Raw genomic sequence first — 57671 nt, 5'->3', positions numbered from 1 at the left:
AAAGCCCGATAAACAGCAGGTATTCGCAATAAATAATGAGGATGGTTTTAACCAATTTGCTTTGCAGATATTCCAATATCAGGCGGCGAATTGTGGCGTTTACAAGGCGTTTATTAGTGGTTTAAAGCTAAATCCGGCTACAATAAAGTCGCTTGAAGATATCCCGTTCTTGCCCGTTGAGTTTTTTAAAGCGCATAATATAGTTACTTCTACTGAGCCCGATGAGGTGGTTTTTACCAGCTCGGGCACCACGGGGATGATCACCAGCAGCCACCATGTAACGGATGTAAGCTGGTATGAACAGAGTTTTCGCCGGGCATTTCAATTGTTTTATGGCGACATAAAGCATTATACCGTGCTTGCCCTGTTACCCGCCTACCTGGAGCGCGAAGGTTCGTCTCTTATTTATATGGCGCAAGACCTGATCACGCAATCTGCAAATGCCAATAGCGGTTTTTACCTGTATAACCACGCAGAACTTTATGCCAAGCTTCAACAACAAAAAGAAGTGGGTAAACCCACTTTGCTTATCGGTGTAACGTTCGCTTTGTTAGATTTTGTTGATACATATAAAATAGACTTTCCCGAACTGATCGTAATGGAAACCGGCGGAATGAAGGGCCGCCGTAAAGAGATGATCCGCGATGAACTGCACAGCAAGCTTTGCGCAGGTTTCGGTGTAAACGCTATCCACTCAGAATACGGCATGACAGAACTTTTATCGCAAGCCTATTCAAAAGGAGAGGGGATCTTTAACTGCCCGCCCTGGATGCGCATCATCACGCGCGATACCAATGATCCGCTTACTTTGATAGATGGAGGTAAAACAGGCGGCGTAAACATCATCGACCTGGCTAACATCAACTCCTGCTCTTTCATTGCCACGCAAGATCTGGGTAAGGTTTATGACGATGGCTCGTTTGAAGTATTGGGGCGTTTTGATAATTCGGATATCCGCGGCTGTAATTTGCTGGTTGGGTAAGGCCTTTAATAAATACTTTACAGAACCTTCTCGTTTGGAGAGGGCATGGTGAGGCTACTCGATAAATATTATTAATTTTGCCCCAATTAAGAGCATTAATATCATGATAGATAAATTCTTACGCGACGAACAAGACCCTAAAACCGTTGAAAAAGTGTACAGCCGTTTGGTTGATCTGCTTACCACCGGCGAAGAAATTATATATATAGCTGTACAAAAAAAGCCGATAGTTAACCTATTCCCGGATTGTATCGCCATCACCAACAAACGCCTTTTGTTTTTCACCCCGGCAAACCTTGGCCTGTCCATTAAGTTTGTGGATTTTGTGTGGAAGGATATTGTTGACGTTTTTACCAAAGAGGAGATCATCGGTGCGGTGTTTAGTGCCAAAACCACCATCGGTACCGAAATGGGTGTAGATTACCTGCCCAAAGTACAAGCCCGCAAGCTATACCAATACGCCCAGGAACGTAAAGAAGCCGAACGTGAAGCCCGCCGCCTGCGCGATCTGGAAGAAAAACGTGCCGAATCGGGTTCGTTAAATATCGACCATGCATCACCAACAGCCTTCCAGCCGGTTGCACAGCAGCCCGTTGCAGCCCTAACCCCGCCGCCTGCTCCGATAGCGCCACCCGTCGCCGAAGAGCCAAAAAAGGATGAACTTACCGAAAAACTAAAAAGACTGAAAACCCTATTCGAGAACGGATTGATCTCGCAGGAAGAATATAACCACAAGAAATTAGAATTGCTGAGTGATTTTTAGGAGCCCTCTCTAAATCTTCCCCGTAAGGGGAGACTTAGAATAAGTTTCTTAAGCCTCTACCTCGGGGGGGGGTGGGGCTTGTTACAGCAACCTGTCATCAAAGCTAAAAGGGTGAGTACTAACAATACTTACCTTTTTTATGTCGGGGTGCCAGGGGTTGAGTAAGTAATTGTATTCTTCGGGCACTACGGATGATGGTACTTTCATCATCAGGTAATTGGTTTCTTTAATAAACTGGTTACCCAGCGTTTTAAGTTCCGCCGGCGATGATGCATCCTGCCAATTCGCAGGTAGGGCTTTTACATCGAGCGTAAGGATGCTATGTTCAGGTGCTTCAATTTCGGCAATGCAAAAATTATCAGGCAATAAAAGAGGGGGAAGGTGCACCAATACTTCCAGCACTGCCAATGCCCGTGATGATGCCAGGTAAACCATCGATTTTCCTTCGCTGTTCCACCGGCCACCATATAAGCGCGCGCCGGTGCCGTTAAGATCCTTAATGTAATTGCAGTTAGAGATCCGGTAGAGTATCATTTAAGCGAAAACGCCGTGCTCTATACGGCCAAGCTCTTTAAAAACCATATCAAACCCTGCGGATGTATCTAAAAAAGTAACCGGGGCCTCGCCATTAAATATCAGGCCCGGGGTTTTCATCCAAAGCTTAAACTTATCCATCGAGCCAAATACTTCTTCGCCGCGGGTATATAGCCTAACAAGCTCAACGGCTTTTTCGGCATACTCTGTTTTAATGATGGCATCATCCTCGTAACGTTGCAGTGTACGCTCTGAAATGTGCAGAATAGCGGCTAACTCCTGGACGTTGAGGGATATCTTTTTGGCTAATGCAAGCAAAGCTTTTTTAGGAAAGCCCTGGCGCGCCAGTTTAATGATGTCAAAATCTGAGGAAGTAGTTGCAGTTTTTGCGCCACCTAACAAATTATAAAACGGGGTTGATGATGCCTGGGTAATGTAGATTGCCATAGGTTCATTAACCTCGTTTTTTACTGTATGTTTTATTTTGTACGACATTTATCCAAATATAAATACAATTTGTCGTATCTCAAAATTATTCTACAACAATTAAAAAATAATTCTTCTTGTCTTGCCTTTTTGTGCTACTAGTAATATTAAATGATATTCGGATTGTTAAATAATGAATGAATTCGATTCTGTTCCTCTTCAACATCATCACAAAAAATCACTAACGCTGAATTCTTTTTACCTTTTTGAACAAATAAATATTTGTTCAAAAAAAGTTTATAGTCAGAAATTCTATCTTCAAGTAATATCTTAATTTTATTAATATAAACTCCACCATTAAGAACCATTTTTTTTGCTTCATTTTTCGATTCAAACATTCTTTTATAATTTCCAAGTTCATCGTAATTGTGAATCTCGCCTAATAAATACATAACATTATCTTCTAAAACGTATTTAATAAATGCTTCTCCGGATATAAAAAAGAGATTAGTGCTGGAAAATACCTCTAAAAATTGTTTCTCTGTAAGATCAAATAAATCACTCCATGAAAATTCGGGATTATATGTGAATTGATTTGATTTGGCAATCATTCTTAACGAGTCCAATCCATGCACTCGTGCTGTAATTTGCTCGGCTAATTCCTTTTGTAAAATTCTTAAGTTAGGTTCTTGGTTATGTTTTTCCTCTAAATATATTATGTATTGTCTTTCTAATAATGTAAATATTCTAATATAGCTTTTCGCATCTTCATCACTTGTATTAAACCAAAACTTATAGAAATCGAATGATGATGTTTTCTTCTTGTCAAGCCACACGGCGCCGCTCTCTGTTTTGCCAAATTTGGTGCCATCGGCCTTTTTAATTAGTTGGGTGGTTAGGGCAAAAGCTTCCCCCTGGTCCTTGCGGCGGATCAGTTCTGTACCGGTAACAATATTGCCCCACTGGTCGCTGCCGCCCATTTGTAGCACACAGTTGTTGTGTTTCCACAAATAGTAAAAATCGTAACCCTGCACCAGTTGGTAAGTAAACTCTGTAAACGACATCCCGGTATCGCCCTCCAGGCGTTTCTTAACCGAATCCTTAGCCATCATATAATTAACGGTAAGGTGCTTGCCTACGTCACGGATAAAATCCAAAAACGTGATGTTTTTGAACCAATCGTAATTATTAACCATCTGGGCGCTATTGGTACCGCTGTTAAAATCAAGGAACTTCTCGAGCTGCGCCTGTACCGATTTTAGGTTGTGGTTTAGCACATCCTCACTCAATAAATTACGCTCGGCAGATTTGCCCGACGGGTCGCCCACCATGCCGGTAGCGCCGCCAACCAAAGCATACGGTTTATGCCCCGCGCGCTGAAAGTGGATCAGCGTCATGATCTGGGTAAGGTGGCCTACGTGCAACGAATCGGCAGTAGGGTCAAACCCAATATATCCCGACGCCATGCCTTTATTCAATAGTTCTTCGGTGCCGGGCATAATATCGTGCAGCATGCCCCTCCAGCGTAGTTCTTCAACAAAATTCATATTATAAATGTGCAAATGTGCGAATGTGCAAAGCTATAAATAATGTGCAGATGTGCAGATTTCAGATATGCAAATGTTTTGATCTTGCCTACAGCTTTATTGATGATCTGCACGTTTGAAATTTGCACATCCGCACATCTGTTTTCGTCATTATATGATAATATCTGTAGATAGGTTTTACGCTTTAGCCCGATTTTTGTATTTTGTTCAAATACGCCAGACGTACAAACGCCGTTTATGAATTTTTTATCGCACTATTATTTTGACCGAGACACAAACGACTGTTACTTTACTTTAGGTACAGTACTGCCTGATCTTTTAAAAAATGCCGATAAAACTATTGTCCTGCACCCCGAGAAACTGGTACATGCAAACCCACAAGTAAATGCAATTATAGCGGGCTGGAACAAACACCTGCTGGTAGATAAATACTTCCACTCGGCCGAGTTTTTTCTCACCCATTCCCATAATATTAAAAACCTGTTGGCGCCGGTAATAACCAGATCGCCGGTTAAGCCTTTCTTTTTAGGGCATATCGCTATCGAGCTGATATTGGATAACCTGCTCATCACCACCAACGAAATAAACGTAAGCCAGTTTTACGACCATTTGGATAGCTGCGACGAAGATGTAATAGCGGAGTTCCTGCAAATTGCGGGCATGCAAAACCCGGAGGTATTCTTTAAATTTTATACAGAGTTTAAACGCAGCCGATACCTTAATACCTATGTAAACATCCAGCAGATAACTTATGCCCTCAAGCGCATTTGCATGCGGGTATGGCGAAACCCTTTTACGCCAGAGCAGGAAGCACAGATGACCACCATCCTTTTAGATTACCGCCTCGGGCTGATGGATTTATTTATGAGTATTTATGATGAGATAGCGTATAAGCTTAATTCATCGGAACAATAAACCAGTTTCTTGCTTTACTTTGGAGGGGATATCTTGCAAACAATCAGCGTATTTAGCTTGCATCTGTCGAAAAAACACCCAAAAGTTCCGCTTTTTATCCAAAAAGTGCTTGAAACCTTATAATTATCAGTAAAAAAGTTTTTACCAATAAAAAATATATACCTACCTTTGCAGTCCCAAACGAGTGTTGGGAAAAAGGAGTAAAATTTATTAATGGCAAAAAAGCAAGAAGCAGAAAAAGAATTACAAGCTAAGGAAGCTGAACTGGGTACAGTTACGGCAACCGCAGAAAAAGAAACAATTGAATCAGAAGCTGATTCAATATCAATCGAAGAGATTAAATCTCAGATCGCAGTAACACCAGACCAAGATTTTGACTGGGATGCAGACGACAAAAAATTTGGTAACTACAGCGATAGCGACCGCGAGCAATTAGAAAAACTTTACGACGGAACATTCAGTTCTATCACTAAAGGCGAAATTATCTCGGGTATTGTTGTAAACATCAATAACAAAGATGTGGTATTAAACATCGGATTTAAATCTGACGGTTTGGTATCTGTTTCTGAGTTCCGTGATACACCTGATCTTAAGATAGGTGATAGCGTTGAAGTATTTGTAGAATCACAAGAAGATGCTAACGGTCAGTTGGTGTTATCTCGTAAACGTGCAAAAACTCAAAAATCATGGGAGCGTATTAATTCGGCACTGGATAACGATGAGATCATCACAGGTTTTGTAAAAAGCCGTACTAAAGGTGGTTTAATTGTTGATATCATGGGCGTTGAAGCCTTTTTACCAGGTTCACAGATCGATATCAAACCTATCAGGGATTACGATATCTATGTGGGTAAAACAATGGAATTCAAAGTTGTTAAGATAAACCACGAGTTTAAAAACGTTGTGGTATCGCACAAAGTGCTTATCGAAGACGATTTGGAAAACCAAAAAACAGAAATTGTGGCCAAACTTGAAAAAGGCCAGGTATTGGAAGGTACCGTTAAAAACATTACCGACTTTGGTGTATTTATTGACCTTGGTGGTGTTGACGGTTTACTTCACATTACAGATATATCTTGGGGCCGTATCGAGCATCCGAGAGAAGTTCTTGCATTGGATCAGAAGATCAACGTTGTTGTTCTTGATTTTGATGACGAGAAAAAACGTATCGCTTTAGGTTTAAAACAACTTACGCCACATCCTTGGCAGTCGCTTGATACCGAATTGGTTATCGGCTCTAAGGTTAAAGGTAAAATTGTAACTGTTGCTGATTACGGCGCGTTCTTAGAAATTATCCCGGGTGTTGAAGGTTTGATCCACGTGTCAGAAATGTCATGGTCTCAAAACTTACGTAACCCTCAGGAATTCCTTAAAGTTGGCGACGAAGTTGAAGCTCAGGTATTAACCTTAGATCGCGACGAGCGCAAAATGAGTTTAGGTATCAAACAATTGACTCCTGACCCATGGCAAAACGCAGGCGCTAAATACGCCTCCGGCACTCAGCACATCGCTACAGTTAAAAACATGACCAACTTTGGTGTGTTTGTTGAACTGGAAGATGGTATTGACGGCTTGATCCACATCTCTGACCTATCATGGTCTAAAAAAGTAAACCACCCTAACGAATTTACTAAGGTTGGCGAAAAATTAGACGTAATAGTTCTTGAGCTTGATATCGATAACCGCAAATTAAGCTTAGGCCACAAACAGCTTGAAGAAAACCCTTGGGATACTTTTGAAACTATCTTCACTATCGATTCGATCCACGAAGGTACTGTGATAAAAGTAACTGATAAAGGCGCTATCGTAGCTTTACCTTACGGTGTGGAAGGCTTCTGCCCAACCAAACACCTGGTTAGAGAAGACGGTAAATCTGTAAAAGCTGAAGAAACTGCTGAATTCAAGATCATCGAATTCAACAAAGAAAACAAGCGTATTGTAATTTCACACTCACGTATATGGGAAGAAGCTCGTACTGATGCCCGTGTTCAGGAGTTCGAAAACCGTAAAAAAGAAGCAAAATCTGCTAATAACGCGGTTAAGAAAGTGAAAGAATCAGTAGAGAAATCAACTTTAGGTGACCTTAGCGTTCTTGCTCAGTTAAAAGAGCAAATGGAAGGTGCAGAAAGCAAAGCGGCTAAAAAGCCTGCTGCTGCTCCTGCCGCTAAAAAAGCAGAACCGGAAGCTGAAGCACCTGCTGCTGAAGAAACCGAAGAAGTTTAATCTTTTAAAGTTTATATACAAAAGCCTCCCGATTAATCGGGAGGCTTTTTTTGTGGGTAATATTTTGTGAAACGGAATATACTATTCCACAAATCAGCAAAAAAAATTATCTTTGCCCAAATCCACCCATACGATGCAAAACTTAACGCTGCTCGACGGTCAAAAATTCCAAATCACTATTCAGCGTTTATGTCGTCAATTGATTGAAAACCATAATGATTTTTCGAGCTCGGTTTTAATTGGCATACAGCCACGCGGCATATACCTGGCTAAGCGTGTAGCCGACGAATTACGAAAGATTTTACCGGATAATAAAATAGAACAGGGCGACCTGGATATTACCTTTTACCGCGACGATTTTCGCCGCCAGGGTTCGCCATTAGTGCCCAACCAAACCAAGATAGATTTTATAATAGAAGGTAAAAAGGTAATTATGATGGATGATGTGCTGTGGACAGGCCGCACCATCCGCGCCGCTATGGATGCCATGCAGGCATTTGGCAGGCCCGAAAAGGTGGAGCTGCTGGCGCTTGTAGACAGGCGATACTCGCGCCACATCCCAGTTTCGGCAGATTATGTTGGGATAGAGGTAGATTCCATCGCATCGCAAAAAGTAGTGGTGAGCTGGAAGGAAACCGACGGCGAAGACAGAATTGTGCTGGTATCGGATAGCCTCACCTAAATCCTCTCCGAGGGAGAGGACTTAAAATCAGGCGTCATTGCGAGGAACGAAGCAATCTCCAGATAGAAGGAAATGAATATTAAGGGAAATAAATTCGAAATTGAACATTCGAAATAATATATGGCATTAAGCACAAGACATCTGTTAGGAATTAAGGACTTAAATAGGTCGGATATCGAACTGATATTTGAAACAGCCGATAATTTTAAAACGGTGCTGAACAGGCCGATCAAAAAAGTGCCGTCGCTGCGCGATGTTACCATTGCCAATATCTTCTTCGAGAACTCGACCCGTACCCGCCTTTCGTTTGAACTGGCCGAAAAAAGGCTATCTGCCGATGTGGTGAACTTTGCTGCTTCCTCCTCATCGGTTAGCAAGGGCGAAACCCTGATTGATACCGTCAATAATATACTCGCCATGAAAGTGGATATGGTGGTAATGCGCCATCCATATGCAGGGGCGGGCATCTTCCTGCAAAAACATGTAAAGGCTCAGATAGTAAACGCCGGCGATGGCGCGCACGAGCACCCGACACAGGCACTTCTCGATGCTTTCTCTATCCGGGAACGTTATGGCGATGTAGCCGGTAAAAAGGTGGTGATAGTGGGGGATATATTGCACTCGCGCGTGGCGCTGTCAAACATCCTTTGCCTTAAACAGTTAGGCGCCGAAGTAATGGTTTGCGGGCCAACAACGCTCATCCCTAAATACATTGGTTCGCTTGGGGTTAAGGTGGAGCACAACCTTATTAAAGCCTTAAATTGGTGCGATGTTGCCAACATGCTGCGCATTCAGCTGGAGCGCCAGGATATTAAATATTTCCCGAGCTTGCGAGAATACACCATGATGTTTGGTCTTAACAAACAAATACTGGACAGCCTCGATAAAGAGATAACCGTAATGCACCCCGGCCCCATAAACCGCGGTGTGGAAATTACCAGCGATGTTGCCGACAGCAAACAATCCATCATACTTGACCAGGTAGAGAATGGCGTAGCCATCCGCATGGCAGTGCTTTATCTGTTGGCCGGGCAAACACCGTAAGGTTTGTGCTAAGTTATATCTGGCGGTTTAAGTTCAGATCGAGCCACAGAAAGGTTTCCGGCTTGTCGTCCTGGCCCCAAAATGTGACTATCTCCATCACTGTGTCTACAGTGATTTTGTGGATGTACCGTGCGCCATTGCGTTCCCATTGGCTGGCTACACTGCCATCACCGTTATAAGCAACAATAACAAAGGCGTAGCGGTTGTCCTGATATCCGTAAATCACGTAAAGGTAGCCTTGCCAAATCAAAACTGGCGACAGGCGATCGTACATTTTGCCGCTTTCGGCCTCAACTTCAGTGAGATGCAAACCCTAGTAATGTGCAGGCAATCTTTTTGCAAGTAGGTATTCAGCAACAGGTTCCATAAATTTTGATAAGGTTTAATTTATTGCAATTTAATACCCTGCTCTTTTAAGCACAAGTTGTTTTTAGCTTTTAATACCCCTCTATTCACCTATTTCAATATTTTCTCTGCCACTTCCAGCCCACTCGTGAGTGCCGCCTCAACCGTACCCATCGCTGTGCCATCATAAAGGTATTCGCCGGCGAAGAAGATAGTATCTTCAATAGGTGTGTTCAATACCTTGCGTGCTTCGGTGGCTTCAACAGTATCGTAGGCGTAGGAGCCACGGCAAAAGGGATCAGCAGTCCAGTTCATGATGCGGTAGGCAATGAGTTTTCCTTTCATTTCCACAAGATCCACCTTAAAAATATTAGCTAACGATCGCAGGCCTTGTTCCATAATTTCAGCATCAGGAGTGTTGATCTTATTAGCTGCTGCGGGGCCGCCTATCCAGCCGGTAAGTACGGTGGAGTGGTTAGGTACTTGGGTCCACCAGGTCGGGATCTCTTCATCGCTGAACAGGTAGCCCATTTTATCAACGTTTTTCCCAGCCATCTTCTGCGTTTTAGCATCCAGCCAAAAGGCGGTATCAAACTTAAACAAAAGCTTTATTACTGAACCAAAACCCATTTGCTGTATAGCTTTACTATGTTCAAATATCGGCGGGCTAAAACTTATCGCCCCACTTTCTCTTTCTGCTGCCTTTAATACGCCCAAGGGCATTGCTATCAATAGTTGCCCGGCTTCGTAGATGGCGCCATCGTCAGTAGTGGCTTTAACGCAACCGTTTTCCCATTCGATGGAGTTAACAACCGCGTTTAGGTAAATTTGCCCGTTCTTACTTTTGCATTCGTTAGCCAGGTAGGTTATCATGCTGCAATAGCCGCCCTTCAGCCTGTGCTGGGCATCCATGTCTTCGTGCTCCCATTCTGTACGCAGGGCAAAGGTGCTGGCATCTCGCGGGTCGGCGGTATCGTATCCTGATACATAACTCCATACGGAGTTGCGCAGTTCCTCATATTTATCTCCCGGAAATTTCTTGTTCAAAAACTCCCAGATGTTGGTGTCTTCCTTCAGCTCGTTGAGGCGTTTGATGAGCAGGTCCCAATCTGGTATCACCATACTGTTCTCCTCGAACTTGCCATTTTTATAACGCCACATTTCGGCATTGGCGCTATGGTATTCGATGCCTGCTTCTTTTAACAGCTTTAGGGTTGTTGGCAGGTCGCCGTGTATAAATTCGGCACCAAGCTCGGTATCCTTAAAAAATAACTCGTCGCTTAAAGTGTGGATGCGGCCACCTGTACGGTTGCGTGCTTCCAGCACCGTGACTTGTTTGCCGCCATTGCTTAGGGTGCGCGCAGCCATTAAACCGGAAGCGCCTGCCCCAATAATTAAGATGTTGCTTTTCATACGATAGTAACGCAAGGTAAAAATTATGGGTGGAAGAGGCAAGGGGCCGGTTGAGGCCATCGGCAATCTACTCACCCGCCATCGGTATGTTCGACTGTCCTCTCTTAACTGCGCGCAAAAAGAGCTTTATAAAAAAACAATTTCTTCACCCTTTTTGCGCAGCAGAGAGGGTGAAAAGGAAAATTCGACTCCTTCTCCTTTGGAGAGGGCTGGGGAGAGGCTACATTTCTACACCTACTTATCTATGTTTCTCTTATTTTAGCGAAAACTATCTGCAGGTTGCCCTGTACCCCTATAGCATGAAACAATATTTTAAGGTTGACGAGTGGAAGATCATCGAGGAAGGGTTCGACCCGGCGTATAACAAGGTTGCCGAAAGCGTTTTTAGCCTGGGCAACGGACGTATGGGGCAGCGCGCCAATTTTGAGGAAGCATACAGCGGCGGAACCCTGCAGGGCAACTATGTGGCGGGCGTTTATTATCCCGATAAAACCCGGGTAGGCTGGTGGAAAAACGGCTACCCCGAATACTTTGCGAAAGTGCTTAATGCCGCCAACTGGATAGGGATCGATGTTTGGATAGGTGACGAACAACTCGACCTGGCCAAATGGGAAGTGCTCGACTTTAAGCGCGAGCTAAACATGCAGGAGGGGTATCTGCACCGAAATACGCTGGTTAAAAGCCCAAAAGGTATAGTGGTACGGATAGAAAGCACCCGCTTTTGTAGTATTGTGGATGACGAGATGGGGGCAATCTCTTATACGGTAACCTGTACTGATAATTCCAACCAGATCAGATTGATACCCTTTATCGATGGCGATATCATCAATGCGGATTCGAACTACGGCGAGAAGTTTTGGGATGAAGTTAAAAAGGAAGTAAGCAATGATACGGGCTTGGTACAGATGCGCACCAAAAAGACGGGTTTTGAGGTGGCAACTGCTATGAAAGTTTCGCTTTACAGGGGTGGTAAGCCCGAAACGTTTTTATCAAAGTCCATCCAAAAAGAAAAATACATTGGCGCGGAAATAACTGTAAATGCAGTGGGAGGGCAACCTATTTCTTTGTATAAGTATGTAGCTAACCTATCATCGCAAAACCACAACGCTGAAGAACTTGCCCGGAATGCACTTGCTAAAGTTGAGTCAGTCGCCAAAAAACATTTTGCTACCCTGCTGAACGAACAGCGCTTGGCGTGGGAAGAAAAGTGGAAACACAACGATATAATAATAGAAGGCGATGCCGCCGCGCAGCAGGGTATCCGCTTTAATATATTCCAGCTTAACCAAACTTATACAGGTGAGGACGACCGGTTGAACATCGGCCCCAAAGGCTTTACCGGCGAAAAATACGGCGGATCTACCTATTGGGATACCGAGGCGTATTGCGTGCCTTTTTACCTTGCCACGGCAGATCAAAAGGTTGCCCGCAATTTGCTTTTGTACCGTTATAAACAATTGGGCAAGGCTATTGATAACGCCAAGCTTTTAGGTTTTAAAGACGGCGCGGCGCTATACCCGATGGTTACCATGGATGGCACCGAATGCCATAACGAGTGGGAAATTACCTTCGAAGAGATTCACCGCAACGGGGCTATCGCATTCGCAATTTTTAACTACGTGCGTTATACCGGCGATGAGACTTACCTAACCGATTACGGGCTGGAAGTGCTGATAGCCATCTCGCGTTTTTGGGCGCAGCGAATCACATGGTCGGCAGATAAACAGCAATATGTTATGTTGGGCGTAACCGGGCCAAACGAATATGAGAACAACGTTAACAACAACTGGTATACCAGCACCATAGCCGTGTGGTGTTTAAAATATACCATCGAAGCTATTGGCAAGATGAAAGACGCCAACACAGCAAAATATAAAGATGTTATAGCTAAGATAACTTTTCGCGAGGAACAGGAATGCGAAAAATTTGCGGATATCATCGACAAGATGTATTTCGGGCATGATGATAAATTGGGCATCTTTTTACAACAGGACGGCTACCTGGATAAAGAACAGATCCTGGTAAAAGATTTAGCCGCTTCTGAGCAGCCATTGGTAAAAAAATGGAGTTGGGACAGGATACTGCGCTCGGTTTATATCAAGCAGGCTGATGTGTTGCAGGGTTTATATTTTCTGGAGGATAATTACGACATCGACACCATCCGCAGGAACTATGATTTCTACGAACCCCGGACGGTGCACGAATCGTCGCTCTCGCCCTGCGTGCATGCGATATTAGCCGCCAAGCTGGGCGATGTTGAGCGCGCCTACCAGTTTTACCTACGCACCTCAAGGTTGGATATCGACGATTATAATGATGATACCGACGATGGCTGCCACATCACGTCCATGGCAGGCACCTGGATGAGTGTGGTAGAAGGTTTTGGCGGGATGCGCGTTAAGGATGGCTTGCTGTCATTCAATCCGTTGCTACCAGCAGAATGGGAAGCGCTGTCGTTTAAGGTTGGGTTTAGGGGTGTGTTGTTAAACATCAGCATCAGTAAAGAAACAATAACCGTAAACAATCTTTCAGCCACAGACTTTACCCTCAAAATTTGCGATAACGAGATTGTAGTAAAAGCGAAAAACGAACTAACCGTGAAAGCCAAATGAAAGGTTTGCAATGGATAATTATAGGAATTGGTATAATCACCGGTGTATTTTTCTTGTTGAGCTATATATTTAGTGTGATGTTTTTTGCAGGGTTGATAGTTCTTATTAGTATTTTGAGTATTTCTGTAGCCGTCGGTTTTTTAGTCGTCAGGTTTTTTATTCCCTCAAGGTTTAGACGTAATATCCACTACGCTTTGCTAATCCCTTGGATAACTATTTTTATGTTTTACATCGCCATTACTTTAGTACAACATCAATCCGTTGATCTTATTTTAAGCGTCCCTCTTCTATTTGTTTTTTCAAGTATCGGAGGTTCCATGGCCTATCATGCCGAAATGAAAAAAAACTTCAATTCAATTTAGATGTCCAATCATAAATTAACAATCTACCAACTGCTGCCAAGATTATTCGGTAATAAAAGTACTACCAACAAGTTTTACGGGTCGGTTGAAGAGAACGGCGTTGGTAAACTTAACGATATTACAGATAAAGCCCTTTTCGAGATCAAAGCGATGGGTTTTAGCCACGTTTGGTACACGGGTGTTATCGAGCATGCCACCATGACGGACCATTCCGCTCAAGGCATAAAAGCCGATGACCCCGACGTAGTGAAAGGCCGCGCCGGCTCGCCGTACGCCATTAAAGACTATTACGATATTGCTACAGACCTTGCCGTAAACCCGGAGTTCCGAATTTCAGAATTTAAGGAATTGGTTGGCCGTTCGCATAAAAACGGGCTGAAAGTTATTGTCGATTTTGTGCCCAACCACGTTGCCCGTACGTACGCATCAGACGTGAAGCCCGATGGCGTGAGCGATATTGGCGAAGACGATGACAACAGCCTGCACTTTTCGCCCGATAACGATTTTTACTATATCCCCGGTCAGCCGTTTGTAGTGCCGGGTGGCTATAACCCTGGTGGCGATGAATTTACTTCGCCGCTAAAGGATGGTAAGTTTGACGAGTTCCCGGCGAAGGCAACTGGCAACGATGTTTTTAATCCTGCGCCATCCATCAATGATTGGTTCGAGACCATTAAACTTAATTACGGTGTTTATTACCTGGATGGAAAGAAATCCTACTTCGACCATATCCCGCCGCTGTGGCTTAAAATGCTGCACATATTAAGCTATTGGTCAGATATGGGAGTAGATGGTTTCCGTTGCGATATGATAGAGATGGTGCCTGTTGAGTTTTGGGCCTGGCTTATCCCGCAGTTAAAGGGAGCTTATTCCGGTCTGATTTTCATTGGTGAAGCTTACGATAAAAACCAATACAACAATTATATCCATAACGGCGGGTTCGATTACCTTTACGATAAGGTTGGTTTATACGATGCTATCCGCAGGTTAACCTGTGCAGAACCCGGTGCATCCACCTGGGAAATCAACGCCGTGTGGAACAATCATTGCAAAGGCATCGATCAGCACATGCTGCGCTTTATGGAAAACCACGATGAGCAGCGCATAGCCGGTAAAGATTTTGCGCATGATGCCAATTACGCCATACCGGGGATGATAGTGAGCGCTACTTTGGCAACCGGCCCGGTGATGATATACAGCGGGCAAGAAGTAGGAGAGCCTGCCGCGGGCGCAATGGGATTTAGTAGTGACGACAGCCGCACCACCATATTTGATTATTGGGGCGTGCCCGAGCACCAGAAATGGATGAATAACGGCGCGTTTGATGGAGGAGTCTTGTCTACGGAACAAAAAAAACTGCGTGGTTTTTACAGCAACTTGCTCAATATCATTAAAGACAATGAGGCCTTTACCGGGGGCGAGTTTTACGAACTGATGATAGCGAATGAGCAGCAGCCCGGTTTTGATACCATGCTGTACATTTATTTGCGTTATACATCCACCCAAAAAATACTTGTTGTAGCTAATTTTAACCGTACCGAACGTGCCATCAGTATAAAAATACCTGTGGAATTGCTTTCACAATTTGGCCTTACGGGCAGGGCAAGTTTTACAGACCTGTTAACCGGCGATATTATAAATACAGCCGATATAAATAGCGGCATCCCTGTTTTATTAAAAAGCAGCAGTGGATTATTATTGCAGTTTTAAACTTTACGGAAACAGGCGTGCAGGTACTGGTTGCCAAACAGCACCTCGATTTTTTCGGGTTTCCCGGCTAAAAATTCATCACAGGCTAATTTAACGCCGGGGGCTACATTGTGGGCAACGCCGTTTTCTACGGGGTCGTTATAGTCCATTAAGATACAAACGGCACCCGGGGCCATTAGTGGGTATATGCTTTCAAGGCAGTGCAACATCACGTTTTTATGTGCTTGTGGGTCGCCGCCAAAACCGCAGTCGATATGTATAAACGATAGTTTTTGGGGCAAGTTCAAGGGTAGCGTGTCAAAAAAATCACCCTTATGTATTATTGGTAGCTGCAGGCCGGCGTTGCCGAAATTCTCTTTAAGTTTATCTTCAATATCGCCCTTAAATTTAAACGATACACCAAAGGTATCATACACATGCAGCTTTTTATCAGACCCGCGTAACTCAATAACCTTTTCAAAAAGCACTGCGCACTGGCCCGTAAATGTGCCTAACTCTATCACGTCGCCAGGGATATTATTCAATATTACGTTGTTAAGCAAATGATAGTAGTTTATCCGTTGCTCAACTGTATTCATGTCAACGCTGGTATCAAGCTGTTGTACATTATAGCCGGTTTTTAAATACCTTAATCCCTTGTTAACAAAATTCATTAACGGCGAATTTTTTCGCCTGTTAACGGAGTAAGGAGGCTGAGTGATAAAATAATTATTCATTTGGCAACTGATTGGGTTGTTTAGCCTAAGTTATTAAAATATTCCTAAAAACATTAACCGACAGCAAAAAGCTAATAATTGGCGCAATTATGGCTTACAATTTCAGGAAATAATCGTTTATTAGCTGTTACCAAAATTAATTAGCTGATATATTAATCGTGCTTGGCAGGGCTTTTAGGCCCGGCGGCATATTGAATACATAGAACATGGCAGAAAACGTACCTGATCCAAACCCGGAACTTTTAACGGCGAAATTGCTGCAGGTGGAGGATTTGATAGAAGAAGATGAAGAGTTTCACCACTTAAATAACCCCGCCGATGGTATAAAACCCATTGTTAAAAAGTACCTGGGCATCCCCAACCACGCAGAACAATCAGGCAACAAAATATTTTTTACCGATGGCGATGCCAGGGTAGAGGTTACCATAGTGACCAGCGAGATCATCCGTGTGCGTTTAGCGCCACACAGCGTTTTTCTTGAAGAATTTTCGTATGCCGTGCCCGAGCTGCCAAGTAAGCCGGTGGAGTTTACCTTGCTGGAAAACGAGCATGAATTTAGGGTTGCTACACCGGCGGTGAATTGCCACATCCGCAAGCAGGATTTCTTTATCTCGTTTTCGGATAAGAACGACCACGTAACCAGTGCCGATGCGGTGCCGATGCACTGGGAAGAGAACACCCAGTTTGGCGGTTACTACGTATTTTGTACCAAAACCTGCGAGCATGAGGAAAGCTTTTTTGGCCTTGGCGATAAGGCTACCGAATTTAACCTGCGTGGCAAACGCTTAAAAAACTGGAACACCGATGCCTATTCGTTCGGTTTTAACCAAGACCCGCTGTACCGCTCCATTCCGTTTTACATCAGCGTAAGCGATAATATTGCCCACGGCATTTTCTTTGATAATACTTTTAAAGCACACTTCGATTTTGGCGCCGAAGACCCAACTAAAGTGAGTTTTTGGGCTGATGGAGGCGAGTTGCAATACTACTACATCCACGGCCCGCACATGATGGACGTGGTAAAAAATTACCACCTGCTAACCGGTACACACCCTATGCCGCCGCTTTGGGCGCTGGGTTACCACCAATGCCGCTGGAGCTATTATCCAGAGAATAAGGTAAGGGTAATTGCCAATGGTTTCCGCCAAAACAGGATCCCTTGCGATGGTATTTACCTGGATATCGACTACATGGACGGTTACCGCTGTTTTACATGGAGCCCTAAATATTTTCCTAATCCTAAAAAAATGATAGCCGACCTGGCTGCCAACGGGTTTAAAACGGTTGTTATTATTGACCCCGGCATTCGTGTGGATGATAATTATTCGGTTTTTAAAGAGGGTAAGGAGAAGAAATATTTCTGCCGCCGTTGCGACGATTACTTTATGGAGGGCCACGTTTGGCCGGGCCGCTGCCAGTTCCCCGATTTTACCAATCCAGAGGTACGCGCCTGGTGGGGCGACTTGTTCGACGAATTGGTTGAAACAGGTGTTGCCGGTGTTTGGAATGATATGAACGAGCCGGCCGTATTCGGGTCGGGTACATTCCCGGATGATGTACGCCACCAGTATGACGGCTATCGTGGGTCGCACCGTAAGGCGCACAATGTTTACGGGATGCAAATGGTACGCGCCACTTACGAAGGTTTGCGCAAGCAAATGAAAAACAAGCGCCCGTTCACCATTACCCGTGCGGGTTACTCGGGCGTTCAGCGTTACTCATCCGTTTGGACGGGGGATAACGTAGCATCGTGGGAGCATTTGAAACTGGGTAATATCCAGCTGCAAAGGCTTTCGATATCTGGTATCTCTTTCTGCGGAACAGATATTGGCGGTTTTAGCGGCGAGCCGGATGGCGAACTGTTTACCCGCTGGATCCAGATGGGTACTTTCTCGCCGTTTATGCGCGCACACTCTGCAGGTGATACCAAAGAACGCGAACCATGGAGCTTTGGCGAACCATTTACAGCCATCAACCGTAAATATATCGAGCTGCGTTACAAATTATTACCATACTTATACTCGGCATTTTGGGAGCACCACCGTTACGGTTTCCCTATCTTAAGGCCTGTGGTGATGCAGGAGCAGGAAGTGGCATCAAACCATTTCCGCCAGGATGAATTTACTTACGGCGATAAGATCCTGATCTGCCCTGTACTGGAGCCGGGCCAAAAAAGCCGCAAGGTGTACCTGCCAAAAGGCAAGTGGTACGATTTCTGGAGTCTGGAGATGGTAGATGGCGGCACCGAAGTGAGTGTTGCCACCCCGCTGGATATTATGCCGATCTTCGTGAAGGCAGGGTCGGTTATCCCGGAATATCCTGTAATGCAATACACAGGCGAAAAGGAAATTGAGGAAGTAAAACTGAATATCTACTACAGCGATTACGAAGTGAATTCGTTCCTGTTTGAAGATTACGGCGAAACTTTTGCATACGAGCAGGATATTTACCTGGAGAAGAAATTTGTGGTAAATGGTGATGCAAGCAAGATGACCATTAAGCAAAGTATGGAGGGTTTATACACCCCACGCTACGAGGGCTATCATATTAAGCTGAATGGCTTGCCGTTTAGCCCATCAAAAATTGTGGCCGATGGAAAAGAAGTTGCGACTATCAACTCCAATCCCGATAAAACCTACGAGTTTAAATTCAGTAAAAACTTTAAGCAGATAGAGATATTTAAATAGGCACTTAGCAGGTTTGCAACAGAAAACTTGGGAGATGTTAGTGGAATGACTATCGAGAGTAAGCTTTATATTGTTGACATACCTAATAAAACAGGTGTAATTTTTTTTTTACAGTAGAAGGGCAAAAATATATTTAGTCAGGATATTAAGTTGTTAGGTTTCGATTTTATTCATGAGAAATATGAGCCAGATACACCAACGATATAATTTTCTGTTTGCTAATGAAATTTTTAGAAGTCATGTTTACAAAACCTGCGAATTAATAAATATTAACGCCAATCCTTCATATGTTAATTTAAGTACATATCTGCTTTATTTGCAATTTATTGAAAATATAAATGAATTTGCACTACCTGAAATTGAAAAATTCTTAAATGGACTTCCTTACGATAACATTAGTCAGGAGACAGTCGAAATTGTATTAGGGCAAATGAATGTCGAGATACGATGGAATAGTACAACTGAAACTGTTCCTATGAACGATTTTAAAGATGTATTAAAAGAGTATGCTGATTTTTTACAGGCACCCCCATTAGATGGCTTGGCTGTATGTTTTTGGCGTGCACTTTTTGGTCAAATCTTAAATAGCCAAGGGTAATTGTTTTTATATAAACATCTGCGGTTATTGTATGTTCAATAATGATATATTTGGATGCAGGGGAATTACCACTTCCCTTACCTAATTTAAACCGGCGAACCAACGGCTATCTACTATGGCAAAAAAAACTGTAAAACCCGATACTGAAATAACGGAACCAAAACCTGTTAAGGCAAAAAAAGAAACCAAGCCAAAAGCCGTTAAAACAACCGCCCCAAAAGCGGAGGAAGCGCCGGTAGCGAAAAAAGTAACAAAAAAGTCAACAACTTTAGAGATCATCGAGAATACCGAGGTTAAAGCCGTTGAGCCATACAGCCGTTTTAGCGATTTTGATATCGACCTTTTTAAATCGGGCAAGCACTTTAAGCTGTACGAGAAATTTGGATCGCACGTGGTAGAGCATAAGGGCGTTGTGGGTACTTACTTTGCGGTATGGGCGCCAAACGCGCAGTACGTAGCCGTAATAGGTAACTTTAACGGCTGGAACAAGGGTTCGCACTCGCTGAATTACCGTTGGGATGCATCAGGCGTTTGGGAGGGTTTTATCCCGAACATTGGTGTTGGCGAAACCTATAAATATTACATCAAATCATCAACGGGTGAAGACCTTGAAAAAAGCGACCCATTTGCTTTGCGTTGGGAATTGCCCCCGCGTACCGCATCGATAGTTGCCGATACCTTTTACGAGTGGAAAGACCAGGACTGGATGGCAAACCGCTACCAGTACACCGCTTTAGATAAGCCATATTCTGTTTACGAGATGCACCTTGGCTCGTGGGCACGTAGTCCCGAAAGCCCCGAAGAATTTCTGAGTTATCGCCAACTGGCAGATACTTTGGTGCCTTACGTTAAGGAAATGGGCTTTACGCATGTAGAGTTTATGCCTTTAATGGAGCACCCGTATTACCCGAGTTGGGGCTACCAGATCACGGGTTTTTTTGCGGCATCGTGCCGTTACGGTACCCCGCAGGACCTTATGTTCTTGATAGAGGAGTTCCACAAAGCAGGCATCGGTGTGATACTCGACTGGGTGCCTTCGCATTTTCCGGGCGATGCACATGGGCTTTATAACTTTGATGGTACGCACCTTTACGAGCATGCCGACCTTAAAAAAGGCTTCCACCCGGATTGGAAATCGTATATATTTAACTATGGACGTAACGAGATCCGCGCGTTTTTAATAAGCAATGCACTGTTTTGGCTGGAGCGTTACCATATAGATGGGTTACGTGTAGATGCCGTAGCATCTATGCTTTACCTTGATTACTCGCGCAACCATGGCGAGTGGGACCCTAACGAGTTTGGCGGTAACGAAAACCTGGAGGCGATCTCTTTCCTGAAAGAACTTAATGCCACTGTTTATAGCAACTTCCCCGATGTGCAAACCATCGCGGAGGAATCTACCTCGTTTAAAGGTGTTAGTCGCCCGGTTTACACAGGCGGCCTGGGCTTTGGTATGAAATGGATGATGGGCTGGATGCACGATACTCTGGATTATTTCGCGCACGATCCCATTCACCGCAAATACCACCAAAACCAGCTAACGTTTAGCATGGTATATGCCTTTACGGAAAACTTTATGTTGCCGTTCTCGCACGATGAGGTGGTTTATGGTAAAGGGTCTATGCTGAACAAAATGCCCGGCGATGATTGGCAGAAATTTGCCAACCTGCGCCTGCTTTACAGCTTTATGTACACGCACCCCGGCACTAAACTGCTGTTTATGGGCAGCGAATTTGGGCAGGTTGCGGAATGGGATTACAAAAAATCGTTAGACTGGCATTTGCTGGAGCATACCAGCCACAACGGGATTAAAGAAGCGGTTAAAGCTATTAATAAACTCTATAAATCTGAACCTGCGCTGTATGAGAAAGCCTTCGACTGGAACGGTTTTGAGTGGATAGATGCCGGCAATATGGATGATTCAGTCATCGTTTACATGCGTAAAGGTGTAGAAAGGGATAACGATCTGGTGATTGTGTTGAATATGACCCCGGTTGTGCATCATGATTACCGCATAGGTGTACCCGCAGCCGGCCAATGGCAGGAAGTATTTAACTCGGACGCCGAAAAATTCTGGGGGACGGGCCTCATAAACTTCGACCCGATAACTACTGAAGAAAAATACTGGCACGGAAAAGATAACTCGATGCTGGTGAAAACGCCGCCGTTGGGTTCGGCGATATTTAAACGTTTTACCACGCCTGCATCAACCGAAACAAAAAATCTAAAAAAGCTGAAATAATATGGCCGGTAAGTTTTTTTATTTATACCTAATAGGGGGTACTGTTGCCCTTGCTTTACTTATTTATAGCATCATAGCCGCCTACCCGGATTTTAACCGCAACGGCGCGTTCTTTTACGTGATACCAACGCTGCTGCTTTATTACATGGCCTATAAAACCTGGCATGTGAAGAATGATAGCGAGTTGATGTAAGTAGTCGCGGCTGCGTTAAGTGTCCACACTTAACGCAACGTTCGGGTAACGTCCACGCTTACGTTAGAAGCAGCGTAGGACGCTGAAATTGTTTAGGTTTAAGCGTGGACGCTTGAACCGGCGTTGCTCAAAAATATCGTCATCGTGCCCACACTAACCGCACCAGAAAAACATATCATCACCAGTTACCCCTTAATAACCATTGATGGCGGCAAGCCCACCATGATAGAGGTGCACGAGGCTAATGGGGTTGACGTCATCATAGAGGACGCTTTCCTGCTTCCTCACCGAAAGGATTATTATTTTTTCGCTTTTGTAGAAGAGGGGCATAGCCGCCATTGGATCGACTTTACATCGTACACCGTAAAGCCGGGGCATTTTTATTTTACCGTTCCGCAGCAGATCCATTTAAAGGAGGAGAGCAAGCCCGTTAAAGGTTACATTGCGGGTTTTACCGAGGAGTTTTTACTGCTGGAAGAGAACCGCATGCTGCGACAATTACCTGTTATACAAAACCCTGCCGGCGCGCACGAACTGGCGTTAAACGAAGCCGACATAGCCTACATAAGCGATGTTATGCGCAAGATGACGGATGAATATAAGACGGGTGGTACATGGCAAAATCAAATGCTGGCTTCATGGCTGCGGGTGCTTATTATTTACCTCAGCAGGATCTATACCGAGCAGTTCGGCGAAAGTAAAATAACACAAAACCATTGCCTGCTCAAAAACTTCCAGGAACTGATAGGGGAGAACCATACCCAACTACATGATGTTGCCGCTTATGCCAACTTGCTTAACCTTACGCCCGGATACCTTAACGATGTGGTTAAACAACATAGCGGCAAAACCGCCATCAGCCATATTCATAACCGTTTGGTGGTAGAGGCGAAACGTAAACTGCTCCATACCGACCTATCTGTTAAACAGGTTGCCGATGAGTTGGGTTTTGAGGACGCGGCATACTTCAATCGCTTTTTTAAACGCCTAACCGGGAGCACCCCAATAGCGTTCCGGCAGCAAATCCGTGAAATGTACAGTTAATGCCCTGCTATGTGCAATGGTTGTGGGCTACCACCGCCGTACATTTGTGATATGAAAAAACAGACAGTATTAATAACCGGCGCCAATAAAGGTATTGGCCTGGAAACCGCCCGCCAACTGGCAACCGCAGGTTACCATGTTTTTTTGGGCTGCCGCGATAAACAACGGGGCGACGAAGCTGTGTCGCTACTGCACAGCGAAGGTTTAAACGATGTTGAGTTTGTTCGGATTGATGTGATAAGCGAAGAATCTGTAAAGCAGGCATTTGATAGCTTGTCTAAAAAGATCGATCATCTGGATGTGCTGATCAATAATGCAGGCATCCCCGGCAGTTTCCCGCAACCTGCTACAAATACCGCTACCGATATTTTCAGGGAAGTATTTGAAGTGAACGTTTTTGGTGTTGCCCGTGTGTCCAGGATTTTTGTTCCGATGATGCAAAGCGCGCCAAACCCAAGGATAGTGAATGTAACGTCAGACCTTGGCTCGCTTGGCCTGCATACCGATAAAACATGGAAGCATTATGATGTGAAAACAGCTGCTTATGGCCCGTCTAAGAGCGCGTTAAATGGTTATACCATTGCTTTAGCTTATGAGTTGAAAAACTTTAGGGTAAACGCTGTTAATCCGGGTTACACCGCAACAGATTTTAACAACAACCAGGGCTATAAAACAGTGGCGGAAGGTGCCGCGCCAATTGTGCAGTACGCCATGATAGATAAAGATGGCCCAACCGGTGGCTACTTTAGTGATTATGGTGTTACGCCGTGGTAAGGTAAATTAACCGTAACCGTTATTGCGGGGCACGAAGCAATCCCCTACTGACCGAGCCGCTCTGTATATCAAAGAAGTTGCTTCGTGCTTCGCAATGACGGTGTTTTACTATTCTTCCTCTAACAATCTCTTCGTTTCATCCAACCTTGCTATCTCTTCTTCTGGCAAAACGGGGTATTGCAGCTTAAGGTCCTTAAGTGTTTGCAATATTATTTTAGATATGGCTATCCTGGTAAACCATTTTTTATCGGCAGGTAAAACGTACCATGGGCTATCGTTAGTGCTGGTTTCTTTAATAGCGGTTTCATAGGCCTTCATGTAATCATCCCATAATTGGCGCTCCTTGATATCGCCAGATGAGAATTTCCAATTCTTTTCAGGATCTTCTATACGTGCCAAAAACCGTTCTTTTTGTTCGCCTTTAGACAGGTGTAGGAAAAATTTAATAATCACGGTTCCGTTGGTGCTTACATGCTTTTCAAAATCGCGGATGCTATCATACCGTCGTTCCCAAAATTTTTTGTCAATACTTTTCACATCTGCAACACCCGGGATGTTCTCTTTCAGGATAAATTCGGGATGAACTTTGGTAACCAATACATTTTCGTAATGCGAGCGGTTATGGATGCCGATTCTACCACGCTCTGGCAGCGCCTTATAATGCCGCCATAAAAAATTATGTTCGTAATCCTCCGTGGTTGGTTGCTTAAAGCTGTACACCTGACAACCCTGGGGATTTAAGCCCGACATGGTGTGTGCTATCGCGCTATCTTTACCCGCAGCATCCATCGCCTGGAAAATCACCAGCAGGGAATGGCTGTTGGCTGCATATAATTCATTTTGCAATTTAGCTGTCTCTTTAATAAGCTCGGTTAATAACTCTTCGGCTTCGTCCTTGTCGTAACCAGCCGTATCATCAGTATCAAAATCTTTTAGCTGAAATTTTTTAGTGTTGGTTATTTTGAAGCGGTTTACAATATCTTTCATAGGTAAGGTTATAAGCAAAAAATCGGCGAGAATGTTTGAACTCGGTTAGTGTTGAAAAAATAAACCCCTCAAAACCATTTGTTTTGAGGGGTTGGAAGCACGGCTTGTGATCTTCAAATTACCAGATCCTTACCCGCTCATTTTCGGCTTTATAGTTTTTATCGCCGGGCTTAATATCAAATGCCTTATAAAAAGGGGCAAAATTCATCAACGGGCCGTTTACGCGCCACGTGGCCGGTGAGTGGGGGTTGGTGTTTACGTAGGTGCGCAAAAAGGCATCCCTTGTTTTAACCCGCCAGATCCTGGCTATCGACAAAAAGAAACGCTGATCCGGCGTAAAGCCATCTATCTTATCACCGCTTTTACCTTGCTCTGTCATTTTAAACGCATCGTACGCGATAGCTACCCCGCCGTTATCTGCCGTGTTTTCACCCAATGTTAACGGCCCTTTGATGTGTACCGTGTCTAATACAGTGAACGAGCTGTACAAGTTAGAAAGCTGGGTTGTTTTTTCTTTAAACTTTCGGAAATCTTCTTTAGTCCACCAGTTTTTTACGTTGCCATCTTTATCAAATTGGGCGCCCTGGTCGTCAAATGCATGTGTCATCTCATGGCCGATCACCATACCAATCCCGCCATAATTGATGGCATCGTCTGCCAGGAAATCAAAATAAGGATATTGAAGGATGCCCGCCGGGAATACAATTTCGTTTACAGGTGGGTTATAATAAGCCGTTACTGTTGATGGCGTTGTTCCCCATTCTGTTTTATCAACCGGCTTATTCAGTTTTGCCAGCTCAAACTGGTAATCGTTTTTGTTAAGCGATAGGATATTCTCAAAGAATTTTGTCCTGCTAATCTGTACCTTATCATAGTTGCGCCACTTATCCGGGTAACCTATCTTCTTCGTAAAAGTATACAACTTCTCTATGGCCTTTTTCTTTGTACTATCACTCATCCAGTCTAACTGGTTGATCCTGTTTTCGAAGGCTTTTTGCAAATTATTAACCAATGCGAGCACGCGCTTTTTTGCATCTTCATTAAAATAGCGCTTTACATACAGTTGCCCTAAAGCCTGCCCTAAAAAGTTATCTACGTTGGCTGTCATGATCTGTCTGCGGGGTTTTTGTGTATCCTCTCCGGACAAAACTTTATTGAATGCAAATGACGCGTTAACAAAAGGCTGGCTAAGCTTGTCGGCATAGTTTTGAAGTGTGGCGGCCTTCAAGTAAGCTTTCCAGTTGGCAATGCTTACAGATCTCAGCATTGCATTCAGCTTATTATAATAAGCAGGTTGGGCCATATCCATAGAATCTGTTTTTGCCCCTAACTTCGCCAGTAAAATCGGCCAGCCTATATTAGGCTGGGTTTTCGTTATAGCAGTAATAGCTACTTTATTGAAATTCGCATTTACTTCCCTTAGTTCAACATTGGTTTTACTGCTCAAAGCCAATTGTTTTTCAATGCCGTAAACGATACTTGAATTTTTGATCGCTAAGGCACGGGCACTTCCCGTTAATTGAAACAAAGTTTGAAGATAAGTTTTATAGGCTTTTTGAACCTGAAGCGTTGCCGAATCGGTTTTTAAATAATAACCCTTTTCAGGTAAACCGGTACCGCCCTGGTAAACGTGGGCAATATTTACCGAGCTGTTTTTATTATCGGGAGATATGCCGAAGCTGATCACCGACCGGTTGCCCAAAGCCATCTCCACAGCTACAAATTTAAGAAGTGCCGGTATGCTGTTTATAGCATCGATACGCGCCAGTATGGATTTGACGGGCTCGTAGCCCCTGCGGTTAATAGTTGCCATATCCATACCCGAAGCGTAAAAATCTCCCACCTTTTGTTCTATGCTGCCTGATGTGTTCTTAGCTTTTGAGGCGCTATCCAAGATGTTTTGCAATAAGCGCTTTTGCGGAATGTTCAGAAAGGAGTAGGAGCCCACACCTGCCTGGTCATTATCTATCTTTACGGTATCGTACCAGCGCCCGTTTACGTATCTAAAAAAATTGTCGCCCGGCTTAATAGCGGGGTCCAGGCCGGGTACGTCTACAAAAGCTTTGTGCTGGGCCATTGCATATTGGCTTACGCTAAAAAGCGTTGATATTAAACACAACGTAAATAGTTTTTTCATAAAAAAGATTTGCTTAAAGGTAATGAATGTAGATGAAGCCGCAAATAGTCACCCATAAGGTACACGAATATTATAAACAAAAGAGCCCTCACAACAAACGTTGGGAGGGCTCTTTAATATTAGGGTTGGCTAAACTTACAGTTTACCAATTTCCTGAACAAGGTCAATCAGTTTGTTTGAGTAACCCCACTCGTTATCGTACCATGATACAACCTTAACAAATTTATCGTTAAGCGCGATACCCGCTTTTGCATCAAAAATTGATGTGCGTGCATCACCTTTAAAGTCTTCAGATACAACTTCATCTTCGGTGTAACCAAGGATGCCTTTAAGCTCGCCTTCTGAGGCTTCTTTCATTGCATTTTTAATATCCTCGTAAGTAGCAGAAGTTTTTAAACGTACAACTAAGTCAACTACAGAAACGTCAGCAACCGGAACACGGAATGACATACCTGTTAATTTGCCTTTTAATTGAGGCAACACTAAACCAACCGCTTTAGCAGCACCTGTTGATGAAGGGATAATGTTTTGGTAAGCACCACGGCCACCTCTCCAGTCTTTTGCAGACGGGCCATCTACTGTTTTTTGAGTAGCTGTAACCGCGTGTACGGTAGTCATCAAACCTTCTTCGATACCAAATTTATCATCCAATACTTTAGCGATAGGCGCTAAACAGTTGGTAGTACATGATGCGTTCGAAACGATAGTTTGATCTGCTTTCAATAATTTATGATTAACACCCATTACAAAAGTAGGCGTGTCATCTTTTGCGGGTGCGCTCATAACCACTTTTTTAGCGCCGGCATCAATATGTTTTTGTGCAGTATCTATGGTTAAGAATAAACCGGTAGATTCGATAATAACTTCTGCACCTACTTCATTCCATTTAAGGTTTGCAGGGTCTTTTTCGGCAGTTACACGGATGGTTTTACCGTTTACTACCAAATGGCCGCCTTCTACAGCGATAGTGCCTTTGAACTGGCCGTGGGTTGAGTCATACTTCAACATGTAAGCCATGTAATCTGGCTCAACTAAATCGTTGATACCTACAACTTCAACATCTGGTCTTTCAATTGCGGCCCTAAAAGCTAAGCGACCGATACGGCCAAAGCCGTTGATTCCTATTTTCATGATTTTTAATTTTTATTAGAATAATACGTCAATAAATGGTTTATGGGTTCTTTTATTATATCCGTTACCGTTATCCCGGTACCCTCGGCAGCCTCATACAGGTATTCCTGAAAGTTGGCTGCTACCGATCCTGCAAAATGTACTGAAGCTCCCGGGTGCTGTTTATTCAGAGGTACCAGGTAAGTTTGTATCAGTTTGCTAAAGCCTGTAGTTATAACGGTTTTTATGTAAGGGTCTTGTTTGTTCTCCATGAAAAAATCGCTGAACGAGCTCAGGAACAATGCCGGCTGTTTTTGGCGATATACTTTTTCCAGTAGGGTTTTACGGTCGGCATCGTACTTCTGCACAAACTTTTTGCGGATGTTTGCCGGCAGGGTCTCGTTCATAAAACTTTTTATGAGCTGCCTGCCCAGCCAGTTTCCGGATCCCTCGTCGGCCAGTATATAGCCTAAACCGTAATTGTTTGGTTTTACCTTTTTGCCATCGTACCAGGCGGCGTTGCTTCCGCTTGCGCAGATGCTTACAATGCCCGGCGCGTTGCGGCAGCAGGCTATGGCCGCGGCCTCAATATCGTGCCCAACGGTAATTTTGGCAAACTTAAAAAATGCCGCGAACGCGTTGTGCACCACCTGCTTCAACTCGTCGGACGAGGCGCCTGCACCAAAAAAATAAATCCGTTTTATTTCTTCGGCGTGGTGTATAAGGTTTATGTTTTTGTTGAAGAGTTGTACGATGTACTTTTCGTCGTTAAAATAGGGATTAATGGCATTGGTATTGAACGAGGCAACCGTCCTTCCCTTGTAGGCTAATCGCCAGCCGGCATTGTTAGATCCACTATAAACAACTGCAATCATTAAATTGATAATATATCTGCCATCTGCATCAGGTCGTCTTCTAACTTAAACTGATGCTGGGTTAAGGCCTCTTCAAGGCTTGTTAATTTTATGTGATTGGCTTCAAGGCCAACCATTTTTTGTGTTTCGCCATTTATCATAGCGTTAACAGCGGCAAAGCCTAAACGGCTGCCCAGTATGCGGTCAAATGCCGACGGGCTACCCCCCCGTTGCAAGTGGCCTAATATAGTAACTTTTATATCGTAAAACTTGATTTGTTTTCTAACAACCTCGGCAAGGTCATAAGCGCCACCGCTCTTATCTCCCTCGGCCACAATTACAATACTCGATGATTTTTTGTTATACTGGCCGGCCTTTAAGTTCTCTATCAGGTTCTCTATAGCTGTATCGCGCTCGGGTAATAAAATAGCCTCTGCTCCGCATGAAATTCCGGCGCGCAGGGCAATAGCTCCAGAATCGCGGCCCATCACTTCGATGAAGAACAGGCGGTCGTGTGCGTCGGCAGTATCACGAATTTTGTCGATAGCTTCTATCACCGTATTAGTAGCGGTATCAAAACCTAAGGTGTAAGTAGAACCGTAAAGGTCATTATCTATAGTGCCGGGTACGCCAATAACGGCAATGTCCGGGTATTTTTTAGAGAAACGCAATGCACCGGTAAAAGTGCCGTCGCCACCAATAACAACTATGCCATCGATGCCGTTAGCTTTAGCATTCTGATAAGCCAGTTCCATACCTTCATCGGTACGAAAGGGTAAGCAACGTGCTGTTTTAAGTATAGTGCCACCAAGATTTAAGATATTACTTACCGAGCGGGTGTTCATATCGTACATGTTATTGTCGATAAGGCCCTGGTAACCCTGGCGGATACCTGCAACCTGCAGGCCATTGTATATAGCGGTACGCACAACAGCTCTTATACAGGGGTTCATGCCTGGTGCATCGCCGCCCGAAGTAAGAACTGCTATTTTAGAAATTTTTTGCATTATTTACTTAGGTAAATTTGTAGGTGCGAATATAGTGTGTCAAATTTACACCATTAAATTTATTTATTTATTTTTACATTAAAAATTAAGCAATATATTTAAGCACAATTATAATTAAATACATTTCCCTTGGAAGTAAAGTTACCTACATTTAACTCAGTTTTTTCTATAGACTGTGTCATATTTGGTTTTGAAGCCGGTGAGCTGAAGATATTACTTATAGAACGTAACGAAGAGCCTTTTAAGGATTGGCTTGCGCTGCCCGGATATATTGTTGAGCAAGATGAGAGTATTGACGACGCCGCCGAGCGTATTTTATACGAACTAACCGGCCTGCGCGACCTGCACATGCAGCAGTTTCATACCTTTGGCGAAGTTAACCGCCACCCGCAAGGCCGCGTAATTACCGTTGCTTACTACGCGCTTATCCGTATTAACGGGCAAAAAGAAGTAAAACCGGTTACCCAATATGCTAAAACCGCGTTTTGGCACCCGGTAAACGAATTGCCTAAGCTGGCTTTTGACCACAGCGAGATCTTTGAAACTGGTTTTAATAAGATTCGCCGCAGGCTAAATTATCAACCTATCGCGTTTGAGTTATTGCCGGAAAAGTTTACCCTAACTCAACTACAATCGCTTTACGAAGCAGTGCTTAACAAAAAGCTGGACAAGCGTAACTTCCGCAAGAAAATGCTTAGCTATGGATTTTTGAAAGAACTGGACGAAAAGCAAAAAGGCGTATCTTACCGTGCCGCCAAACTCTACAAATTCGACAGGAGGAAATATACCAAGATCTTCCAGAACGATCTGAATTTGGATAAATAGTGTGCAGTTTGCCGGTTGGCAGTTTGCAGTAAAAAGAAAGCCGGTAAGTTAATTACCGGCTTTCTTTTTGTTTTTTTAAGCGTGCAAACTGCAAACTCCAAACTGCCTATAACTGGCTTGGCGCCAATTCTAAGTGGTATTTAACCAGGTTATCTATAGGCGAGCGGATGATGTTACCAACCGTCATTCCGTTTTCGGTACAAACCTCTTCCAATACATTGCGGAAATTATAACCAACAGATCCTATACAGTTGAAAGTGTATTTTTGATAATCAGGGTAGTGCACAACCAGGTTTTTAAAGAAATCTTCGAAAGATGTACGAACCAGGTTGCGTGAGTATTCGATATTTACAATGTTGTCATAAACAAACTTGCTGAAACTTGCGCAGAAACGGTTTGCACGTGGTTGTGTGTAAACAATCTCGTTGATATCATCTGGCGTAAGTTTAAAGGTTTCCCAAAAGTTTTTACGAACAGCTTCCGGCATGTAACCACGCAGGTAATCAACCAATAGTTTTTTACCAATATGGCAACCGCTGCCTTCATCGCCAAGGATGTAAGCACCGGAGTCGATGTTATTAATAACTTCTTTACCATCGTAAAGGCAGGTGTTTGTACCTGTGCCTAAAATAGCGGCAAAACCCTCGTTGTTGCCAAGTAAAGCGCGGGCAGCAGCAAGTAGGTCGTGGCCAATGTTGATTTTAGATTTTGTGAAAACTGCCGACATGGCATCCTCTACGATCTTTCGCATCTCGGGGGTAGAACAGCCTGCGCCGTAATAATTCACCTCTGTAATGTTGTCTTTCTCAAGATCGGTTGGCAGGCTCTCGTTCAACGATTGAATGATGTACTCAGTGCCCGAAAAATATGGGTTGTAACCCTCGGTGTTGAAATACACCTTTTTACCTTCTTCGGTAACCAAACACCAGTTTGTTTTGGTGGAGCCACCGTCAGCAATTATGATCATAAAATAAGTTTTAGAAAAAAAATTGGGATAAAAGTATGATTAACTTATTGTAAAAAAAACACTTCCTAACTTTAAAAAGTAAAATGGTTGTAAAGCCTAAGTTAAATCGATGTATATGTGCACAATACTTAACTTTTTTACCAAAAAATAAATTCGGGCAAAAGGCCTTATTAATAAGTTAAATCATAAAAAAATACTTGTCAGTTTTACATATAAAGCACTGTGCTAATTGCACAACGCCGGTTTATAATTGAATGCAATTATATGTAATATTTTAACAAAAAATAATGGGTGGTGTTTTTTGTGACGATAAATATATATAATAAGGGAAACAGGTATAGTGCTGCTTACCCGTCTTACATAAAACAATGCGTTGCGACCATTTGATTTTTGGCGTGGAGTAAATAGGTTTGGTTACAGTTTTTGTACCTAAATGCCATTGTTATGTGTTACATTGTTTAATAAGCGCTGCCCTAAAGCCATTTACAGCCAAAGAGTTATAAGATTTGTTAAAGGAAGGCAGGATAATAACACACGCGTTGGTACAACCGGCCTGCTGCTGTACTGCGATGGTGCCTTTATGCAATTTAGAAGGATTAGAAGACCCCTTGCACAAGGTTACAGGAGAATAGAAATAGATAAACGATATAGCTATGTGCTAAAAATTGCAGAGGGGGTTAGCATCAAAAGGCGCATTTTCCCCGACTGGGCGACGGCGTTCGACCGCAGAAAGGATGTCGATTTTGCAAAAGTTAAGCCTTTATAAGCCCGCGCAATATTAATTTTGATGATAATGACCGCCCCGAACCTCGAAATAATGTTAAAGGCCTTTCTAAACAGCCGCAAACCATAAGGTGCTAAATTGAATTTAGCTATTGCCTTTCCCAACCATTTTTAGCATATTTGCACCGCGAAAAAAACGCGATGGTCCCATAGCTCAGCTGGATAGAGCAACAGATTTCTAATCTGTAGGTCATAGGTTCGAATCCTATTGGGATCACAGAAACCTTTCAGCAAAGCTGAATGGTTTTGTGACCCTCTTTAAGCTAAACATAGAGGGTTTTCATTCTAAACGAGTTCAAATGCTTATCTTAAAGATAGGCATTTTTCGTTTTAAATCAAAGTGTATCTTTAAAATTAGTGTAGTTAATATGCGCACTTTATGGCGCATTGACCGGCGCACTGTTAGACTGGTTCAATGGCGTACTAATAACCAGACTAAGTAACTGATACTTTACAATCATAAATGAAATTTAAGAAAAAATATGTTGAGCAACTGACTCATTATGCAGAGGTTCAGGAAACTCTCAAAAATCATAATTCAGTTAAAAGAACTTGAAACTGCGGCTTTATACAATCAAGCAGATAAAAGAGCTTTATTAACGGTAAGAAAAAATTATTAAAGTCCTTTCGTTAAGTGACGCACATAATGAAGCACGCTTATAGAGGTATTGCATTACTTTGCAAACCAGTGGTTTGTTTAAAACTTTCAGAGCTCATTTTACAAAAGCCACAATTTTTATCATATATTCGGAACGAATCGAAAGCTATATTACTAAACCTTTTCCTTTATTTCGATTACCTATTTTTGTTTATGTGGTTAAAAATTGTTTATGAAGAGGGTTTCAATACTCACTATTCAAAAGAACTTAATAAAGTAAGGGTTTCCATATCTAACGAGACTTCGGCGCCCGTCGAAGATTTCGATATATCTTTTAGGGTTAGCCCTATTTTTCCTTTATTAGAAACTGAAGATATTCCGGATTTATCAAAAAATAAAATTTATTTCTTTAATTATTCTAATGCGTTTCGTGCGTTGGGGAGGATTATCTCTGTTGCTGATGAAGAGGTGAAGAAATGCGTCTTTTTTAGCATTGGATTATCCTCTGTTATACTAATTTCTGATGACGATAATATATTAAACAAGTTTAAAAAAGTTATAGAATTACAGGAATATGCTAATGAAGAATGGGAAATTAATGACTTTAAAATCGTTAGTACTCAATATAATATACTTAAAAAAGAAAGCTTAGATGATACCCCTGTTGTAATCGCAAACTACGATGTGCTGCCGTTAACTGAAAGAGCATTAGTGGATGAATTTAATATAAGTATACGGTTTCTTTTGATAAAATTACATCATCATATGCCTTTGGAGCTGCCAAAATTCAAACGCTTGGTCGATGAAGTAAATGCTTTTATTCTTGAATTAGTTTACTTAACTGATTTTTCTGGCGAAATGCCAGAGTCATTAAACGAATTTACTACAGAAGATTTGAAAGGTGAGAAACTCAATACAATACTAAAAAATCAATCTTTGGATAGAATTATACAAATAAATTCTGCGCTTTCATATGTATCGACTCAAGCTTTTTCGGGTGCTATACCAATACTTGAGCGAAGAAGTTTAGTTCGCCGCAGTAGCCTTCTCGGTATTGGAAGTGCGATTTTAGCACTTAATAATATAGCGAGATTTATTGAGGATAGTTTTTCTAAAATTGGTTTCAATGAGATTATAACTGATATAATGGCGGTTGCATCGCCTTTAAAAGGAATTGATAATTTGCCAGTATATTTATCGTCAGATTGGCAGGAATCTTCAATTAGTAATTTAACAAAAGATATTAAATCCCACAATTCATACTATAAACTCCCTTATTTTAATGGTCGTTTGGGTTTTAGAGAAACGGAATATTCGATTGCTGCAGCTATCCAATCAATTACTAGTGGTGCAACTTTAGAATGGAGTTTAATGACCGTAACCCATGAAATGTTACATGGACATGTTAGAACCATCATAACCTCAATTTTCTATGGTGACGATAAAATGACTTCGGAGGAGCAACGAAGAGTTTTTTATTCAAATTTCAAAAAGAAAATAACAAAAAAAGAAAAAGATTCACACTTAATTGATTCTATTCGGTCAATATTATTTACCTACTGTTGTTTAACCCAGAATCATGGGTCAATTACCTCAAAAGGCTTCTCTGAATCAGGAAAGTATGACTTTACTGTACCTAACGAACCTATGTTATGGAATTTATTTGAACAAGAAAACAGGAACATTAACGAAATCTTCGTTCATGTACTTGATTTACACTATTTTTATGCGAGTCGATTGTCCGCATACATACCTTTGATTTGGTGTTCATGGGTTGCGGTGCCTTATGTCACTGGGGATTTGCGACAATATATTTTAAGAAGTCTCTTAACTATTGCGTCGAAAAATACCGGCGGTAGCTCTTATGAAAGATTTAATCTCTCAGTGTCTAGGTTAAAAGAACTATTGATTAAGTACAAAGATAACAAGCTAAAACATCCAATTATCTTAGAAGTAATTAACATCCTTAACGATAATGACAAGTTGATGAATAGTTATTTCAATGCGTTTAAAAACTCAGTACTGATAGTCGACATGATAACCAATATTTTCATATCCCCTACTGTACGAAGTGCTATTATTAATGATGATTTTGTTAAATGGGAAAGTAATGATAAGGATGAAGATAATTTCGAAGAGGCGTTTAAGTATGAATTACCAGATGGTTTTAATGACGAAGTGATTAAATCACCAATATCATTTTTACTAGACAGGATGATAAAGCAATTAAATGACGATAACCACTTTTCTGATATTGAGCGAGAAACGGCAATACAATTTATGGCATTAAATTCAAATAATTAAGAAATAAATGGAAAAGAAAAATTATTTCAACCTGATTTCTGCACAAAGATATTTTCATTTAGTAGCGTTAAATATCACAGAACAATACTCCACGGTAGATTATTATAAGAATTTTGGAAATTATCAACGAAGTAAAAATCATACGATTCACCAAACTAAAGACTTTGTCATTGAACATGTTAGAATTATAACTGACACTCCTTATTACGGCGGCACTAAAGATTATTCTGTAAAGAACGATGGTTTAGCACCTTTTAATTATGATTTGTTTACCATAGAACTAAAACCCCTAAATATTTTAATTTTAGGATTTCCATTTAAATTCCTTGCAAAAGATATTTTAGAAAATTTGATTAGGAATAAACTTTTGCAGCATGCAAATTTTATCAAGCCGGATTTGACAAAATTGATAAAGGAAAATAATGACAGCGCTTTAATGCTTAACAATTTTTCTTCACATTTTTCGGGAGTAGAATTATCCTTGAATGGTGATACAAATATTTCATCCGTTAATTTGGATGGGGATAGACCACTGGATTCCACTGTATATAAGACGTTTTTTTATAATTTAATTCAACGTGATGAATGCAGTTTAGAAAAATGTTCTTTGAAGAACGAAATTTTAGAAGAAACTACAGATATACCTAAGACAAAATCAAATATTCATTTAGACCTTTTTGGTAATTACAAATTATATATACATGGTAGTGGCAATAATATTTTCACAATACCATCTTTTTTTAAAGCACTTACAGAATATCAATGTATAAAAACAACCTTAACTAATCCGATAATAAGACTTAAAGATGAATGATTTCGATGAATTAAAGCACCACCCAAATGCAATAAATTTTTTAGCTGAATATTTAAATCAGGGGAATTTAGTATTATTTTTAGGCTCAGGTACTTCAATGGATTTCGGATTACCTAATTGGCTAACATTGGTAAATTCATTACGGGCAGAAGTAAGTTTACCAGTATTAAATGGCGAACTCAATGCCGATGAATTGCAAGTTGCTGCTGAAGAGGTAATAGCTAAAATCAACAATGAAAAATTAATTGAGCTGCTTGAAAGGCATTTGTATACAAATGTTTCACAGTTAACAATGACTGAAGTTTTTCAAAACCATTTGTTAGTAGCGATATCTGCTTTATTAATGGGTAGCAAACGTGGGCACGTAACTAGAGTTGTAACTTTAAATTATGACAGTATGCTAGAATGGTTTTTATCTTTATTTGGATTTGTTGTTAAAACCATTTATAAACTTCCCGCACTTGAGGGTTCGGAAGATGTTAGAATTTATCACCCTCATGGGTTTGTCCCTAGACCCGATTCTGGATTGATAAGTAGCGATTTTATAATCTTAGGGATTAATTCAGCTAATAAGCGACTTGGTACACAAGGTGACCCTTGGTTTGAATTGACAAGACACATATTAGACAGCGGTGTATGTTTATTTTTAGGAATGTCAGTCTCTACCTTGGCAGATAGAGCTTTAGAACCACTCTTTTCGACTTGTGGTGAAAAATGCGCCCACATTAGACCGTTAGGTATTTGGATATTAAAAAAAGAATTAACATCGGCTATTGAACTTAGATTTTCACAGAATAATATCATTCCAATATCAATAACAAAGAACCAAGATATTTCAGAATTTTTATTGAAGATATGTGAAAAAGCAGCAAAACATTTGTCAAAAGCGGATTTGAAATAAATTTTAATTATCAACATTTAAACATTATATTTGCAACCCCTTTAGAAACAGATAAATGACTACTTCAAAAATAACACGCAAGTTTGAGCGGTTGCTTTTTAAAGGTATTCCTGAGCAACCAGAACATAACTGGGAGAGGAATGAAAACTCCAATGTTGCAGCTAGGGTTACCGGAAGACCTCCGTCTCCTTTTGTTGGCAATAGTTCACGTAATTGTGAGGGGGAGTTAGTAGGTTATTTTTTATATAATAACGAAAAGCAAACCGAAGAATTTATTTCAGAAATTTAGATTCTTATAGAACAAAAAAATCCTCAGCACATCTGGGGATTTTTTTTTGCTTTTTATTTTTTGCTTGGAATCTATTGTAGCGAACGTAGTAAAATTAGTTATGCTTAAAAGTAGCACACATTTTCAATAAGTTAACCGCTCTTAAATTTGGATATATCGATGTTTTGTAGTATATTTAATGTCAAATAAATTATACTACAAAATGAGAGTTAAGTACAACAGGATAAGCCACAATCTTCAATCAGGTTCAGGAAGGCGGTTCACTAACGATTTAGATTATTATGACTTGACTTTATTGGATAAGGTATCAGGCACCGTTGCTTTTAAAGATAGACCTAAAGGAGGGGAGTTGCTGAAATTAGTTGCGAATGGGAAGGTCACAGAAATAGTAATTGAAGAATTTAGCCGCATCGGGCGTAACACTGGCGATGTGATTAATACCTTATTGGATTTGGACGAGAAGAAAATTAATGTGGTAGTCCGAAACTTGGGTTTACAGTCACGTCCTAACGGTGAACGCAATCCAATTTGGAATATGATTAGTTCTGTAATGTCAAGTTTATATGCCATGGAACTTGAAAATATACGTGAGCGTACCAGCATAGGGCGTTTAGTTTATGTACAGAACGGTGGTAAATTAGGCAGGCCTATTGGTACTACCGAAAATGATAAGAAATTTTTAGAGAAGCCAGCCTCTCTGGCTATAATCAAAGGGTTAAAAAAAGGCTTGACAGTAAGAGAGGTAGCCAAAGTTGCCTCGGTATCAACCAAGACCGTTATGAAAGTTAAATCCTTGGCTAAAGCCACAGATTAACCACAACTTTCAACGTTGATAGTATCGCTTTAATGATTTGAGATTTATTAGCTAAATGAAGTAATCATGAGTAGCCACTTAATTCATAAAGCTTTGGTCGGAATAACAGTTGAGTAATGAGCGATTTTTAAAATACGTTGTTAAAAATGTCTCGACAAAAGAGAAAATTTGCAGAATTAAGTGAAGTTAATTGTCGGTCAACCCTCCATTATTTTTGTATAAAATATAAATCTTCAACCAATGAGGATTAACAGCCACTAATTATTGCGGAAATTGTGTTAAAAACGCCTGCTTTTTGTGCCATTAAGAGCGGTTAACATCCATTAAAGTACCATGGCGGTACCGAAAAGAACAAAAAGGAACATTACTGTACAGGTAATTTGGAGATTTTAACAGACAATTTAAATGAAATCCTTGCCAAAGTCAAAACCAGTTGACCAACCTGTTAGCTCTCGATAATCAAAAACTCCGTTCAATAATTTGAAATTATAATTGTAATCCAGTTCGCTTACTTTATATAAGAAATTTTTAATAATTGATTTAATTCTGTTATAATTCTTACTCTTTTGTTTAGTAGTAGGAACTAAGTACAAATCCCTGTTTATTTCAATCATTATTGAACTGACCCGGTTATCTTTTTCATAATAGGCGATGGGAACTATTGAACCTGAATAAGGACAATTTAACTTAACTGTAAAGCCATGATGCTCGAAAAAGCTTTTAGTGAACTTATACAAGCCCTCTGGCGTGTGATAGCCGTCGAAGCCGATGCAGATGTCATGCCGAGGGGTTGACTGCTCCATATCTCTTTTAAATGGCTTGTTACTAAACGAATGGCAATCTACAATTAGGGCTGAATTATTAAGTAGTAGCTGCTCGGAAACAGCGGCATGTAGTTTCTCATGATGAGGATAATAATACTTATTTAAAATCTCAGATTTCAATTCCGTTGATACAGTTCGCAGGTCGCTACCATCATCACATTTTGTATAGACGGAACCCATGCCAGTTGCAGACATTATTTCTTTTTCATCGTTAGCAAATCGTTCCACATCACAGAAGACCCTGCTAAAATCTGCAACGACGGGTATTCCGTCAGTGAAGCCAAATAAGTCATCCGTATACCAATCATTAAGTAGAAGCATCTCTTTTTCTAATGCCTCATTACTGATAACGTAACCAGTTCTATCAGGTATGTGAGTTCCGGCATGAGGTACATGTAAAATAAGTTTGTTAACCATAATCTGCATTAATAATTTCTTGCTTTTACCTTTTAAAATAAATGAAATTTTTGTCTTAAAAAAGTAGCAGGTATCATTTCATTCATTGGGTCATTAACCCGGAAAAACTACGATTCAGCCTGCTACTTTAGTCTTTTGATAGTAAAAATAACAGCAGGCATTATTTCATTCAATGGGTCATTAACCCTGAGAAACTATAATTCGACCTGCTGTTAATACTCTGTACTTTATTCAGTTATACCACCTCCTTAGTAACGCTGTCTTCAACATCAATCAGTTTTGTGAGTGAGTATTCTTTCTTGAAAGGCCTGTTCCCGTTAACACAGGCAAAGATTCTCGAAATCAGCTTCGCTCTAACAGCGTTAATGACCGCCATCTTCGGTTTCCCTTCTTTAATCTTCCGGGCGTAGTATGTCTTTAACTCTTCGTTATACCGTATAGCATTTATAGCACATGTGTGCAGCAACGTCTTTACCTTTCGGTTTGATATAGGTGATACCCTTGCCTTGCCGATGATTTTACCCGATTCCCTTTTAAATGGTGCTACTCCCGAATAGCACGCAAATTTTTTAGAGGTAGAGATGTCCTTGAACTCGTTCGTTGATATCAAGATTTGTAGTGCAGTAACCTCACCAATGGAAGGCACGGAGGTAACAATCTTATATAAATAATTAAGTCTTTCATCTCCCTTTACCAATTCCTGTATCATTTTTTCTACTTCATGTAAATCTGTTTTCAGGGAACTTATACTTTGTTGGCATAACCTGACACTATTTTTATGAATGCCTTTTGTAACGAATGTAGTTTGCTCTTTAAGAGGTGTTCTCAGTGAAACATTAACACCCACCAACCTATTTCTAAGCGTGAACAAACTTGCAATCTGCTCAATAATTGGCCTTTTCGGTATCCATAACCGCAATTCTTCCCGATTCTTATAAGCGTATTGAGCAATTCTTATGGAATCAATCTTATCATACTTCCCTCTGAGCTGCCCTAAAGAATTTCTTATATGAAGTGCATTCTCAATTACAACATTGGCTTTAAATTTTTTTAATGTTGTAAGAAGGTGGTTACTATAGATACCCGTGTTTTCCATGCAAAATACTGCCCGTGTCACTGTAAATTTGGGGAGGGTTTTCAATTCGGCCACAAAGGCCTGAATGTCTGCTGGGGTATTCGTTGTTTCCTTGTGAAACAGAAGGTTCTTTCCTTCCATAACTGCAAAGTCAAGTTCATTGCGTGATATATCTACCCCAATGAAATAAGTAAACTTCTTGGGTTTAAATGTTATGATGATTGCCATTTTAAAATAGAAATAATCAGCCGGTATTGATTCCTTTTGTAGGTCTTACCTTTTTCGAAATATAATGCACCGGTCTGATTAATGTTATCAATCCAAGTTATCCGGGAAGCCTGTGAACTCTCGGTGCTCAATTATGCCTTCACGATTGCGGATAATGCCCTCGTGTTGGTCTTGTATTCTGCATCTTAATTTCTCGAAAGCATTTTGGCTCATTTCTTCACTTTTTTCGAATACCCCATGCAGCGTGACACATATCAACCCTCGATTGTGTAAAGGTTTGAATGACCGTTCCCGTATGACAAACATTGTACTTTCTTCAATTACTTCAATCAAATCTCCTACTTTGGGTAATACAGGGAAGTGGTACGTTAACACATCACTGAAAAATTGTGTGTTGTATAATGTTATTTTGTATTGGTTTCTAATCATAGCTGTTTATTAAAAATAATCTTTCAGTAGATACCACATGCAATAGAGTATCAGACCGAAGATTGATAAACAGAGCAACATAAAAACTCCGATGAGTATTTTTAACCACATTAAATAAATGAAGTTACCGAATTGTCTGTTAACAAGCATCATACTTACTAAAAGCAAAACTCCTATAGCAACAGTCGCTTTAATTTCTAAGCTGTAATGATTGGTTTTTAAGAAAAAGTAAACGACAACCCCGGCCAATGTAAATACCAACAAAAATAACCCCAAACCCGCAAACAGCCCATAAGCCGCACCTCGGATATCGTTCTTTACGCCAGTCTTGAAGTTGTTGTATTGATTGTCAATCATTATGTCGCTGACTTAAAATCCGAAAGACTTTGGTACTTTTTAAAGACCTGCAATGTGCTTTCTACCCTGTCCAGTAGGTCACGATTTTTTTTATTGTATTCTAACTTGGCGGTGGTTGATGAACCCCATGCAGAGCTACTTGCTTCCACCATAATCTCCAAATCCAGCTTGTTACTAATTTCTTTATAGAATTTTATATTTTCTATGAGCAATCCATAACTTAATATTTGTTTTTGTGGGGATGCAATTGAAAAATTACGTGATTGTTCTGTCCAATAGATGTAGGTGTGAGCTGCACTATATTCCATTCCCAAAAGAATATCTGTGTATGGTGGAAAAGGGTTTCCTTCATCGTCTATTTTCTTAGAAGAGTCAATATGTCCCCCCGGTAGGTATTCAAGTTTTATAAATCCCTTTTGCTTTTTGCCAAAAAAAGATTTTTGATAGAGTTTTATTATTAAGCCATGTGTGCTGTGCTCTTCCTCAACCAATGGATAAAGCAGCAATAGTGCGCTTATAGTTTCAATGGTCGTTTTGTATGGATAATAAGTAAACGTAATCGGCTTAATATTGCCGTAGCCTGAAATAAAAGTCATATTATATATTAATCTTTTCTCGTTCGAACCGTAGATTATAAACGTCACTTAACGAAGTCGCTTGGTTAAATGGACGCTGGATTGGGTCAACTACCCGTTTTGATTCCCACTGCTTCGTGTTGCGATTATAACGCCTCCAATGTGATTGGTTCTGAAATACTCTGTTTCCATCGGGCAATGTGGATTTTATCGGTGTTGTATCACGGTGATGCTCCCACTCTGTCCATTCTGCTTTAGGCTTATTAGCTACAGCGTTTCGAATTGACCACATTGCAACAATGGATATGATAATTAAAAATGCAAGCATCTTTGTCCGGTTAATATGATGATTAAATTTCTCTTGTTGAAGCTATTGACTTAAACTTTGAACCGTATTGGAGTTTTACAATTCGCTCGGCCTCACCGCTATTTTTTGCTTGAATGACTACTTCTAATGCACCGCTCGGAACAAGATAGAACCTGACTAAATATGATTTCATGGATAAAAATTAAGGTTAAACTTTAAAATCTAAGGTACGAAAAAAAATCGATATACAACGTATCCGTTGTGCGATTAATTTGGTGGTAATACTACCATTATACCTTGATGGAAAAAAAGGTACTACTTAAAAATCTTGGTGAGCGCATCCGTGAAATCCGGGAGAAAAAAGGTATTACTCAAAAGGAACTTGCCCATTCAATTGATAAAGACCAGCAGTCGATACAGCGGTTGGAGACAGGTAAAATTAATCCGTCAATTTTTTACCTGCATGAAATAGCAAAAGGCTTAGAAGTCGACATTGAATCCCTTTTGCCGACATTTAAGAATGTGTAAGATATTCACCGATATAGGTGGCAAGTTCAGATAATTTACTGGTACAGTAATCAACAAGTTGCTCGGATTGGTAAACAGCCATAATACCTGCGATAGTTGATTCCCAAGTGTTGTAAGGCATTATAGTTTTTTGATACCAAATATCTAAATTGGTTTTGCCATTTATTTTATCAGTAACATATTGGTACAGTTCCATTCTATTTTCTGCTTCACTTTTGATAAAAAAATGTACTCTATCACCATCGTAATCCCCTATACCAAAAGTTATATCTTTCCAGTCGGAATTAGCTAAACTAATATTCATGGCGGTTTTCATATTCGAAGGTTCGGTAAGCTCAATAGTCCAACCTCCGCTAACGGTAGGTAATGTCGTCAATAACTGAGTCTTTAACTTTACAAAAAAAACAGATACAAGTCGGTCAAGAATATCCTGCCATAATTGATATGTTTTGAAAGCGACCTCCAAATTACCACTGGTTTTTACAGCCTGAGCAATTATAAGCTCATCAAAATCTTCGTTCATAAATTGTATTTTATATAATTAATAAGGTCACGTAAGAACCATCTGTATTTATCAGACTGGGAAAGATTTAGACATGTCTGTAGCCAGTTACTCAGTCCATACGAAAATAGGATGTTTAGATACTGGCCTTGCGCCTTTAGTTTATCTAAATCAGCAGTAGATATACTAAGCTGATGGGGGGCAGTACTTGTTTTAGATAAGTAAACTATCAAGAAATCATCGTGATAGCGCATGCGCATGTAATCTCTATAATCAGAAATCTGCTCGGTCTGGTCAGATGCCCATGGTTTATTTTCTATAACGATACCAAACTTATTCAAATCAATTAAAATATCTATACGCTTTTGTGTATGCTTTATTAAAGAGGTACTTGCTTCACGGTAAATGAACGGAATATTATTACTTAGTTTTTCCGAATTAGGTATGTCTACCAATTTAAGGAATTCTACTAAGAAGATGTTTCCCTGACCATGATTACCGTTCGGAGTCAACAGGTCAGCAATTATATCTGATAAAGTATTTTCATCTGGCCGGATGTAATCAAATACATTGAAGTCTGTTGATAGATAGAGTTGGCTCTGCGAGTTATATTTCTTTAGTAATATAAGCTGCTGGTTTACGTCACTGTAATAGGACTCTACTTGTTGCGTTAAGTTCATTTGTATTTATTGTGTTTTGTCCTGTGATAAAAGAAGACAAAACCTACCCCACTATATATCACATGTCAAAATGTAAATTTTATTTAGAGACCAGTTAAACTGTTGTAGACTTTCTTCAACATGTAATTCTTCACCAGCCCCCCGAATTCTTTATCATCCATCATCTTGGAAAATATATCCTGATTCTGCTCCATACGGGAGATAAGCTTATCCATAAAAATGTCATCAAAGCCAAATTTAAAATTCTCTATAGTATTACTTTTAGCCTGCTGGCTGAGTTTTGCATCAGCCACGAGTTCAGCTTCAATCTGGTCAAAAAAGAGCTTGTCAGCATCGTTAAACTCTGTTGAGAACCGTTTGTTAAGTACTTCAATGATTTCTGATAGTGCTGCCCGTTCGTCTTTTTTTATTCGGATACCGGCCTCATTCTGTCCATCTAAACCGTATTCGGCTTGCGGCTCCATCAGGATATTAGTTTCGGCTACCTTCTGTAAACGATAGTACTCTAACGATACTTCATCGCCTAACTGGAAGCGGTCGTTAGGGTTACGTGGTAACTTCCTTAACAGGAATTTACCGTAGGTGTACAGTTTCTCTAAATTTACATCAGTAAACGGCATGATTTGAGTTAAAAAGGAGTACAGCCGGACAAAAGATTGCAATGAATTTTTAAAGCCCTCTTGTGTTGATTCGGTGTTAATTACATCATCTTTTGTATTCTCAATAGAAAGCTGTTTGTAGCGGTCTACGGCAGGGTCGATGTAAGCGTTTAGCTTCCCTTGCTCGGTAACAGATAAGGTCTTAGCGGACTTAAAATACACGTTGCAGAAGTTATCTATCTCGGTATCCCATATTATGCGGGCTTTCCTGATTTCGGTCTCTAAATCATAAAGGTGGTTGGGGTCGGTTGTGGTTTCAACCGTAGTTAATTCATAGTAAGGCTGAAAAGAATCTAAAATATCTTCGGTGTCGTTTGCAAAGTCCAGCACGAAGGTGTCATCCTTACCAGCGCACATTCTATTTAGCCGGGATAGGGTTTGCACCGCTTTAACCCCGGATAGTTTTTTATCAACATATATGGTATGCAGTAAGGGCTGGTCAAAACCGGTTTGGTATTTATCAGCTACCAGCAATAATTGGTACTCGTCGGTATTAAACTTCTTTGGTAATTCTTTTTCTTTAAAGCCGTTAAGCTCTACCTCAGTAACCCCCTCAGGATATAAATCATAAATAACCTTACCGGAGAACGCCACAATGGTTTTTATATCACTATAACCTTGCTTAGAGATGTACTTATCAAACTCTTCCTTGTAGCGTACTGCATGTAGGCGGGAGCTGGTTACCACCATGGCTTTTGCCTTGCCACCAATTTTTTTGGATACCACCTGCCGAAAGTGCTCAACCATTACTTCGGTTTTCTGAGCAAGATTATGGGGGTGAAGCGACAAAAAACGTGCAATAGCGGTAGCCGCTTGTTTTTTGTTTACGTCCGGGTCATCGTCAATTTCTTTAGATAGCTTGAAGAAGGTTTTGTAAGTGGTGTAATTAAGCAGCACATCCAATATAAAGCCTTCCTCAATGGCTTGGCGCATCGAATACAGGTGAAACGGTTTCGGTTTACCGTTCGCATCCGGGGTGCCAAATACCTCTACCGTTTTAGCCTTGGGCGTGGCAGTGAAGGCAAAAAAACTAAGGTTGGTTTGCTTACCACGAGCTTGCATAGACTTCCTAATCTCATCTTCGGCATCTTCATCCAACCCTGAAAAATTTTCATCTTGCTCAGCTTCTTCTAAAGATTTAGCGGCCAATACCTCCTTCATCTTTTTGGTAGCCTCACCACCTTGGCTTGAATGCGCTTCATCAATAATGACCGCATACTTTTTGTTAGCAAGTTCACCCACCTTATCTAAAATGAACGGGAACTTTTGCAGAGTGGTAATGATGATATTAGAACCTGCTGTTATGGCATTTGCTAATTGCTGCGAATCCTTATCAATCTTCTGTACTACACCCTGTTTATGCTCAAACTGATAAATGGTGTTCTGTAGTTGATTATCCAGTACTGTCCTATCGGTAATAACAATTACCGAATCAAAAATGCGGGAGTTACTGCTATCGTGTAAACTGGATAAGCGGTAAGCCAACCATGCTATACTATTACTCTTCCCGGAGCCTGCGCTATGTTGTATCAGGTAGTTATGGCCTGCACCAACCGCCTTTGCATTTTTGCTTACCTCACGCACCACATCCAATTGATGGTAACGAGGGAACACCATAGTTTCTTTAATCTTGGTGATACCGTTAAATTCAAATTCCTCAGAACTTAGGTGAAGGAACTTACCTATAATATCTAAAAAACTATCCTTAGCCCATACGTATTCCCAAAGGTATGATGTGCGGTAACCATGTTTGTTTTGGGGATTACCTGCGCCGTTATTATCTCCTAAATTAAAAGGTAAATAGCGGGTATGCTTACCATCTAACTTAGTGGTCATATAGCACTCATCGGTATCAACTGCGAAGTGAACTAACGACCTTTTTTTAAACTGAAATATCGGCTCAGTAGGTTCACGGTCGTAAACGTATTGCTTTTTAGCGTGGTTGATGTTTTGACCGGTAAACTGATTTTTAAGCTCTACAGTAGCAATAGGCAGTCCGTTAAGGGATAATACCATATCGATAGAGTTATTGCCTATACGCTCGTAAAAAAGCTGTCGAGTAACAGATAGATGGTTAGTCTGGTAAAGTAAATCAGCGCTGGGGTTTAACGACGATTCAGGCTTGAAATATCCCATCTTAAACTTTACTCCGTAGTCAGTAAAACCGTTGCGCACCACATCCAGCGTACCACGTAAGTCCAGCTCTTTTACTAAGCGTTGAATAACTTTTTTCTCAACGTCCGTTTTATGGATGGCTTCTATTTTAAGCCACTCTTTGTTTTGGGATTCCTTTAAGAAGCCGGTAATGTAGGTAGGGAATAATCCCAAGTTTACATCAAAGTCATTAGAGTTACCAGAAACATAACCACCGTTAGTGGTTAGGGAGTCAGCAATAGCTGCTTCGAAGGTTTGTTCTGTATGAATTCCGGTTGCCATGTTATGCCGTTGCTAATAAATCTGATATTACTTCATTTTGTACATCAACTTTCCCTGTCACCACTTCCGAAATTAAAGCTGCTTTATACTCTTTCAAAAAGATAATTTCATGTTTTACTTTTTCAATCAATTCGTCAATTTTTAAGTGCTCATTTTTTATGTGGTTGACAATACTAATTTGCTCCGAAATAGGTGGTTCAAGTAAAAAACAATTACCGATTTCTTCCGCATTAAGGTGTGGTTGTGCCGCTCTTAATCTTTCTAAAAATAGCTGATTATCTAATAAATATGTGCTTAGCAATGCGTATGCTAAGAATTGAGCATATACAGTTTTTGCTCGTACTACTATATCATACCCGGTTATTGACCCGGCATAATCTTTTGTAATTATTGCGCTATCCCCTGTGTAAGCACCACTTCTGACAATAATTATATCATCTTCTTTCAATAGGGGGTCTCTATTCCACGGTATGTCATCCGGGTCGACATAAACCATGTTATCCTCCTTGATAATTCCTCTAAATATATTAGTTGCTCTAATAATCTTCATACCACCATCTTTTTGTTTTGGTGGTTGCCCAAGTCCATATTTAATTGAGGAAACGTATTTTATTTTTACAATTCCCCAATGTGCAGGTATTTCGCCCAACCAGTCAATGCCACTAAATTTCATTGGGTTAGCTGCCTCGATTCCTTTGGTAACTGCCTGATTAATTACAGCTGTGCGCTCTTCCTTAAAAACAACCACAAGCTGCTCTTTGTCGTTTATTAGTTTGTTAATTTCCGCAGTCTTGTGGTCAAGATACTCTGAAATTTTATTTTGTTCAGCCTGACTTGTAGGAATATAAATTTTAAGGTCATTTACCTTACCCATTTTCAAATTGATACGTGTAAATCCGTTCGCTTCAATCATTAACCGCTTGCGGTATGGGTGGCTCAACAACAAATAATTTAAAAACATTGGGTCGACCGTCGTATCTACGAGTCGAAATCCCTTACAAAAACTATTTAAATAAACCTCATCAACACCATCATTTAATATTGTTGTTTTACCGACATCATCGAAATTTTCAGAACTCATCATAAAAAATAAATCCCCATTTTTTACCTGATTTTGTTCTTCACCCTCAACAATGGAAACGTACTGTAAATTGTCAATACTGATTTTTTCGTTATTTGCAACATTCGTAAAAGGGATAAAAGGTTTTGTTGATGAATCAGGCTCAAGTTTAAAATCATCGCCTTTTTTTCCAGTTAACCCACTGTATAAATAACCAATGTATTTGAGCCTTGTCTCTTTCCAATGCTCAGGCACAGAATCTGACCATTCATGTGTTGTTGGTTTGTAACTTGGATATGGTTTCATTTTATGCAATTACCTCATTAATTAAACCTATTGTTTCCTTCTCCAATGCTAATATATCTTTCCTGATTTCATCCAATGACCGCAGCGGTTTATACTGGTAGAAATATTTTGTAAAGTTAATTTCGTAACCAATTTTAGTTTTAGTTTCATCAACCCACGCATCCGGCACATGAGGCAACACCTCTTTTTGAATATAGGCTTTTATGTCCTCTTTCAATGGGATGCTTTCCGTATCTCTTAACCTACTATCAGCTTTTGACTTGCCGTTCTTGTCGGTCTTTATATTGCCTTTAGCGTCTCTTTCGGGGCGTTCAACGGTAACTTTTGAATATCCAAAGTCCCGGTTATCAAAAATTTTACTGATTTCGCTTGGCACAAATTCACCGTACACTTTAGTGATTTCGTTAATGTGGTCGGGGCTTAATTCGTTGCGCTTATCACCAAGAGATTTACCCATTTTTTTATAGAAGTCCACCGCATTGATAAGTTGTACTTTGCCCCGGCGATTAGCGGGCTTATGATTAGAAAGTATCCATATATAGGTACTTATACCAGTATTGTAAAACAATTGGTTTGGCAAGGCTATAATGGCTTCTAATAGGTCATTTTCTATGACCCACTGCCGTATACTGGATTCGTTTTTGGTGCTGCTTGGACTGCCTGAAAATAATGGCGAACCGTTGAATACAATAGCCAACCGTGAACCCTCCGGCTTCATTTTTGATATAAGCGACATGAGGAACAGGAACGAACCGTCACCAGTTGATGGCAGCCCCGCACCAAACCTGCCGCCAAACCCTTTTTCTTCATGCTCTGCCTTTACCTTTTTAGCTATCTTTTCCCATTTCACACCAAACGGCGGGTTGGTAATAAGGTAATCAAAACTCTCGTTCGGCAGATGGTCTTCCGATATGCTGTTACCCTTTTTTATGTTAACAGGGTTCTGGCCTTTAATCAGCATATCCGATTTACAAATAGCATAAGATTCAGGGTTTAGCTCCTGCCCGAACACCTCTAACCGTGCATCAGGGTTCAGTTCATGTAGATATTCTTCGGCTACGCTAAGCATACCACCTGTACCGGCGCAGCAATCGTAAATTGTTTTTACGATACCTTTTTGCGTTAATATATCCCGGTCGTTTAGGAAAAGTAGGTTTATCATTAACCGAATTACTTCACGGGGTGTAAAATGCTCACCGGCCGTCTCATTGGAGATTTCAGCAAACTTGCGTATCAACTCCTCAAATAGATAACCCATTTCCATACTGCTTACCTTAATAGGATGCAGGTCAATTTCTTGGAACCGCTTAACCACTATAAACAACAGGTTATTGTTATCCATGCGGATAATCTGGTTCTCAAACTCAAACTGTTCAATTATCTCACGGGCATCGGCAGAAAAACCGTTGATATACTCTATCAGGTTAGCGGCTATATTGTTAGGGTCAGCAATCAGCTTATCAAATGTAAACTGGCTACGATTATGGAAATTGTATCCAGCTACTTTGTTAAGTATCGGGTCAATATTCTGGATGTTCATGGTGTTTGTCTGCTCGTACTTCTTTAGTACCTCAGTCTTAGTAGTGTCTAAAACGCAGTCCAGCCGCCTCAGTATCGTTAACGGCAGGATAACCTTCCCGTAGTCGCTCTGCTTGTAATCTCCCCTTAAAAGGTCTGCAATTGACCAGATAAAGTTCGCTGTTTCTCTAAAGTTCTTCATGTAGCTGTAATGATAAGGCTAAGTTCTCCAATGTAGGAAATAAACCGAAAATATAATATTTTTTTACAGGTGAGACTTGCATTTTGGCGTAAGTGACCTAAGTTTGCTTTAGGATTTCTTTGCAAATTAATTTAGAAAAAAACAGGTACAAATACGCCTTAACAAGTATTTATAAGAGAGACGGATAAACAGGTAGTAGCACTACTTCGTTAAGTTCACTGAGCTACTACCTGCCGTCTTTCGCTTCACCGAAGCATTAAAGTAAACTTAACAGCGAATTTATGAACAGTGAACTTAATTTACTCTAAGAGTGAAGTGTCTTTTCACAACAAACCTGCCGACCACGAGTACCAAAAAATTAAAGTTACTCAGTGTAAAACCTCGGTAGAAGAACTAACCAATTGTATTGAGCAAGGGATTCCCGTAACTGCCCAAGTGTTTGAAGGCGACCGCCGCAAAGCAACTAATTTTATAGCCCAAACGATGTTTGCGCTGGACTTTGACGATACCTTAAAGTTATCGGAGATTGATACTATTTGTGCTGATTACAGATTACCTTTTAATTTTGGTTACCCTACGTATTCACATACTGAAAGTAATCCCCGGTACCGTATAGCCTTTATCTGTGATGGAGAGGTAAGACATCCAAAGTTGGCCACTGACCTTAATAAGGCTTTCAGTATCATCTTCAATTCTTTGAACGATACCGCTTGTAAAGACTTAGCCAGAGTATGGCTTGGTACTAATAAAAAAGTATTCCGGGGGGACTTAGATGCTACTTTTAACCCCGTAAACGTTTTCGATATAGCTAATGAACTTCAATATTCAAGAGCAGGTAATAGGATAAGAAAAGGTTTTGATATTAATTTAATAGAAAAAACGGGAGATAACGGTAATACTATACTATATAGATATAGGAATAACGATATTCCCCTAATCTGTGACGAAACTGATAAGCAGCCAAAGCTTATTGATAATTGGAAACTGGAAGACCTGCTTGAATGCAAGTTGTTTAAAACCTTTTATGAGGGCGGCGGTACACCATTGTTAGGTTGTAAACTAAACGATAGCGAGCTAATGTGTATGGCGTCAAACCTGATGAGAATTGAAGGTGGCGAGCAACTTTATAAGGCTTGTTTAAATAAGAACAAATCTTACTCAGATGAAAAATTTTCAAAAATTTCATACCTGCGTAATCAATGCCATTACAGAACATATTTGATAGGCAGGTACTCACCGTTTAGTGAAGACCAACCAAATAGTTTGAAGTCTCAAACCTTCCCGGAGTTGCTGCGCAAAAAAGGAAGAGTTGAGATTGACCCTTCAAATCAACCTCGAATCTACACACTGGCAGAGGGTGAACAAGAAATGGTTAAATGGTTTGATATAGCTGATGCAGATACTGGTGAAACGGTGTATGTATTCAAACTGGCACCGGGATTAGGGAAAAGTCAATACTGGAAAAACAAGAAAGGTATAGCAATGGGGTTCCCAAACAACAACCTGAAAAATGAACAGTTTGAATCATCTGCGTTATCTGATAGCGAGAAGTTAGTTACGCCGGAAGCGTTGACCAAATTTACCAAACCAGTACAAGCTTACTTAAATGTTCTTTATAATAAAGGACTGAATGAGAAAGCCCATTTTAGAATAAAAAACTTGGCAAATGGTAAGTCACTTTTTGACGACGGGCATGTGGAATATGAGGATATGAATTTTGCTATTGAATATCTGAAACAGAACAAAGCTATCAAGAATGCCAGTACTGATAAGACGGTGTTTACTACACATACACGTCTGCTACATCAGTCGTTTAATCATGATACTTATGTTTTTGATGAGAATGCATTCAATACCATCTTTGAGCATCATAAGACATCGGTAGCGGAACTAACCTCTATTAAGATGTACCTGACCTTGCGGGGCTGCGTTGTTGACGAATTGGAAAAAGTTCTGATGGTTAAAGAGACTGGTGTACACCCCACCCCGAACTTTACTAATTATGTTGACATAGTTAAGGAGGTAATAAGCGGAGATAGGTTTGATACCAACGTACTAAAGTTCTTCCAATCGTCCCGGTTTATGTTTGACGGGGAATTTATTCATTATGAGGTTAACCATCTGAGTAAACTGCCAACGGATAAGAAATTGATATTTCTTGATGCCACCGCATCAAGAGCTTTAAATGAAAAAATATTTGGTGAAAGGTTAGTATTCGTTGATATTTCAAACGTTCAATTTCAAGGTACCCTTATACAGGACACATCTAAGAGCTGCTCAAAGAAGGGTTTAGATAAGTATCATGAGACAGTCTCGGCTAAAGTTGGCGACATGCCTGTTATCACACATATTAAATACAAAAAACATTTTGCCAATCCAGTTGATACATTACACTTTGGCAGCTTAACCGGTTCTAACGCCCTTTCAGGTCAAGACATTTGTGTAGTGGGTACTATGACTTACCATCCAACCTACTATCACTTCTTAGCCGACAGATTAAATATAATATGCGATGACCATATTATGAAAAATCTAAAAGTTAGTTACGAGGGTCGCCGTTTTTGGTTTACTACTTTTGAGAATCCAGAGTTACAACGGTTGCATTTAGAGCAGGTTGAAGGTGAGTTAATACAAGGTGTTCATCGACCAAGGTTGATACGAACTGATGCAACGGTAAACTTGTACTCAAACTTCCCATTGTTACAGGCTGAGTACGTCTATTAGTATAAAGAGTTTTGCCCCATTGCTGGTTAATACGATTGGCAATAGGACTTTAGAGCCCAAAAAGAGGGACTCAGTTAACCGTCAGAAATTTAAAAAAAAAAATTTATTGCGCCTTCTTGTTTTTTTTGGATAGGCGGTCGAATTTAAAAAAGGTCTTTTATTTTCATTCAAAAATAGTTGCGGAAATCGATTCGGGTCACGGCCGAGAGTGGGTGGGGTAAGGGTGGAGGGGTAAGCCGGGATACTACCCCTTGGCTCCCCCGGGGGGGCTTATGCCAAGTCCAGCACGGGCAGCGCATCTCTTAATTGTTGACTGTTTAACTCACCCAAACCTCTTAAATAATTTAAGGTTACTATCATGGTAGAATGTCCCATAAGTTGTTGAATGATATGAATGTCTTTCGTTCGGCTGTAAACATCAACGGCGGCGGTGTGACGGAACGAGTATATGGTTTGGCTGGTTTGTAGCAAACCATTTATGCGCATGTAAGGCTTTAGCCGTGTCCATATCAAGTTAAAATAATACTCATTGAAAGGATAATCCTTTAATGTAAAAATATTAGTCTCAGGGTCATTAACATCTACTAACCTATTTTTAATAATAGCTTGAAGGTATTTGGGTACTGATACTACCCGAACACGTGCGCTCTTGTTTTCTGAACCGGATAAGGAAATGATTGAAAAATCATCATTAAAGTGCCTTTTTTTTAGTAACCTTATTTCCAAATGTGGGCGCAACATACAGCTATACGTTAACAAGCAACAGATGTACAAATTGGAATCTGCGTTTTTTAGATAAGCCAACAATGCCATTAATTGTTCTTTTGTATAAACCTTATGAAGAGCTGCTTTGGGCTTTAAACGTGCCGTTTCTTCAATTAAGTTAACGGTGATGTGTTTTTTTCTTCTGAACTCCGCAAAAAATAAGCCTAACATTCTCCTTGTATTCATGTAGTTAGTTGCAGACGATTTGAACTGTTTAAGGAACGTTTCTAATCTGTTAAGTTTTAACAATTGTATTGAACTACCTCTTTCTTCAATAGTTAAAAAAACTAAGAAACGCTTTACTATAGATTTGATATTTCTTTTATATTTATCTGATAAAGGACTGGCTAACTTAGTCGCCTCATATTCTAAAAATAATTTTTCAACCGATAGTATTGGTTCATGTTCAATTTGAATTAGAAGCTCGTTATTTATTGAAGGAGTCCATCCTGTTTCCAGAGATTTTTTAAACCTAAATAATAATTGTCTCAATAATCTTTCTTTTTCCTTTACCGATTGCGCATGATTAGGAAAGATTTTAATTTTTAGACGGTTACCATTGTATTCCCTAAATCTTTTTCCATTGAAATGGAAAGATATGTGGGAGCGATAAGATAAAATTGGTTTTGTTACAATTTTCGGTTCAGTGTACATAGTTTTGGCGCATTAAGTGGCGCACTTGAACCTCGATGAATGAAAAACCGCCACAATTAGCTCATTTTTACATAGAGCAACAGATTTCTAATCTGTAGGTCATAGGTTCGAATCCTATTGGGATCACAGTCTTTAATGCCTCTTAGTATTACTAAGGGGCATTTTTATTGCCTAAATGTCTCGTTTACAGTCAAGTGCTTGGTTTATTATAAAATTGACTATTTTACATTTAAATAAAGGTTTCTGACAAATCTATTTAATTTGTCTTAAACTCTACTGCTTTGGTGCAGTTTCGGTGCAGTTTTAACTTGTGTTTTCCATATCTGTTTTGAGTTTAAGTGAATGAATGATTATGATGCCCATACAGGTTTATGGATTGATTAAATGCAAGGAGGAACGGAATAAATGTAGGGTAGTGTAGGTGGTTGTGTTTATGCCGGAAATTCCTTGCCATGTATCAATACTCACGCCTAACTTTGCTAAATAATCATTCTCACTCTCTCTTCTCCATTAGTCATAAGGAGAATTGTTGTCTTCCTCACAGGCTTCAATCTGGAACACTTTGTTTTTAGATTTCCCAGTTATAATAAGCCTACCCTCTAAAAAGTAAAACTTGTCGTAGACTACACTGAAATCTTCTTTAAGGTCTAAGATAACTGGTTTATTGTATATAATCTTTGCTTTAACAATACCAGTATGTTGTCCTTGAAATTGATCAAAGCTTAACAAAGCACTACCTGAAGTTTCTATTTTACCGTACTTTACAATTACCTTATAATGAATATCATAATTACTGCCAGTTTCCGACCATTTACTTGCCTGCTCTTTAAACCTTTTTAGTTCCTTAAAGCTTTCAGCTCTTTCTTCTTTCGTTGTAATCATATCTGCTACCAAATTAACAAACGTGGTTTAAATTAGTATTGTATTATCGTAATTATATTGGAAGGAGTGGCGAGCTTCCAATAAATATTGTCAAAGTACTCTATATAGGTAAAATACAAAGAATTGATATTTTTTGGAAAAGGTATAGAATGGTATCAATTTGATTCTTAATGGTTTGTTTAGCACAAGGTTGGTGCAATTCATTCTTAATGTCTTAAAAGGTACTATTCGCGGCCTTTGTCCCAAATTGTTGCAAAACATCTGTTTTAGCAACTAAATCGTCAATACGCTCATTTAGCCATTTCCAATTTCCAAAAAGTTTCATGATGTTACTTAGTATAGGAGATTTACAAAGATTTAATATTTTCTGGAAATGTTACTTGTTGAGTATAGGATTGTAGTTTGGTTGTTGTGATGTATAGAGGTTGAGTCATTCAATCCTTATTCTTTTAAAAGGTAAGTTTCGAAGTTATTAGTCTTAGTGCCTTTTAAGAAAGAAGTCAAATGCTTCTTTCTTAATTATTATACCGCGAAAAACCTTCCTACAACCAAGGACAATTAAAGTAATTATAGGGATGGGGTGTTCCTAAATTAACTTAGCCTCCTAATTATTTCCCGTACCTCATCACTAGCCAAATCTTTATACCCGTCAGCTATATACGTAAAACACTTGCCGTGTTGCTCAAAAGTTTTGCACCCACGATATTCGGGGTCTCCGTTAGTGGTTAAATGTAGATTGTTCTCTTTTGACTGTTATTTCGTAGGCTCACCATTCCTTAGGTCATTATAAATGCTGTAGGTATAATTCAAGATATCGTGACCGTCAAAATGAGCTTGGCTGTCCGGTATTATCATTAAGGGTATTTTCGATGCTACTTTAAACTATATACGGTTTCATTACTCCATTTGTCTAAAAATGAGAAGATAATAATAGGCTTGTCATAATATGTAATTGGACAATAGCTCTTGAAATACTTTTTTATTATTCTTAGCTTCGGTCAGGTTTTGGTGTATCATGTCTTTAATGGTAGGGTTTCTAATACAACATGACATCGTTGTTAATAACTCAAATGAAGCGATCTCAATTGATTCTAACATTATAAAATGAGAGATAAGGGCAATGTTAGTTTTGTAGTCTTCTGATTTTTTTAAAGTGCTTCTGATGTAAGTATCTAATCGCAATTCGCCTTTATTGATGATGATCTCTGATTCAGATTCTGACCTAATAATAGCTAAAATCATATCTAAACGCATTACCTGGGAATTTATATCAGTGCTGGCATTTAAGATAGAATACCGAATGTTTTGAATATTTGATCGCTTTGCCATCTCAGGTAAATAGGTTAAGAGATATTTCTTTACATGATATATGTCCGTTAGCGTTTGCAAGAACATATCGAGCATTTCCTGTTTGTTTAACCTACCTTCCTTACCGTTACTGCTTAAAGTCCATTTTTCCTGATACTCCATATAACTTGTAACCTTTTAAAGGTAGCTGCTAAAGGGCAACTAACTAATTTGATCAAATATACAATAGCTATGGGTTGTAAAATGTTTCGTTTCAGAACAAAATTTATCCTATATTAATTGATTTGCGATTAGAACAGCATGGCGAGTTAAAGCATTAAACAAGAGAGAATTATTTCGAAATCCTCATCAACATTCGGTAAACCATATTAAAAAAGCCCGGTTAAGGGCTTTAAATTTATACTGGTTGATATGTAACCGACATGATGTAATCAGCGGCTCTTTGAGCCTGTGCAGCAGCTTTGATAATTAATTTTTTATCATTCTTCAAAGCTTTAAGCCAGCTTTCAATGTAGGCTGCACTGTTGTCGATAGTTGCTTGACCTATGCCGGTTATTGCTCCCAGGAATGCGGCAGTCATTTCGGCAGTAAGTTCTTCTTTAGCGTAGGTTGCAGAGCCAAAGCCATCGGAGTTTAACAGTTCTTTACGGTTCAATCTACTTTCATGGCCGGTACTGTGTGCCAGTTCGTGGAATAGTGTACTGTAATAAGCTTCTTTAGATTTGCACTTTTTAAGGCTCGGTACGACAACGATATCAGTAGTCGGTTGATAGTATGCATTACTGCCATTCTTGCGTATGGTGGGCTTGTTTTGCATGTTAGCAATAACGTCTTCGCAAGCCTGTATTATTTCTGCATCTGTTCTCAACTCTGCTTCAAAAGCAGGAAAGTCGATATCTTCGGTTTGCGCGATGTTAAAGACTGTGTAGCTTTTAGGTACCATTATCATTCTCGGCTTTGTCGCTTCATCAACTTTAGGTTGTTGATTAGTTTCTGCTGATTGATTCTTCAGTTCGACTTCGGCCCAATA

At 40.5% G+C, this 57671-nt stretch carries 49 protein-coding genes and 2 tRNA genes (1 of these 51 running past the window's edge); 26 read left to right on the top strand and 25 right to left on the bottom strand.

The features are described from left to right. Nucleotides 1–982: the 3' portion of a LuxE/PaaK family acyltransferase gene (locus ABIB39_RS16220; protein ID WP_354431214.1), read on the top strand. 5 nt of this gene lie to the left of the window's left edge; the window shows 982 of its 987 coding nt (coding positions 6–987); its start codon lies beyond the left edge, outside the window; the stop codon is at nt 980–982. A 103-nt stretch (nt 983–1085) separates the two neighbouring features. Beyond that, nucleotides 1086–1745, top strand: coding sequence for a PH domain-containing protein (locus ABIB39_RS16215; protein ID WP_354431213.1), 660 nt, complete (start codon nt 1086–1088; stop codon nt 1743–1745). 81 nt (nt 1746–1826) lie between these two features. Here the strand turns inward: ABIB39_RS16215 and ABIB39_RS16210 are convergent, their stop codons facing one another. The 3 genes from ABIB39_RS16210 to tyrS form a co-directional block, all read right to left on the bottom strand. After that, the gene (locus tag ABIB39_RS16210; RefSeq protein WP_354431212.1) at nt 1827–2279 is read right to left on the bottom strand and encodes an RES family NAD+ phosphorylase; all 453 of its coding nucleotides are present in this window, start codon (nt 2277–2279) and stop codon (nt 1827–1829) included. Then, nucleotides 2280–2774 (bottom strand): Xre family toxin-antitoxin system antitoxin, encoded by a 495-nt coding sequence (locus ABIB39_RS16205; RefSeq protein ID WP_354431211.1) that lies wholly within the window; start codon nt 2772–2774, stop codon nt 2280–2282. Nucleotides 2775–2872: 98 nt separating this feature from the next. Continuing rightward, the gene (tyrS, locus tag ABIB39_RS16200) at nt 2873–4252 is read right to left on the bottom strand and encodes a tyrosine--tRNA ligase (RefSeq protein ID WP_354431210.1); all 1380 of its coding nucleotides are present in this window, start codon (nt 4250–4252) and stop codon (nt 2873–2875) included. Nucleotides 4253–4489: 237 nt separating this feature from the next. Between tyrS and ABIB39_RS16195 the strand changes: the two genes are divergently transcribed. The 4 genes from ABIB39_RS16195 to ABIB39_RS16180 all read left to right on the top strand — a co-directional run bounded on the left by ABIB39_RS16195 (nt 4490) and on the right by ABIB39_RS16180 (nt 9116). Continuing rightward, nucleotides 4490–5167, top strand: coding sequence for a hypothetical protein (locus ABIB39_RS16195; protein WP_354431209.1), 678 nt, complete (start codon nt 4490–4492; stop codon nt 5165–5167). 213 nt (nt 5168–5380) lie between these two features. Further along, entirely contained in the window at nt 5381–7390 is a 2010-nt protein-coding gene (gene rpsA, locus ABIB39_RS16190; protein ID WP_354431208.1) for a 30S ribosomal protein S1, read from the top strand. A 133-nt stretch (nt 7391–7523) separates the two neighbouring features. Continuing rightward, nucleotides 7524–8072, top strand: coding sequence for a bifunctional pyr operon transcriptional regulator/uracil phosphoribosyltransferase PyrR (gene pyrR / locus ABIB39_RS16185; protein WP_354431207.1), 549 nt, complete (start codon nt 7524–7526; stop codon nt 8070–8072). Nucleotides 8073–8192: 120 nt separating this feature from the next. Beyond that, nucleotides 8193–9116, top strand: coding sequence for an aspartate carbamoyltransferase catalytic subunit (locus ABIB39_RS16180; RefSeq protein ID WP_354431206.1), 924 nt, complete (start codon nt 8193–8195; stop codon nt 9114–9116). 13 nt (nt 9117–9129) lie between these two features. Here ABIB39_RS16180 and ABIB39_RS16175 read toward each other — a convergent pair whose 3' ends face one another. Continuing rightward, nucleotides 9130–9426 carry a hypothetical protein gene (locus ABIB39_RS16175; protein ID WP_354431205.1) on the bottom strand — a complete coding sequence of 99 codons (297 nt, stop codon included), beginning with the start codon at nt 9424–9426 and terminating at the stop codon, nt 9130–9132. A gap of 146 nt (nt 9427–9572) precedes the next feature. Then, nucleotides 9573–10874 (bottom strand): flavin monoamine oxidase family protein, encoded by a 1302-nt coding sequence (locus tag ABIB39_RS16170; RefSeq protein WP_354431204.1) that lies wholly within the window; start codon nt 10872–10874, stop codon nt 9573–9575. A gap of 299 nt (nt 10875–11173) precedes the next feature. Between ABIB39_RS16170 and ABIB39_RS16165 the strand changes: the two genes are divergently transcribed. Genes ABIB39_RS16165 through ABIB39_RS16155 form a run of 3 tightly spaced genes read left to right on the top strand, consistent with a single transcriptional unit; the run spans nt 11174 to nt 15558 of the window. Then, on the top strand, nt 11174–13486 hold the full coding sequence (locus tag ABIB39_RS16165) for a family 65 glycosyl hydrolase domain-containing protein (RefSeq protein ID WP_354431203.1): 2313 nt from the start codon (nt 11174–11176) through the stop codon (nt 13484–13486). Next, on the top strand, nt 13483–13848 hold the full coding sequence (locus tag ABIB39_RS16160) for a hypothetical protein (RefSeq protein ID WP_354431202.1): 366 nt from the start codon (nt 13483–13485) through the stop codon (nt 13846–13848). Before ABIB39_RS16165 ends, ABIB39_RS16160 begins: the two co-directional genes overlap by 4 nt. Beyond that, a complete protein-coding gene (locus ABIB39_RS16155) occupies nt 13849–15558 on the top strand; it encodes an alpha-amylase family glycosyl hydrolase (RefSeq protein ID WP_354431201.1) in 1710 nt (569 codons plus the stop codon). Here the strand turns inward: ABIB39_RS16155 and ABIB39_RS16150 are convergent. Further along, nucleotides 15555–16211 (bottom strand): TylF/MycF/NovP-related O-methyltransferase, encoded by a 657-nt coding sequence (locus ABIB39_RS16150; protein ID WP_354431200.1) that lies wholly within the window; start codon nt 16209–16211, stop codon nt 15555–15557. The genes ABIB39_RS16155 and ABIB39_RS16150 overlap by 4 nt on opposite strands. 269 nt (nt 16212–16480) lie before the next feature. Between ABIB39_RS16150 and ABIB39_RS16145 the strand changes: the two genes are divergently transcribed. The 6 genes from ABIB39_RS16145 to ABIB39_RS16120 all read left to right on the top strand — a co-directional run bounded on the left by ABIB39_RS16145 (nt 16481) and on the right by ABIB39_RS16120 (nt 23815). Further along, nucleotides 16481–18961 carry a glycoside hydrolase family 31 protein gene (locus tag ABIB39_RS16145; protein ID WP_354431199.1) on the top strand — a complete coding sequence of 827 codons (2481 nt, stop codon included), beginning with the start codon at nt 16481–16483 and terminating at the stop codon, nt 18959–18961. A gap of 181 nt (nt 18962–19142) precedes the next feature. Then, on the top strand, nt 19143–19559 hold the full coding sequence (locus tag ABIB39_RS16140) for a hypothetical protein (protein ID WP_354431198.1): 417 nt from the start codon (nt 19143–19145) through the stop codon (nt 19557–19559). Between the two features lie 115 nt (nt 19560–19674). Further along, nucleotides 19675–21804: a 1,4-alpha-glucan branching protein GlgB gene (glgB, locus tag ABIB39_RS16135; protein WP_354431197.1), complete on the top strand. Its 2130-nt coding sequence runs from the start codon at nt 19675–19677 to the stop codon at nt 21802–21804. A gap of 1 nt (nt 21805) precedes the next feature. Further along, nucleotides 21806–21997 (top strand): hypothetical protein, encoded by a 192-nt coding sequence (locus ABIB39_RS16130; protein ID WP_354431196.1) that lies wholly within the window; start codon nt 21806–21808, stop codon nt 21995–21997. Between the two features lie 144 nt (nt 21998–22141). Next, complete coding sequence (locus tag ABIB39_RS16125; protein WP_354431195.1) at nt 22142–23041, top strand: helix-turn-helix domain-containing protein; 900 nt, start codon at nt 22142–22144, stop codon at nt 23039–23041. Between the two features lie 51 nt (nt 23042–23092). Next, nucleotides 23093–23815 (top strand): SDR family oxidoreductase, encoded by a 723-nt coding sequence (locus tag ABIB39_RS16120; protein WP_354431194.1) that lies wholly within the window; start codon nt 23093–23095, stop codon nt 23813–23815. Between the two features lie 108 nt (nt 23816–23923). Here ABIB39_RS16120 and ABIB39_RS16115 read toward each other — a convergent pair whose 3' ends face one another. The 5 genes from ABIB39_RS16115 to pfkA form a co-directional block, all read right to left on the bottom strand. Continuing rightward, entirely contained in the window at nt 23924–24802 is an 879-nt protein-coding gene (locus ABIB39_RS16115; protein WP_354431193.1) for a polyphosphate kinase 2 family protein, read from the bottom strand. Between the two features lie 118 nt (nt 24803–24920). Beyond that, on the bottom strand, nt 24921–26939 hold the full coding sequence (locus tag ABIB39_RS16110; RefSeq protein WP_354431192.1) for a M13 family metallopeptidase: 2019 nt from the start codon (nt 26937–26939) through the stop codon (nt 24921–24923). 135 nt (nt 26940–27074) lie between these two features. Further along, nucleotides 27075–28070 (bottom strand): type I glyceraldehyde-3-phosphate dehydrogenase, encoded by a 996-nt coding sequence (gene gap, locus ABIB39_RS16105; protein WP_354431191.1) that lies wholly within the window; start codon nt 28068–28070, stop codon nt 27075–27077. Between the two features lie 5 nt (nt 28071–28075). Next, nucleotides 28076–28924: a hypothetical protein gene (locus ABIB39_RS16100; protein ID WP_354431190.1), complete on the bottom strand. Its 849-nt coding sequence runs from the start codon at nt 28922–28924 to the stop codon at nt 28076–28078. Then, nucleotides 28924–29910 carry a 6-phosphofructokinase gene (gene pfkA, locus ABIB39_RS16095; protein ID WP_354431189.1) on the bottom strand — a complete coding sequence of 329 codons (987 nt, stop codon included), beginning with the start codon at nt 29908–29910 and terminating at the stop codon, nt 28924–28926. The genes ABIB39_RS16100 and pfkA overlap by 1 nt, the downstream gene beginning before the upstream one ends. A gap of 129 nt (nt 29911–30039) precedes the next feature. Between pfkA and ABIB39_RS16090 the strand changes: the two genes are divergently transcribed. Next, nucleotides 30040–30735 carry an NUDIX hydrolase gene (locus ABIB39_RS16090; RefSeq protein WP_322231570.1) on the top strand — a complete coding sequence of 232 codons (696 nt, stop codon included), beginning with the start codon at nt 30040–30042 and terminating at the stop codon, nt 30733–30735. A gap of 106 nt (nt 30736–30841) precedes the next feature. Here the strand turns inward: ABIB39_RS16090 and ABIB39_RS16085 are convergent, their stop codons facing one another. Further along, on the bottom strand, nt 30842–31702 hold the full coding sequence (locus tag ABIB39_RS16085) for an N-acetylglucosamine kinase (RefSeq protein ID WP_354431188.1): 861 nt from the start codon (nt 31700–31702) through the stop codon (nt 30842–30844). 433 nt (nt 31703–32135) lie between these two features. On the opposite strand from ABIB39_RS16085, the gene ABIB39_RS16080 reads away from it, so the two are divergent. The 7 genes from ABIB39_RS16080 (at nt 32136) to ABIB39_RS16050 (ending at nt 38205) form a co-directional block, all read left to right on the top strand. Continuing rightward, complete coding sequence (locus tag ABIB39_RS16080) at nt 32136–32468, top strand: BLUF domain-containing protein (RefSeq protein ID WP_354431187.1); 333 nt, start codon at nt 32136–32138, stop codon at nt 32466–32468. A 160-nt stretch (nt 32469–32628) separates the two neighbouring features. Continuing rightward, nucleotides 32629–32702 (top strand) — tRNA-Arg (locus ABIB39_RS16075). 429 nt (nt 32703–33131) lie between these two features. Next, entirely contained in the window at nt 33132–35387 is a 2256-nt protein-coding gene (locus tag ABIB39_RS16070; RefSeq protein WP_354431186.1) for a hypothetical protein, read from the top strand. Nucleotides 35388–35394: 7 nt separating this feature from the next. Then, on the top strand, nt 35395–36201 hold the full coding sequence (locus ABIB39_RS16065) for a hypothetical protein (RefSeq protein ID WP_354431185.1): 807 nt from the start codon (nt 35395–35397) through the stop codon (nt 36199–36201). Then, the gene (locus ABIB39_RS16060) at nt 36194–37102 is read left to right on the top strand and encodes an SIR2 family protein (RefSeq protein ID WP_354431184.1); all 909 of its coding nucleotides are present in this window, start codon (nt 36194–36196) and stop codon (nt 37100–37102) included. The genes ABIB39_RS16065 and ABIB39_RS16060 overlap by 8 nt, the downstream gene beginning before the upstream one ends. Nucleotides 37103–37157: 55 nt before the next feature. Then, nucleotides 37158–37391: a hypothetical protein gene (locus ABIB39_RS16055; protein WP_354431183.1), complete on the top strand. Its 234-nt coding sequence runs from the start codon at nt 37158–37160 to the stop codon at nt 37389–37391. 202 nt (nt 37392–37593) lie between these two features. Continuing rightward, nucleotides 37594–38205: a recombinase family protein gene (locus ABIB39_RS16050; RefSeq protein WP_354431182.1), complete on the top strand. Its 612-nt coding sequence runs from the start codon at nt 37594–37596 to the stop codon at nt 38203–38205. A gap of 401 nt (nt 38206–38606) precedes the next feature. On the opposite strand, the gene ABIB39_RS16045 is transcribed toward ABIB39_RS16050, so the two are convergent. The 4 genes from ABIB39_RS16045 to ABIB39_RS16030 form a co-directional block, all read right to left on the bottom strand. Beyond that, nucleotides 38607–39446 (bottom strand): N-formylglutamate amidohydrolase, encoded by an 840-nt coding sequence (locus ABIB39_RS16045; protein ID WP_354431181.1) that lies wholly within the window; start codon nt 39444–39446, stop codon nt 38607–38609. Between the two features lie 235 nt (nt 39447–39681). Continuing rightward, on the bottom strand, nt 39682–40749 hold the full coding sequence (locus ABIB39_RS16040; RefSeq protein ID WP_354431180.1) for an IS110 family RNA-guided transposase: 1068 nt from the start codon (nt 40747–40749) through the stop codon (nt 39682–39684). Between the two features lie 438 nt (nt 40750–41187). Further along, nucleotides 41188–41535 carry a hypothetical protein gene (locus ABIB39_RS16035; RefSeq protein WP_354431179.1) on the bottom strand — a complete coding sequence of 116 codons (348 nt, stop codon included), beginning with the start codon at nt 41533–41535 and terminating at the stop codon, nt 41188–41190. Next, entirely contained in the window at nt 41535–42131 is a 597-nt protein-coding gene (locus ABIB39_RS16030; RefSeq protein WP_354431178.1) for a hypothetical protein, read from the bottom strand. The genes ABIB39_RS16035 and ABIB39_RS16030 overlap by 1 nt, the downstream gene beginning before the upstream one ends. Before the next feature lie 586 nt (nt 42132–42717). Between ABIB39_RS16030 and ABIB39_RS16025 the strand changes: the two genes are divergently transcribed. Then, entirely contained in the window at nt 42718–42945 is a 228-nt protein-coding gene (locus ABIB39_RS16025) for a helix-turn-helix domain-containing protein (protein WP_354431177.1), read from the top strand. Here ABIB39_RS16025 and ABIB39_RS16020 read toward each other — a convergent pair. From ABIB39_RS16020 to ABIB39_RS16000, 5 genes are all read right to left on the bottom strand, one after another. After that, nucleotides 42932–43468, bottom strand: coding sequence for a hypothetical protein (locus ABIB39_RS16020; protein ID WP_354431176.1), 537 nt, complete (start codon nt 43466–43468; stop codon nt 42932–42934). The genes ABIB39_RS16025 and ABIB39_RS16020 overlap by 14 nt on opposite strands. Beyond that, nucleotides 43465–44127, bottom strand: a complete 663-nt coding sequence (locus tag ABIB39_RS16015) for a PDDEXK-like family protein (protein WP_354431175.1) — start codon at nt 44125–44127, stop codon at nt 43465–43467. The genes ABIB39_RS16020 and ABIB39_RS16015 overlap by 4 nt, the downstream gene beginning before the upstream one ends. An 83-nt stretch (nt 44128–44210) precedes the next feature. Further along, on the bottom strand, nt 44211–47222 hold the full coding sequence (locus ABIB39_RS16010; protein WP_354431174.1) for a type I restriction endonuclease subunit R: 3012 nt from the start codon (nt 47220–47222) through the stop codon (nt 44211–44213). A 1-nt stretch (nt 47223) separates the two neighbouring features. Then, entirely contained in the window at nt 47224–48588 is a 1365-nt protein-coding gene (locus tag ABIB39_RS16005; protein WP_354431173.1) for a restriction endonuclease subunit S, read from the bottom strand. 1 nt (nt 48589) lies between these two features. After that, entirely contained in the window at nt 48590–50308 is a 1719-nt protein-coding gene (locus tag ABIB39_RS16000; RefSeq protein WP_354431172.1) for a type I restriction-modification system subunit M, read from the bottom strand. 288 nt (nt 50309–50596) lie between these two features. On the opposite strand from ABIB39_RS16000, the gene ABIB39_RS15995 reads away from it, so the two are divergent. Beyond that, the gene (locus tag ABIB39_RS15995; protein ID WP_354431171.1) at nt 50597–53032 is read left to right on the top strand and encodes a hypothetical protein; all 2436 of its coding nucleotides are present in this window, start codon (nt 50597–50599) and stop codon (nt 53030–53032) included. Between the two features lie 270 nt (nt 53033–53302). Here the strand turns inward: ABIB39_RS15995 and ABIB39_RS15990 are convergent, their stop codons facing one another. Continuing rightward, nucleotides 53303–54451: a tyrosine-type recombinase/integrase gene (locus ABIB39_RS15990; RefSeq protein ID WP_354431170.1), complete on the bottom strand. Its 1149-nt coding sequence runs from the start codon at nt 54449–54451 to the stop codon at nt 53303–53305. 58 nt (nt 54452–54509) lie between these two features. Here ABIB39_RS15990 and ABIB39_RS15985 point away from each other — a divergent pair. After that, a tRNA-Arg gene (locus ABIB39_RS15985) sits at nt 54510–54574 on the top strand. A gap of 387 nt (nt 54575–54961) precedes the next feature. Here ABIB39_RS15985 and ABIB39_RS15980 read toward each other — a convergent pair. The 3 genes from ABIB39_RS15980 to ABIB39_RS15970 all read right to left on the bottom strand — a co-directional run. Further along, a complete protein-coding gene (locus ABIB39_RS15980; RefSeq protein WP_354431169.1) occupies nt 54962–55333 on the bottom strand; it encodes a hypothetical protein in 372 nt (123 codons plus the stop codon). 939 nt (nt 55334–56272) lie between these two features. After that, nucleotides 56273–56803, bottom strand: coding sequence for a DUF892 family protein (locus ABIB39_RS15975; protein ID WP_354431168.1), 531 nt, complete (start codon nt 56801–56803; stop codon nt 56273–56275). Nucleotides 56804–57038: 235 nt separating this feature from the next. Further along, nucleotides 57039–57671: zincin-like metallopeptidase domain-containing protein (locus ABIB39_RS15970; protein ID WP_354431167.1), on the bottom strand; the 633-nt coding region annotated here is incomplete at its 5' end.

Source organism: Mucilaginibacter sp. UYP27 (genome assembly GCF_040547175.1).
In the GTDB taxonomy this organism is placed as follows: domain Bacteria; phylum Bacteroidota; class Bacteroidia; order Sphingobacteriales; family Sphingobacteriaceae; genus Mucilaginibacter.
Note: the sequence above shows the minus strand (reverse complement) of the source record. Positions and strands in the feature narration are given on the sequence as shown.

Bases quoted from the DNA above. Each gene is read 5' to 3' on its own strand.
- ABIB39_RS16215 (WP_354431213.1), top strand. From the start codon at position 1,086: ATGATAGATAAATTCTTACGCGACGAACAAGACCCTAAAACCGTTGAA.
- ABIB39_RS16210 (WP_354431212.1), bottom strand. From the start codon at position 2,279: ATGATACTCTACCGGATCTCTAACTGCAATTACATTAAGGATCTTAAC.
- ABIB39_RS16205 (WP_354431211.1), bottom strand. From the start codon at position 2,774: ATGTCGTACAAAATAAAACATACAGTAAAAAACGAGGTTAATGAACCT.
- tyrS (WP_354431210.1), bottom strand. From the start codon at position 4,252: ATGAATTTTGTTGAAGAACTACGCTGGAGGGGCATGCTGCACGATATT.
- ABIB39_RS16195 (WP_354431209.1), top strand. From the start codon at position 4,490: ATGAATTTTTTATCGCACTATTATTTTGACCGAGACACAAACGACTGT.
- rpsA (WP_354431208.1), top strand. From the start codon at position 5,381: ATGGCAAAAAAGCAAGAAGCAGAAAAAGAATTACAAGCTAAGGAAGCT.
- pyrR (WP_354431207.1), top strand. From the start codon at position 7,524: ATGCAAAACTTAACGCTGCTCGACGGTCAAAAATTCCAAATCACTATT.
- ABIB39_RS16180 (WP_354431206.1), top strand. From the start codon at position 8,193: ATGGCATTAAGCACAAGACATCTGTTAGGAATTAAGGACTTAAATAGG.
- ABIB39_RS16170 (WP_354431204.1), bottom strand. From the start codon at position 10,874: ATGAAAAGCAACATCTTAATTATTGGGGCAGGCGCTTCCGGTTTAATG.
- ABIB39_RS16165 (WP_354431203.1), top strand. From the start codon at position 11,174: ATGAAACAATATTTTAAGGTTGACGAGTGGAAGATCATCGAGGAAGGG.
- ABIB39_RS16160 (WP_354431202.1), top strand. From the start codon at position 13,483: ATGAAAGGTTTGCAATGGATAATTATAGGAATTGGTATAATCACCGGT.
- ABIB39_RS16155 (WP_354431201.1), top strand. From the start codon at position 13,849: ATGTCCAATCATAAATTAACAATCTACCAACTGCTGCCAAGATTATTC.
- ABIB39_RS16150 (WP_354431200.1), bottom strand. From the start codon at position 16,211: ATGAATTTTGTTAACAAGGGATTAAGGTATTTAAAAACCGGCTATAAT.
- ABIB39_RS16145 (WP_354431199.1), top strand. From the start codon at position 16,481: ATGGCAGAAAACGTACCTGATCCAAACCCGGAACTTTTAACGGCGAAA.
- ABIB39_RS16140 (WP_354431198.1), top strand. From the start codon at position 19,143: ATGAGCCAGATACACCAACGATATAATTTTCTGTTTGCTAATGAAATT.
- glgB (WP_354431197.1), top strand. From the start codon at position 19,675: ATGGCAAAAAAAACTGTAAAACCCGATACTGAAATAACGGAACCAAAA.
- ABIB39_RS16130 (WP_354431196.1), top strand. From the start codon at position 21,806: ATGGCCGGTAAGTTTTTTTATTTATACCTAATAGGGGGTACTGTTGCC.
- ABIB39_RS16120 (WP_354431194.1), top strand. From the start codon at position 23,093: ATGAAAAAACAGACAGTATTAATAACCGGCGCCAATAAAGGTATTGGC.
- ABIB39_RS16115 (WP_354431193.1), bottom strand. From the start codon at position 24,802: ATGAAAGATATTGTAAACCGCTTCAAAATAACCAACACTAAAAAATTT.
- ABIB39_RS16110 (WP_354431192.1), bottom strand. From the start codon at position 26,939: ATGAAAAAACTATTTACGTTGTGTTTAATATCAACGCTTTTTAGCGTA.
- gap (WP_354431191.1), bottom strand. From the start codon at position 28,070: ATGAAAATAGGAATCAACGGCTTTGGCCGTATCGGTCGCTTAGCTTTT.
- ABIB39_RS16100 (WP_354431190.1), bottom strand. From the start codon at position 28,924: ATGATTGCAGTTGTTTATAGTGGATCTAACAATGCCGGCTGGCGATTA.
- pfkA (WP_354431189.1), bottom strand. From the start codon at position 29,910: ATGCAAAAAATTTCTAAAATAGCAGTTCTTACTTCGGGCGGCGATGCA.
- ABIB39_RS16085 (WP_354431188.1), bottom strand. From the start codon at position 31,702: ATGATCATAATTGCTGACGGTGGCTCCACCAAAACAAACTGGTGTTTG.
- ABIB39_RS16080 (WP_354431187.1), top strand. From the start codon at position 32,136: ATGCCATTGTTATGTGTTACATTGTTTAATAAGCGCTGCCCTAAAGCC.
- ABIB39_RS16070 (WP_354431186.1), top strand. From the start codon at position 33,132: ATGAAGCACGCTTATAGAGGTATTGCATTACTTTGCAAACCAGTGGTT.
- ABIB39_RS16065 (WP_354431185.1), top strand. From the start codon at position 35,395: ATGGAAAAGAAAAATTATTTCAACCTGATTTCTGCACAAAGATATTTT.
- ABIB39_RS16060 (WP_354431184.1), top strand. From the start codon at position 36,194: ATGAATGATTTCGATGAATTAAAGCACCACCCAAATGCAATAAATTTT.
- ABIB39_RS16055 (WP_354431183.1), top strand. From the start codon at position 37,158: ATGACTACTTCAAAAATAACACGCAAGTTTGAGCGGTTGCTTTTTAAA.
- ABIB39_RS16050 (WP_354431182.1), top strand. From the start codon at position 37,594: ATGAGAGTTAAGTACAACAGGATAAGCCACAATCTTCAATCAGGTTCA.
- ABIB39_RS16045 (WP_354431181.1), bottom strand. From the start codon at position 39,446: ATGGTTAACAAACTTATTTTACATGTACCTCATGCCGGAACTCACATA.
- ABIB39_RS16040 (WP_354431180.1), bottom strand. From the start codon at position 40,749: ATGGCAATCATCATAACATTTAAACCCAAGAAGTTTACTTATTTCATT.
- ABIB39_RS16035 (WP_354431179.1), bottom strand. From the start codon at position 41,535: ATGATTGACAATCAATACAACAACTTCAAGACTGGCGTAAAGAACGAT.
- ABIB39_RS16030 (WP_354431178.1), bottom strand. From the start codon at position 42,131: ATGACTTTTATTTCAGGCTACGGCAATATTAAGCCGATTACGTTTACT.
- ABIB39_RS16025 (WP_354431177.1), top strand. From the start codon at position 42,718: ATGGAAAAAAAGGTACTACTTAAAAATCTTGGTGAGCGCATCCGTGAA.
- ABIB39_RS16020 (WP_354431176.1), bottom strand. From the start codon at position 43,468: ATGAACGAAGATTTTGATGAGCTTATAATTGCTCAGGCTGTAAAAACC.
- ABIB39_RS16015 (WP_354431175.1), bottom strand. From the start codon at position 44,127: ATGAACTTAACGCAACAAGTAGAGTCCTATTACAGTGACGTAAACCAG.
- ABIB39_RS16010 (WP_354431174.1), bottom strand. From the start codon at position 47,222: ATGGCAACCGGAATTCATACAGAACAAACCTTCGAAGCAGCTATTGCT.
- ABIB39_RS16005 (WP_354431173.1), bottom strand. From the start codon at position 48,588: ATGAAACCATATCCAAGTTACAAACCAACAACACATGAATGGTCAGAT.
- ABIB39_RS16000 (WP_354431172.1), bottom strand. From the start codon at position 50,308: ATGAAGAACTTTAGAGAAACAGCGAACTTTATCTGGTCAATTGCAGAC.
- ABIB39_RS15990 (WP_354431170.1), bottom strand. From the start codon at position 54,451: ATGTACACTGAACCGAAAATTGTAACAAAACCAATTTTATCTTATCGC.
- ABIB39_RS15980 (WP_354431169.1), bottom strand. From the start codon at position 55,333: ATGATTACAACGAAAGAAGAAAGAGCTGAAAGCTTTAAGGAACTAAAA.
- ABIB39_RS15975 (WP_354431168.1), bottom strand. From the start codon at position 56,803: ATGGAGTATCAGGAAAAATGGACTTTAAGCAGTAACGGTAAGGAAGGT.